Raw genomic sequence first — 57,671 nt, forward strand, 5'->3', positions numbered from 1 at the left:
CCCTGGTGCAATTGGCCGGCGGCGAGCTGGACCCGCTGCTGCCGCTGGACGGCCGCTCGCTGGTCCCGCACCTGCAGGGGCAGGGCGGGCACGACGAAGTGTTTGGCGAGTACATGGCCGAAGGCACCATCAGCCCGTTGATGATGATTCGCCGTGGTGCTTACAAATTCATCTACAGCGAAGATGACCCTTGTCTACTGTTCGATGTACACAACGACCCGCACGAGCGGGAGAACCTCAGCCAGTCAGCGGACCACCGAGCACTGTTCGAGGCGTTTTTGAGTGAGGCGCGGGCCAAATGGGACATCCCGGCGATCCACCAGCAGGTGCTCGCCAGCCAACGCCGTCGCCGCCTGGTGTTTGAGGCGCTGACCCAAGGCAAGCTGAAGAGCTGGGATCACCAGCCACTGGTAGACGCCAGTCAGCAATACATGCGCAACCATATCGACCTCGACGACCTGGAGCGCAAGGCACGTTATCCACAACCCTGCCAAAACCAATAACACTGAGGGAAGGCCATGCAAAAGTTAACTGTGGTGCTGGGGATGTTGGCGCTGAGCAGTGCCAACGTATACGCGGACACTGGCTGTGACACGGTGAAGATGGCCGATCCAGGCTGGAGCGACATTGCCGCCACCAATGCCATCACCGGTTTTCTGTTAAACGGCATGGGCTACAAGGCCAAGGTCGACACCCTGGCGGTGCCGATCACCTTCGGCGGGCTCAAGGACGGTCAGGTGGATGTGTTCCTGGGCAACTGGATGCCGGCGCAGCAGGGCTTCTACGACAAGTTCGTGGCCAATGGCGATGTGGTGCAACTGGCGAAAAACCTCGACGGCACCGAGTTCACCCTCGCTGTGCCGGACTACGTGTGGGACGCCGGGGTGCGTGACTTTGCCGACTTGAACACGTTTGCCGACAAGTTCGACAAGAAGATCTACGGCATCGGCTCCGGCGCGCCGGCGAATATCTCGCTGCAGGAAATCATCAAGAAGAACGACTTCGAGCTTGGCAAATGGAAGCTGGTCGAATCCAGCGAACAGGCGATGCTCGCCGAAGTGTCGCGGGCGGTTAAGAAGCAGAAATTCGTGACCTTCCTCGGCTGGACCCCGCACCCGATGAACGTGCAGCTGAAAATGCATTACCTCAAGGGCGGCGAGAAGTACTTTGGTGACACCGGCAGCGTGTATACCTTGACCCGCAAAGGGTATGCCCAGGCCTGCCCGAATGTCGGAAAACTGCTGACCAACCTGAGTTTTACCCAGGAAATGGAGAACAGCATCATGGCTGAGGTGGCCAACAACAAGGTCAGCAATGCCGATGCGGCAAAAGCGTGGATCAAGGCCAACCCGGCCGTGCTGGATAAGTGGCTGGACGGCGTGAAAACCGTGGATGGCCAGGACGCGTTGGCGGCAGTAAAAGCCAAGCTCTAAAGCCCGAATCGGCCCTGATGTGGGAGGGGGCTTGCCCCCGATCGGGTTCTTTCAGCTATAAATGTGCTGGCTGACGTTCCGCTATCGGGGGCAAGCCCCCTCCCACAGGTTTCGGTGTGTGCTGATACTCTGAGCCAAACCTTCTACCCGAGTTTTCGATGCCCCGGCCCAACCGCCACACACTCTTGCCCTTCCTCGCCTGGCTGCCACGCCAAACCCGCGCCAGCGTCGGGCGGGATGCGTTGGTCGGACTCAGCGGCGCCGTGCTCGCGCTGCCGCAGTCGATTGCCTACGCGCTGATCGCCGGTCTCCCACCCGAATACGGCCTGTACGCCGCTATCATCCCGGTGGTGATCGCTTGCCTGTGGGGCTCGTCCTGGCACCTGATCTGCGGGCCCACGGCGGCGATTTCCATCGTGCTCTATGCCAGCGTCAGCCCGCTGGCGGTACCGGGCTCACAGGACTACATCACGCTGATCCTGCTGCTGACCTTCCTCGCCGGCGTTTTCCAGTGGTTGCTCGGCATGCTGCGCTTTGGCGCACTGGTGAATTTCGTCTCGCATTCGGTGGTGCTGGGTTTCACCCTCGGCGCCGCGGTGGTGATTGCCCTGGGGCAGTTGCCCAACCTGGTGGGGCTGGAGTTGCCGAGCCAGGCCACGGCGATCAATAGCCTGCTGGCGCTGATCGAGCATGGCGGCGAGTGGGACCACGCGTCACTGGCCCTGGGCTTGGGCACGTTGCTGGTGGGTGCCGCGCTCAAGTACCTGGTGCCGCGCTGGCCGACGTTGCTGATCGCCCTGGCCTTGGGCAGCCTGGCGGCGTGGCTGTGGCCGGCGATGTTCGGGCATGTGGCGCTGGTCAGTTCGTTCATCGGCAAGTTGCCGCCGTTCAGCCCGCTGCCGATGGACCTGGATATGCTCCTGCGCCTGCTGCCCAGCGCCGTGGCGGTGGGCATGCTCGGGCTGGTGACCAGCCTGTCGATTGCGCGCTCGCTGTCGGCGCGTTCGCAACAGTTGCTCGATGCCAACCAGGAAGTTCGCGCGCAGGGTTTATCCAATATCGTCGGCGGATTTTTCTCCGGGTATGTGTCAGCCGGTTCCTTTACTCGCTCCGGACTCAGCTATGAAGCGGGCGCCTGTTCACCCTTGGCGGGGGTGTTTTCCGCATTATGGGTGGCGCTGTTCGCGCTGTTTGGCGCGGCATTGATCGCGCACATTCCGCTGCCGAGCATGGCTGCCAGCATCCTGCTGATCTGCTGGGGCCTGGTGGATCACCGCGGCATTCGTGCGTTGTTCCGCGTCAGCCGCGCCGAGTTTGTGGTGATGAGCCTGACCTGCATCGCCACCTTGCTGCTGGAGCTGCAAACGGCGATTTACGCAGGCGTTCTGGCGTCGCTGTTTTTCTACCTCAAGCGCACCTCGCAGCCACGGGTTCAGCAATGGCGCGACGGTGACGAGGATGTGTTGCGGGTCGGCGGGTCGATCTTTTTCGGCGCCAGCCATTACCTGCAAGTGCGCCTGCAAAGCCTGGCGGGCGAGCGGGTGGTGATCGAGGCGCAGCAGATCAACTTTATCGACTATTCGGGTGTGGAGATGCTGCACCAGGAGGCGCGGCGGCTTAGGGCGTTGGGCCGCAGCCTGACCTTGCGCCGGGCGCGACCGCAGGTCGTTGAAGAATTGAAGAAGCTGGAAGGGGCCGAAAAATGCCCCCTCCATTTCGAAGACTGAACGCGGTTAAAACTGTGGGAGCTGGCTTGCCTGCGATGCAGACGGCTCGGTCTGTCAGTTAGGCCGAGGTGATCCTCTCGCAGGCACGCCAGCTCCCACATTTTGGCCGTGCCCACCTGTTGAATTTGTGTCAGGCCAACTGCCGCCGCAGCTCAGCCAGTACCGGAGCCGAATCCGGGCGCACCCCGCGCCACAGGAAGAACGCCTCCGCCGCCTGCTCCACCAGCATGCCCAGGCCATCCATCGCTACAGCTGCACCGTGCTCGGAGGCCCAGCGGCAGAACGCGGTCGGTTCCTTGGCGTACATCATGTCGTAGCAGAAGGTCTTACCCGGCTCGACCAGGCTGCCTGCAATCGGCGGTATATCGCCTGACAGGCTGGCCGAGGTGGCATTGATGATCACGTCCACCGGCTCACGCAGCCAGTCGAAACCACTGGCGGATACCGGACCGAGGTGGTCAAACAGCTCGGCGAGCTTTTCAGCCTTTTCCACGGTGCGGTTGGCGATGATCAGCGAGGCGGGCTGCTCGGCCAGCAACGGCTCCAACGCGCCACGTACCGCGCCGCCGGCACCAAGCAACAGGATGCGTTTGCCCTTCAAGCTCAGCCCGGCATTCACAGTGAGGTCGCGCACCAGGCCGGCGCCGTCGGTGTTGTCGCCGAGCAAGGTGCCGTCGGCCAACTTACTCAGGGTGTTCACCGCCCCGGCGCGTTGGGCGCGCTCGGTCAAGGTGTTGGCCAGGCGATAGGCATCTTCCTTGAACGGCACGGTCACGTTGGCGCCACGGCCTTGCTGAAAAAACTCACGGGCGCAGCCGCTGAAATCCTCCAACGGCGCGAGCAAAGTGCTGTAGTCCAGTTGCTCGCCGGTCTGCTCGGCAAACAGGCGATGGATCAACGGCGATTTGCTGTGGCCGATGGGGTTGCCGAACACCACATAACGGTCCATCAGACGGCCGCCTTGGGCGCAGCAATACCGAGCCAGTCGCGGTCTTGCAGGAAGTAATCGGTGAGGCGCGCTTCTTCGCTGCCGGCTTCGGCTTTCCAGTCGTAGCTCCAGCGCACTTGCGGCGGCAGCGACATCAGGATCGATTCGGTACGCCCGCCCGATTGCAGGCCGAACAGGGTGCCGCGGTCATACACCAGGTTGAATTCGACGTAGCGACCGCGGCGGAATTCCTGGAACTGGCGCTGCTGCTCGGTGTAGGCCATGGCCTTGCGGCGCTGCACGATCGGCAGGTAGGCGTCGATGTAGGCGTCGCCGATGGCGCGGATGAAGGCGAAGCAAGTGTCGAAGTCCCACTCGTTCAAATCGTCGAAGAACAGGCCGCCGATACCGCGTGGTTCGTTGCGGTGTTTGATGTGGAAATAGGTGTCGCACCAGGCCTTGTAGCGCGGGTACACGTCCGGGCCGAAGCGTGCGCAGGCCTGCTCGGCCACGCGGTGCCAGTGGATACAGTCTTCTTCGTTGCCGTAGTAGGGCGTGAGGTCGAAGCCGCCACCGAACCACCACACCGGCTCTTCGCCTTCTTTTTCAGCGATGAAAAAGCGCACGTTGGCGTGGGACGTCGGTACATGCGGGTTGTGCGGGTGGATCACCAGCGACACGCCGAGGGCTTCAAAGCCACGCCCCGCCAACTCGGGGCGATGCGCGCTGGCAGACGGTGGGAGACCGCTGCCGAATACGTGGGAAAAGTTAACGCCGCCTTTTTCGATCACCGAACCGTTTTCGATCACACGGGTACGACCGCCGCCGCCGGCAGGCCGGGTCCAGGCATCTTCGATAAAGCGAGTGTCCGTCTCGAAGGTTTCCAGGGCGCTGCAAATGCGGTCTTGCAGGTCAAGCAGGTAGGCCTTTACAGCCTCGGTGCGGGTAGTCATGGCATCACCTTGAATCGGGCAAAGCTACGCGAGGCCATTGGGCGTCGGCGGCAAATGGGCGCACAGGATAACACTGCACCCCCTGTCGCCGCAGTTGACGAAGATCAAGCATAGGAGTCCGATAGGGGGCTACGCGAATTCGACCCAAGGAGAAGTGCAGATGGCCAAACGTATCCAGTTCAGCGCCCATGGCGGCCCCGAAGTGCTTGAGTATGTGGACTACACGCCAGCGGAGCCTGGCCCACAACAGGTTCGGGTGCGTAACGAGGCCATTGGCCTGAACTTCATCGACACCTATTTCCGCAGCGGCCTGTATGCGCCACCGGCCTTGCCGTCGGGCCTGGGCGCCGAAGGCGCTGGCGTGGTGGACGCGGTGGGCAGTGAAGTCACTCAATTCAAGGTTGGCGACCGCGTGGCTTACGGCAGCGGCCCGCTCGGCGCCTATAGCCAATTCCACGTGTTACCCGCCGCCAACCTGGTGCACCTGCCGGAGGGCATCAGCTTCGAACAAGCCGCCGGCGCCATGCTCAAGGGCCTGACCGTGCAGTACCTGCTACGCCAGACCTACGAGCTGAAGGGCAGCGAAACCATTTTGTTCCACGCCGCTGCCGGGGGCGTGGGCTCGCTGGCCTGCCAATGGGCCAAGGCCCTGGGCGTGAAGCTGATCGGCACGGTCAGCTCGCCGGAAAAAGCCGCCCTGGCCAAATCCCTCGGTGCCTGGGAAACCATCGACTACAGCAAGGAAAATGTCGCACAGCGCGTGCTGGAATTGACTGACGGCAAAAAAGTCCCGGTGGTGTACGACGGCGTCGGCAAGGACACCTGGCTGACTTCGCTCGACAGCGTGGCGCCACGTGGCCTGGTGGTCAGCTTTGGTAATGCGTCCGGCGCGGTAGATGGCGTGAACCTGGGCATTCTGTCGGCGAAGGGCTCGCTGTACGTGACCCGGCCAACCCTGGCGACTTACGCCAGCAACCCGAAAGACCTGCAGGCAATGGCTGACGACCTGTTCTCGATGATCAAGAGCGGCAAGGTGCGCATTGATATCAACCAGCGGTTTGCGCTGAAGGATGCGGCCCAGGCGCAAACGGAATTGTCGGGGCGGCGGACGACCGGGTCGACCATCCTTCTGCCCTGAGGCTTAAGGTAGCTAGCGGTTTGAAAGGCCTCTTCGCGAGCAAGCCCGCTCCCACACTTGACCGAGTTCCTGGCTGGAATCCGATCAAAATGTGGCAGCGGGCTTGCTCGCGAAGGCCACACCTCGGTATCAGGAAGGCCTTACTACCTCACCCGTCGCCAGGTTGCGAATCAGGCTCGGGTTCTTACGTCCGCCCAGAGCGCCACCCAGAACCAGGTCCACCTGGCCCCGGAAATACTGCTCGACGCGAATCCGCGAGCGGGCAGCCGGGCGACCTTGGGGGTTGGCCGAGGTGGAAATCAACGGCCCGACCAATGAACACAGGTCCCGCACCAGCGGGTGGTCAGTCACCCGTAGCGCGACCGTGTCATGCCTACCGGTGACCCATTCCGGCAGTAGGTCCTGGTGGGGAACCAGCCAGGTATTCGGCCCTGGCCAGGTGCTGGCCATGCGGTCAATCCAGTCCTGTGGGAAGTCTTCGAAGAGAAAATCGAACTGGCGAATATTGTCTGCCACCAGGATCAGTCCCTTATCCACCGAGCGATTCTTGATCGCCAGCAAACGGTCGACTGCCTCTTCATTCCACGGGTCGCAACCCAGGCCCCACACGGCTTCGGTAGGGTACGCAATCACCGCGCCTGCGCGAATTTCCCGTGCGGTTTCCAGCACACGCCACCTGTTGACCATTGCTCACTCTCCGGACTAAAGCTCTGCGCAGTTTACCGATGTTCGTTACAAAACCCAGCTACAAAAGCCGGCATCGCGCGAGCCAGCGCCCGCTTTCGCAGACCACCTGGCCTTCCAGTTCCAGCTCGGTCAGGGTCGCCAGCACTTGGGACAACGACCGGCCGCTGGCAATCGCCAGGGCTTCACTGGTGTGAGGCGCTGCGTGCAGCAGCGCCAGCAGCGGATGGGTAACCGGCATTGGTGCCGGGCGGGACAGCGCCTGCCAGCCGCGCAGCCCTTGCAGAATGTCCTCGATGGATTCCACCAGTGTCGCCCCTTCGCGGATCAGCTGGTGGCAGCCCTTGGCGCCGGGGTGGTGGATGGAGCCGGGGATCGCGTACACCTCACGGCCCTGTTCAGCCGCCAATTTTGCGGTGATCAGCGACCCGCTGGCCCTGCTGGCTTCTACCACCAATACGCCCAGGGACAGGCCGCTGATGATGCGGTTACGCCGTGGAAAGTTTGCGGCCTGGGGCGGGGCGTCCAGCGGAAACTCGGAAACCACGGCGCTGCCTTGTTCAATCATGGCCGCTGCGAGCCGGCGATGCCGCTGTGGATAAAGTTTTTCCAGGCCGGTGCCGAGCACGCCGATTGTCTGACCACCCACGTCCAATGCCGCTTGATGCGCAGCCCCGTCGATGCCCAGCGCCAGGCCACTGGTGATCACGAAACCTGCACCCGCCAAGCTGCGCGAAAACGCCGCCGCGGTGTCCATTCCCGGTCGCGACGCACGGCGGCTGCCGACCATCGCCAGTTGCGGTTTTTCCAGGATGGCGGGTTCGCCGGCAACGAATAAAAGCGCCGGCGCATCGTCAGTCTCGGCAAGCAGCGCGGGGTATTCAGGTTGGTCCCACATCAGCAAATGCTGGGCCGGGCGCTCCAACCATGCCAATGCAGCGCTGGCGCCATCACGCACTTCAGGGCTACGCCTGGCGTCAGCGCTGCTGGCGGGTAACCCGAGGGATCGCCAGGCACTGGCAGGCGCGCTGATAGCTTTTGACGCGCAACCAAAGGCGTCAATCAATACGCGAAAGCGCTTGGAACCCAGTTCCGGCAGCCTGTGCAAGCGTAGCCGAGCTTCGAGTTCAGACGGGGAGATTTCACTGCTGTTTATCGGAAACATCTGATCATCCTTGACCGCGACAAGCTGTGGATAAGTCTGTTGGTAACTTATTTAGCAGGCTATTTATTGTGTTTGTTCAGCAGTCTCGAAACGGTCCATTACCGCCAGTGGCCGTGAGGCACCGAGGACCAGTCCATAGCTGAGCTTTTCATAGGTACGAAACACCAGCAGGGTGCCGGCGCGCTTATCGGGAAGGCGGGTTGCAACGCCGGTCAGGGCGTCACGTACGGTGGCGCCGGTCTTGATCACGTTGAGCCGTTGGCCTTCGATTAAGCCGTCACGCCGGCCTTTATTGAGGATCACTGCGTCCAGCACGCCGATCTGCGTAACGCCTTTGGGAATGTCGATGATGTGCCCTGCGATAAAGGGCGCAGGCCTCTTAGTGGCCGACCCAACGGGTGCCTCGGCGCGCAGCAGTAGATCGCCTGGGCGGATCTCCTGGGTGACCCGCTGCACTGCCAGGGTGGTGAGATCGCCCGCCATGACGAAGCGTACGGTGCCAATGTCGTCGGCATTTATCCCCAGCAACTCGTGGGTTTGAGGGTCGGTGTAGGCCTTGCCCTGGCGAAAGATGCCGTAGTCTGGCTGGGTAGGATCCAGGCTGCCTCGGGCATACACACGGTCGCCATTGGCGGCCAATACCTGTCCGGCATCGGTCGCGACAATGTAGGGCGCGTTGTCCAGATCCTCCGGTGTATCAAGAATGCGGTTGTGCAGTAAGAAGTGCTGGATAGCCTGTTGTGAGGGTTGGTCCAGACGCTGGGCGGGCAGGTGAAGCACGGCCATGGCAGCCGGGGCCCACAAAAGCAAGACGAGTAGCGATTTCCTCATGGGGTGAATCTCCTTTATTATGTGCGTTCGCGTGAAATGCCATAGCCTTCGCGGCTTTCGAACCTTTCACACCGGCTGTCTGGGTCCATCCCAACGCCGATTTGCCTCTACCTCACATGTGCAGCAATTACGCTTATGGCTATTTTGAACATCCTCGAATTTCCCGACTCGCGCCTGCGCACGATCGCCAAACCGGTGGCCGTAGTGGACGACAAGGTTCGTCAGTTGGTCGATGACATGTTTGAAACAATGTATGAAGCCCCGGGCATCGGCCTCGCCGCTACCCAGGTCAATGTGCATCAGCGCGTCGTGGTCATGGACCTGTCGGAAGACCGCAGCGAGCCACGGGTGTTTATCAACCCCGAGTTCGAACCGCTGACCGACGAAATGGGCGAATACCAGGAGGGCTGCCTGTCGGTGCCGGAGTTCTACGAGAACGTCGAACGCCCGCTACGCGTGAAGATCAAAGCCCTGGACCGTGACGGCAAACCCTACGAGCTGATCGCCGATGGCCTGCTCGCGGTGTGCATCCAGCACGAATGCGACCATCTCAACGGCAAGCTGTTTGTCGATTACCTGTCCACGCTTAAACGCGATCGGATCAAGAAGAAGCTGGAAAAAAAGCATCGCCAGCAAGCTTGATGCCCACCTTCCAAAGGCTTGCTGCGGCAAGCCTTTTTCTTTTGTGACTGTTTTTAACCGAGACCTCCCATGACCGAGCCCCTGCGCATTGTTTTTGCCGGCACTCCTGAATTCGCTGCCGAACACCTCAAGGCGCTGCTCGCCAGCCCTTACGACATCGTCGCGGTGTACACCCAGCCGGATCGCCCGGCCGGTCGCGGGCAAAAACTGATGCCGAGCCCGGTCAAGCATCTGGCGCTTGAGCACGACATTCCGGTGCTGCAACCGCCGACCCTGCGTAACGCCGACGCCCAGGCGGAATTGGCCGCGCTGAAACCTGACCTGCTGGTGGTTGTGGCCTATGGCTTGATCCTGCCTCAGGTGGTGCTGGATATCCCGCGCCTGGGTTGCATCAATAGCCACGCGTCGCTGCTGCCACGCTGGCGCGGTGCGGCGCCGATCCAGCGCGCCGTGGAAGCCGGCGACAGCGAAAGCGGCGTGACCGTGATGCGTATGGAGGCAGGCCTGGACACCGGCCCGATGTTGCTGAAAGTCACCACGCCGATTACCGCCGAAGACACCGGTGGCAGCCTGCACGACCGCCTGGCCGAGCTGGGCCCGCCGGCTGTGATCCAGGCCATCGCCGGCCTCGCTGCCGGCACCCTGGACGGCCAAGTGCAGGACGACAGCCTGGCCACCTACGCCCACAAGCTGAACAAGGACGAAGCGCGCATCGACTGGAGCCGCCCGGCCGTGGAGCTGGAGCGCCTGGTGCGCGCCTTCAACCCGTGGCCGATCTGCCACAGCACGCTCAATGGCGAAGCCTTGAAAGTGTTGGCCGCCACCTTGGCCGAAGGCAAAGGCGCTCCGGGTGAAATCATCGGCGCCAGCAAGGACGGCCTGTTGGTCGCGTGCGGCGAACAGGCGCTGTGTCTGACGCGTCTGCAATTGCCCGGTGGCAAGGCGCTTAATTTCAGCGACTTGTTCAACAGCCGTCGTGAGAAATTTGCCTTGGGCACCGTCCTCGGGGTGGCCGCGCAATGAACCCACGTCTGGCCGCCGCCAAGGCTCTCGCTGCCGTACTCAACGGCAAGGCTTCGCTGAACAGTTCATTGCCGACTCAGCTGGACAAGGTCGAAGACCGCGACCGCGGTTTCACTCAGGACCTGGCCTTTGGCACCGCGCGTTGGCAGCCACGCTTGTCGGCGTTGGCAGCCAAGCTGCTGCAGAAGCCGTTCAAGGCGGCTGATGCCGATGTGGAAGCGCTGCTGCTGGTTGGCCTCTATCAGTTGCTCTACACCCGTGTACCTGCCCACGCCGCCATCGGTGAAACCGTCGGTTGCGCCGACAAGCTGAAAAAGCCCTGGGCCAAGGCCCTGCTCAACGCCGTGCTGCGCCGCGCCCAGCGCGAAAGCGAAGCGCTGCTGGCCGAGCTGGAACATGACCCGGTAGTGCGCACCGCCCACCCGCGCTGGCTGCAAAAATCCTTGAAGGCGTTCTGGCCTGAGCAATGGGAAGCCATCTGCGCGGCCAACAACGCGCACCCGCCGATGATCCTGCGGGTCAACCGTCGCCATCGCAGCCGTGACGCCTATCTGCAATTGCTGGCCGACGCCGGCATCAATGCTACGCCGTGCGTATACAGTGTCGACGGCATCGTGCTCGAAGCCGCCGCCGATGTGCGCAGCCTGCCAGGCTTTGCCGAAGGCTGGATCAGTGTGCAGGACGAAGCCGCGCAGCTGGCCGCCGACCTGCTCGACCTGGCCCCGGGCCAACGCGTGCTCGACGCCTGCTGTGCGCCGGGCGGTAAGACTTGCCACATCCTGGAAGTCGAAAAAGACCTCGCCGGTGTAGTCGCCGTCGACCTGGAAGCCAAGCGCCTGGTGCGCGTGCGCGAAAACCTCGCACGCCTGGGCCTGAGCGCCGAACTGATCGCCGCCGATGGCCGTGACACCGCCAGCTGGTGGGACGGCAAACCGTTCCAGCGCATCCTGCTCGACGCGCCATGTTCGGCCACCGGCGTGATCCGCCGCCACCCGGATATCAAGCTGACCCGCCAACCCGACGACATCGCCGCGCTGGCCGTGCTGCAAGGCGAGTTGCTCGACGCCTTGTGGCCGACCCTGGAAGTCGGCGGCATCCTGCTCTACGCCACCTGCTCGACGTTGCCGACTGAAAACACCGAGGTGATCGAAGCCTTCCTCGCCCGCACCAGCGGCGCGCGCGAGCTGGACCTGGCCACGGCAGCCGGCATCAAGCAGCCCCACGGTCGCCAGTTGCTCGCGCAAGAAGGCGGACACGATGGCTTCTACTACGCCAAACTGATCAAGATTGCCGCCGCACGCGGCTGAATGGGTTTAAGGGAGTGACCGGATGAAAATCATCATCCTTGGGGCAGGGCAGGTCGGTGGCTCGCTGGCCGAGCATTTGGCCAGCGAGGCCAACGACATCACCGTGGTCGACACCGACGCCGAGCGCCTGCGGAACCTCGGCGACCGTTTGGACATCCGCACCGTGCAAGGCCGCGCGTCGTTTCCTACGGTGCTGCGCCAGGCCGGTGCCGACGACGCCGACATGCTCGTCGCCGTGACCAACAGTGACGAGACCAACATGGTCGCCTGCCAGGTCGCCCACACCCTGTTCCACACCCCGACCAAAATCGCCCGCGTGCGTGAGGCGGCTTACCTGACCCGTGCAGGGCTTTTCGACAATGACGCGATTCCGGTGGACGTGCTGATCAGCCCCGAGCAGGTGGTCACGCATTACATCAAGCGCCTGATCGAGATTCCGGGTGCCCTGCAGGTGATCGACTTCGCCGGGGGCAAGGCCCAACTGGTGGCGGTGAAAGCCTATTACGGCGGGCCGTTGGTGGGCCAGCAACTGCGCCAGCTGCGCGAGCACATGCCGAATGTGGAAACCCGCGTCGCTGCGATTTTCCGCCGCGACCGGCCGATCCTGCCGCAGGGCGATACCGTGATCGAGGCCGACGACGAAGTATTTTTCATCGCCGCCAAGGCGAATATTCGCGCAGTGATGAGCGAAATGCGCCGGTTGGATGAGACCTACAAACGCATCGTTATCGCCGGCGGCGGGCAGATCGGCGAGCGTTTGGCCGAGGCCATCGAAAGCCGCTACCAGGTGAAGATCATCGAGATGAGCCCGGCTCGTTGCCGGCATTTGTCCGACACCCTCGACAGCACGGTCGTACTGCAAGGCAGTGCGTCAGACCGCGACCTGCTGATGGAGGAGAACATCGCCGACGCCGATATTTTCCTGGCCCTGACCAACGATGACGAGGCCAACATCATGTCCTCGCTGCTGGCCAAGCGGTTGGGGGCAAAGAAGGTGATGACCATCATCAACAACCCGGCATATGTCGACCTGATCCAGGGTGGCGATATCGACATTGCCATCAGCCCGCAGCTGGCGACCATTGGCACCTTGCTGGCCCACGTGCGGCGTGGCGATATCGTCAGCGTGCATTCGTTGCGGCGCGGCGCGGCGGAAGCCATCGAGGCGATTGCCCACGGTGATGCAAAGTCGAGCAAGGTCATCGGCAAGGCCATCCGCGATATCGGCCTGCCGCCGGGCACCACCATCGGCGCGATCATTCGTGATGAAGAGGTGATCATCGCCCACGACGACACGGTGATCGCCACGGGTGACCATGTGATCCTGTTCCTGGTGGATAAAAAACATATCCGCGATGTGGAGAAACTGTTCCACGTGGGGCTGAGCTTTTTCTGATTAACAGGAGTGCGCCTGCATGCTCGAATCCCTGGAAAAAATGCTCGCCAAGGGCGTGGATAATTCATTGCTGCGCTTTGGCTTGGGCAAGGGTTATCTGGATTTGAAAGACCACGCCAAGGCGGCGGAGCATTTGCACAAGTGCGTCGAGTTCGACCCGAAATATTCGGCGGCGTGGAAACTGTTGGGCAAGGCGCATCAGGCGCAGGGTGACAGTGCCGCAGCACGACAGGCATGGGAAAAGGGCATCGAAGCGGCCCAGGCCCATGGCGATAAACAGGCCGAGAAAGAGATGGCGGTGTTCCTGAAGAAACTCGACCGCCAGGGGTGAACTAATCCCTGTGGGAGCTGGCTTGCCTGCGATAGCATCGCCTCGGTGTGACTGAAAAACCGAGTTGCCTGCATCGCAGGCAAGCCAGCTCCCACATTAGATCTTCATCGGTCTTGGATCTGGGTGAGTCAATACCAACGCGCCTCACCCGGCGGGCGTTTCTTGAAGCGCTTCATGCTCCACATGTACTGGCTCGGGTAGGCGCCGACGTAGCGCTCCACCACCTTGCTCATCGCCGCGCAGGACGTGGCGGTGTCGGTGCTGTACATGTCTTCCGGCGCCGCTTCCAGTATCACTTTGTAACCCGAGCCATCCGGCAGCCGCAGGGCGTGCAAAAACACGCCGACAGCCTTGTGGCCTGCGAGCATGTTCGGCACGAATTTGCTGGTCAGCGCCTGGGTGGCGAAAAACGGCACGAAGATCCCGGCCGATTCCGCCGGCTCGGGGTCGGCAGGAATACCCACCTGGCCGCCTTTGCGCACTTCCTTGATCACGCTGAGGATGCCTTCTTTTGTAGAAGCAGCCACGCGGTTACCCAGTTGCACACGTTGTTTGCGCAGCAATTCGTCCACGGCCTTGAGCTTCGGCGGCCGATAGAAAATGATCGGTTTGCATTGGCTGCAATAGAAGTGGTTCAGCACTTCCCAGTTGCCCAAGTGGCTGGTGATACCGACCACGCCTTTGCCCGAGGCGAGGGCTTCGTGCAGCACTTCGAGGCCTTCGACTTCGCGCACCAGGTCGATGGAGCGCTGGGCCGGCCAGATCCAGGCGCAGGCGCTTTCGGTCAGGGACTTGCCGATGTCCATCAGGCTGCGGCCGACCAGCGCTTCGCGCTCAGCGGGGTCCATGTCCGGGAAGCATTTGGAGAGGTTGATCCGCACCGTGTCGCGGGAACGGTTGGGGGTTTTCCACATAATCCAGCCAATCGCCGTGCCGACCGCTTGAACCGCGCGCCAGGGTAATAGGGCAAACAACCGAAGAGCGCCTACCAGCAAGGCGCCTTTAAACTTTTCCACAGGTCACTCCTGATCGTGTGTGTGGTGCGCAAAGCCGGCATTCTAACCGGCGTTGGCCAGGTCCGCGTAACGGTCGCAGTCTTGAGTGTGGTCCATGACCATCCCCGAGGCCTGCATGAACGCGTAACAGATGGTCGGGCCGACAAAGGTAAAGCCGGCTTTTTTCAAGGCTTTGCTCATGGCTTCGGCCTCCGGCGTAATCGCCGGCACCTCGCTGCGGTCCTTGAAGTGATTGACTTTGGGCACGCCGCCGACAAACGACCAGAGCAACCCGACCGGGTCCTCCAGCGCCAGCCAGGCGACGGCGTTGCGGCGGGTGGCGTTGAGCTTCAAGCGGTTGCGCACAATGCCTGGGTCGAGCATCAGCGCTTCGATTTCAGCGTCGCTCAGTTGCGCCAGACGCTGCGCATCAAAACCGAACAAGACCTTTCGATAATGCTCGCGTTTGCGTAAAACGGTGATCCAGGACAGGCCCGCCTGGAACCCTTCGAGCAAAAGCAACTCGAACAGACCCTGCGCATCGCGCAGCGGCGTTCCCCACTCCTGATCGTGATAAGCCATGTACAGCGGATCTTCAGAACACCAAAAGCAGCGTGGCATAAGGCTCCAGGGGATGGTGGCGCGGCCGAATCGGGTATACTCCCGCTCTTTAAATCGCAGCCCAAGTAACAGGTGAATTTCGTGAGCCAGCCTACGCCAGCCGTGCGTACCTTCCAAGACTTGATCCTCGCCCTCCAGCAATACTGGGCCGAGCAAGGTTGTGTGGTACTTCAGCCCTACGATATGGAAGTAGGCGCCGGCACTTTCCACACCGCTACCTTCCTGCGGGCCATTGGCCCGGAAACCTGGAACGCCGCTTATGTGCAGCCCAGTCGTCGCCCGACTGACGGCCGCTACGGCGAAAACCCGAACCGTCTGCAGCACTACTACCAGTTCCAGGTGGTACTGAAGCCGAACCCGGACAACTTCCAGGAGCTGTACCTGGGCTCGCTGAAACATGTCGGCCTGGACCCGCTGGTCCACGACATCCGTTTCGTTGAAGACAACTGGGAATCGCCGACCCTGGGCGCCTGGGGCCTGGGCTGGGAAGTCTGGCTGAACGGCATGGAAGTGACGCAATTCACGTACTTCCAGCAAGCCGGCGGCATCGAGTGCTACCCGGTAACCGGCGAAATCACCTACGGCCTTGAGCGCCTGGCCATGTACCTGCAGGGCGTGGATTCGGTCTACGACCTGGTGTGGGCTGACGGCCCGTTCGGCAAGGTGACCTACGGCGACGTGTTCCACCAGAACGAAGTGGAGCAGTCCACTTACAACTTCGAACACGCCAACGTCGACAAACTGTTCGAGCTGTTCGACTTCTATGAAAGCGAAGCCAAGCGCCTGATCGAACTGGATCAGCCGCTGCCGTTGCCGAGCTATGAAATGGTGTTGAAGGCGTCCCATACCTTCAACCTGCTGGACGCCCGCCGTGCCATCTCGGTAACCGCGCGCCAGCAATACATCCTGCGTGTACGCACCCTGGCGCGTTCCGTCGCCCAAGCCTACCTGCTGGCTCGCGCCAAGCTGGGCTTCCCGATGGCTACCCCGGACCTGCGTGATGAAGTGTTGGCTAAGCTGGAGGCTGCACAATGAGTGCTCAAGATTTCCTGGTTGAACTGGGCACCGAAGAGCTGCCACCCAAGGCGCTCAATACCCTGGCCGACGCGTTCCTGGCCGGTATCGAAAAGGGCCTGCACAGCGCCGGCCTGAAGTTTGAAGCGAAGAAAGTCTACGCCGCGCCACGCCGCCTGGCCGTGTTGCTGACCGCGCTGGAAACCCAGCAGCCGGACCGCAGCATCAACCTCGACGGCCCGCCACGCCAGGCGGCTTTCGACGCTGAAGGCAACCCGACCCAGGCCGCACTGGGCTTCGCCAAGAAGTGTGGCGTCGAGCTGAGCGAGATCGACCAGAGCGGCCCGAAACTGCGCTTCAGCCAGGTCATCACCGGCAAGCCGACCGCCAGCCTGTTGCCGACCATCGTTGAAGATTCCCTGAACGACCTGCCGATCCCCAAGCGCATGCGCTGGGGTGCACGCAAGGAAGAGTTCGTACGCCCGACCCAATGGCTGGTGATGCTGCTCGGTGACCAGGTCATCGACTGCACAATCCTCGCCCAGAAGGCGGGTCGTGATTCCCGTGGTCACCGCTTCCACCATCCGCAAGCGGTGCGCATCACCTCGCCGGCCAACTACGCCGCCGACCTGCGTGCCGCCTACGTACTGGCCGATGCGAATGAGCGTCGTGAGCTGATCAGCAAGCGCACCGAAGAGCTGGCCCGCCTACAGGAAGGCACCGCCATCGTGCCGCCAAGCCTGCTCGACGAAGTGACCGCGCTGGTTGAATGGCCGGTGCCGCTGGTGTGCTCGTTCGAAGAACGTTTCCTCGACGTACCGCAAGAAGCCCTGATCACCACCATGCAGGACAACCAGAAGTATTTCTGCCTGCTGGACGTGGACGGCAAGCTGCTGCCGCGCTTTATCACCGTGGCCAACATCGAGAGCAAGGACCCGCAGCAGATCATCGCCGGTAACGAAAAAGTCGTTCGCCCGCGCCTGACTGACGCCGAGTTCTTCTTCAAGCAAGACAAGAAGCAGAAGCTTGAAGACTTCAACCTGCGCCTGCAAAACGTGGTGTTCCAGGAAAAACTCGGCAGTGTCTACGACAAAGCCGTGCGCGTTTCCAAGCTGGCGGCCTACATCGCGCCGCGCATTGGCGGCGATGCTGCCTGGGCCGCGCGTGCTGGCCTGCTGTCCAAGTGCGACCTGGCCACCGAAATGGTCGGCGAGTTCCCGGAGATGCAAGGTGTTGCCGGCTACTACTACGCCCTCAACGACGGCGAGCCGGACGATGTCGCCCTGGCGCTGAACGAGCAGTACATGCCGCGCGGTGCCGGCGCTGAACTGCCAACCACCCTGACCGGTGCGGCCGTCGCCATTGCCGACAAGCTGGACACGCTCGTCGGTATCTTCGGTATCGGCATGTTGCCTACCGGCAGCAAAGACCCGTATGCCCTGCGCCGTGCGGCCTTGGGTGTGCTGCGCATCCTGATCGACAAGAAGCTCGACCTCGACCTGACCCAGGCCGTGGTGTTTGCGGTCGGCCAGTTCGGTGGCAAGGTCAAGCAAGCCGGCCTGGCCGAGCAAGTGCTGGAGTTCGTGTTCGACCGCCTGCGTGCGCGTTACGAAGACGAAGGCGTGGACGTTTCCGTCTACCTGTCGGTCCGTGCCCTGCAACCGGGTTCGGCGCTGGACTTCGACCAGCGCGTACAAGCTGTACAAGCGTTCCGCAAACTGCCGGAAGCCGATGCACTGGCCGCCGTGAACAAGCGTGTGTCGAACCTGCTGAGCAAGGCCGAAGGCCTGGGCAATGCCGACGTCGACCCTGGCCTGTTTGCCGATGCCAAGGAGTTCTCGCTGAACTCGGCTATCGCCAAGGCAGAAAACGCAGTGAAGCCGCTGATCGCCGAACGCAACTACGCCGAAGCGCTGGCGCGCCTGGCCACCTTGCGTGAACCGGTGGATGCGTTCTTCGAAGCGGTGATGATCAATGCCGAAGACGCGGGCGTGCGCAAAAACCGCTACGCCATGCTGGCGCGCCTGCGCGGTTTGTTCGTCAATATCGCCGACATTTCGACGCTGAGCTGACCATGTTGAAACTGCTGATTCTCGATCGGGACGGGGTGATCAATTACGACTCCGACGCTTACATCAAGTCGGTGGCGGAATGGATTCCACTGCCCGGGTCGATCGAGGCCATCGCGCAGTTGAGCAAAGCCGGCTGGACGGTGGCCATCGCCACCAACCAGTCCGGCATCGCCCGCGGCTACTACGACATCGCCACCCTGGATGCCATGCACGCGCGCCTGCGCGCGTTGGTGGCCGAGCAGGGTGGTGAGGTCGGGCTGGTGGTGTATTGCCCGCATGGACCGGACGCGGGCTGCGACTGTCGCAAACCCAAGCCCGGCATGTTGAAAATCATTGCAGAACATTACAAGGTGCCCTTGGCTGGGATATGGTTCGTCGGGGACAGCCTCGGTGACCTGGAGGCGGCCAAGGCCGTCGATTCTCAGCCAGTTTTGGTTAAGACCGGGAAAGGCGAAAAGACCCAGGCGAAAAACCTGCCGGTAGGCACCTTGATTTTTGACGATCTGGCGGCGGTTGCCGCAGAACTTATCAACAACTAGCCGCCCTCGACTCTTCCTGACCAAGGATTGATCGGGAGTGCGCTTTTAACAGGCGGGCGTTGTCCCGCAACGGTAAATGCCGCCATGTCGATTTTGCAGGCCATCAGAACCTTTTTCTTTTACCTGCTGCTGGGCACCAGTTCCTTCCTCTGGTGCACCCTGAGCTTTTTTATTGCGCCGTTCCTGCCGTTCAAGGCGCGCTATCGCTTTATTAACGTCTATTGGTGCCGCTGTGCGTTGTGGCTGTCCAAGGTCTTCCTGGGCATTCGTTTCGAAATCAAAGGCGCCGAGAACGTGCCGGAACAGCCGTGCGTGATTCTGTCGAACCACCAGAGCACCTGGGAGACGTTCTTTCTCTCGGCATACTTCTCGCCCCTGAGCCAGGTGCTCAAGCGTGAATTGCTCTACGTGCCGTTCTTCGGCTGGGCCATGGCCATGTTGCGGCCTATCGCCATTGACCGCGACAATCCCAAGGCCGCGCTCAAGCACGTGGCCAAAAAAGGCGACGAGCTGCTCAAGGATGGCGTGTGGGTGCTGATCTTTCCAGAGGGAACGCGTGTGCCCTACGGCACCGTAGGCAAGTTCTCACGCGGCGGTACTGCACTGGCGGTTAACGCCAACCTGCCCGTGCTGCCGATTGCGCATAACGCTGGCAAGTTCTGGCCAAAAACCGGCTGGGCAAAACGCCCAGGTACCATCACCGTGGTGATTGGCGAACCGATGTATGCCGAAGGCGAAGGCCCGCGTGCCATCGCCGCGCTGAATGATCGTGCCGCAGCGTGGAATGAAGCCCAGCAACGCGCAATGGGTTCGCTGCCCCCAGAGCCGGTAGTGGTCGACACACCAGTGGTCTGAGCTTCTGTGGATAACCTGTGTACGGTTTGTTGGCGAACTGATGTTTTTCTCTTCTAAAGAGCTGATTTAATTACATATTTCTCAAACTGATAAAATTCGGAAAAACGTGCATAAGTTTTTTCGGAATTAAAAAACCGGTCCTTGAGACCGGTTTTTTATGCACAGTGTAATTGCGCGCTTTTTCAGTCCTCCAGCAACGGCAGTTGCACGCTGAATGTGGTGCCTTTGCCGACCACGCTTTCGCAACTTATACGCCCACCATGACGCTCGATGACCGCCTTGACCATGGTCAAGCCCAACCCAAGGCCCTCGCTGCCCTGGGCAGAGTCGAAGCGGCGATATTGGCTGAACAGCTCCGGCAAGTCCTCAGCCGCAATCCCCGGCCCCTGGTCGCTGATTCGGCATTCCAGCCAGCCTTGCGCACTGCTGTGGCTCAGCCTGACGGTAGTACCCGACGCCGAATATTTGATCGCGTTCTCCAACACGTTGAACAATGCGCGCGTGAGTAACGACTGATCGGCCGAAACCATGCTCTCGTCCTCCTCCACCAAGTCATGTACCAGGTGAATGCCCTTGAGCTGAGCGATCACCGCTACCTGGTCAAATGCATCCATCACCAGCATGGCGAAAAGCGCTGGCTGGAATTGATAGCCGTCGGCTTCTGCCTTCGCCAGTTGCACGAAGGACTCCGTGAGGCTCAAGGCGCGGCGGACCTGCTGCTCGATCTGTGCGAATACCGGTGACTCGCCGTCGTGCACATCCAGCAGCGCGAGGATCGCCGAGTGCGGTGCGCGCAGGTCGTGGGAGAGGAAACGCAGCATGGTCTCGCGGTGCTGCTGGGCTTCGCGTTCCTTGCTCAGGTCCGTCAGGCTCAACAGCCAGCCGAGTGCCACATCACCTTCGGCCGGTAGCAAGGGCGCGAGCTCCATGCGCAGGCTGCGCTGGTGTATGTCACGGAATTCCACCAGCTCCAACGCCGAAAGGGCAGGGCGCACGCCGTTATGCAGCGGCGGGTAACCAAGGTCGGCGAGCTGTTCTAGAAGGTTCTGGTTCACCAGGATATTGCCAAACACTTCGCGGGCGATGCGGTTGGCGAGCAGGATATTGCCCTTGGGATCGGTAATCAGCGTGGCTACCGGCAGACACTCGAGGCCATCCGCCATAAAGCGCCGGGTGTCACGTGTACGGCTGACGGCTTGCTCGAGGGCAAAGATCCGCGCCTGCAGCACGTCACCTTTGCTGGCGGGCGCTCGGCGCCGTTCGGGCAGCACTTTGGGTTCGTTGTCGAGGCGCGCCAACTCCCAGCCGAAGTAGGCAAGAATCACGCTCAGACGTCGCCAGTTCCAGATCAGGTAGCTGAGCAACAGGCCGATCAGGCAGGCGGCAGGGGACCACCAATGACCAAGGCGCAACAGCGCCCACGAACCGAGCACAGCCGAGGCCATACAGCCCAGGGTCATCCATAGCGCATAGCGTGGACGGTACAGCAGCAATCCCAGTAACAAAGCAACCAGGGAGGTTGCCAGGGTCGCCGCCAACCAGCCGGGAAGGTCGACAATGCTTCGCCCTTGCAGCAAGCCGTTGAGCACATTCGCCTGAATTTCTACGCCTGCGGTGGTGCCAACGCTTGAAGAGAGAGGCGTGACAAAACGATCACCCATTCCGGATGCGGTGGCGCCCACCAGGATCAAGCGGTTGCGCAGCGTCTCAGGGGGTACTTCACCGCGTAGTACGCTGGCGTAGGAAACGCTGGGAAAATGTGTATGAGCGGCGATGAATGGGATTCGAATGGCGTGCTCTCTACGCCAGTGCGGTTCGAGCGCATCTTGAGGTTCCCCCGGCATGGGGCCCGTCTCACCGCTCATCTCATAGGCCAACCAAGCCAACTGCGCAGCGGTGGCATTGGGCGGGCCTTCGCGCATATACAAGCTGCGTACAACACCGTCGCTGTCGGCTTCCACATTGATGTGGCCAACTCCCTTGGCGCACTTGAGCATCGCCAACACTTGCTGCCCTGGCTGGCTGTAACTGGCGTTGCCTTCACGTACCAGCGGCAATAACACATTGCCGGCATTGCACACCGCTTCAGCCAGGCGCTTGTCATCGAGCGGGTTGCCGGGCTCGCTAAAGATCACATCAAACAAAATACCCGCCGGTTGTGCTGCACTCAGACGATCGATCAGGTCAGCGTGCAGACTGCGTGGCCAAGGCCATTGGCCGAGTTTTTTCAGGCTCGGGTCGTCAATCGTCACCAGCAAAATTCGCGGATCTACCGGCAACGGTGTCAGGCGACGCAGGCTGTCATATAGCGGGTTGTTCAGGGCAAGGCCAGGGCTCAGCGACAGGTAGGCGGTAAACGGCAGTAACAGCAAACCAATCCACAGCCACTCGCGCACCAAACCAAGGAACAGACGCTGGGCATGGGTGGGTTGGCGTTTTTCGGGCTTGCCCCAGAGCATCATCGGTCAGCCACCGGAAACCTGCGCCTGCGTAGCGGGCGGGTAGTAGAAAATGTCATAGACCCCGGTTTCTCCTTCCAGGCCATGTGCATCGTACGCCGACACCCGCACGTGATAGAACGATGCCTTGAGCCCAGTGAAGCTCATTTTCGGTTCGCTGGAAAAGTTTTCCTGCTTGATGTCCATGAATGTTTTATCAGTGGCCACTTGGGCTCTGTACCTCTGCGCGCCCGCTACCGGACGCAGGTACAAATGCCAAATCGGAGAATCGCCTTTTTGCCCATCCTGGCCGATCAGCCTGGGGGCGGCCAGCAACTCGACCGGATTGAGTCCGCCTAGCTTCTTGAACAGCAGCCCTTGGCGGGCGCTGACTTTTACTTCGCTTGTAACAGGGTGCGCTTTCACTTCACGGCTGACCGCCACTTGGCCGTCCAGCACTTCCAGCATCGATTGCTCACCGTCATCGCGCACTCGAAAATGCGTGCCGCGCACGCCAAGAACTCCCACCGGGGTGATGATCCGGAACCGGTCATAATCGGTCGCCTGTTTGATCACGTAGGCTTCGGCCTGGCCTTGTTCAAGTATCACCTGGGGGATCGACTGTTTTTCATCCAGGTGTAAACGTACCTGGGAACTGGAAGGCAGCACCACCCGAGAACCGTCACCCAGCAACAAGCTGACAAACGCCGAGTCAGAGGTTTTTACACCCTCCTGCTCATCAATGGTCATGCCTTCCTGTAGCGGGCTCATCTCGCCCTTGGTGTCGAGCTTCCAGGCTTCCCCGTTGAGATGCTGGACAACCGCGGGCAGTGGTTGCGCACGGCATAGCGCGTGATCGTCGATATAGGGTGAGCGCGTCTGGGCCGAGGCACTCGTACCCACCATCAAGGTCAGTAGCGAGGGAAGGGCGCAGCGCAGGGACTGGGAGGAAAGGATCATGGTGCTCATCAAGTTCAATGTTCCAGAGTGAATCTGACATCAGCACGCAGGCGTTTACGGCAGCGCACGTGTCGGCTGATCCTTTTACTTACCGCCGGGAGCCGGTATCTTTCCCTTATGGATATCGAGGTCTTCTAATCGGCCAGGGCTTTTTGATATCAGCGTACCGAGAGTTCCAAGGGGTCGTTGCATCTGACCACAATTCTTCAGATTCAAGGGCCGGCAACTGCGCAGTATGTGCCGTTTCTCCATAGGCCGTCGGCTGCCGTATTTTTAGTAGAAAGGAACCACGCCATGCGTGTCGCAATACTGGATGATGAGCCTGCCGAATTGCGACGGGTGGAACAGACACTGCGACAGATCCCCAGCACCGCGGAACAGCCATGGTCGCTGCATTGCTTCGAACGCGGTGAAGACCTGCTGCGCCAACTGCGCCGGGAAACATTCGACCTGTTGATACTCGACTGGCAATTGCCCGACATCACCGGTATCGCATTGCTGCGCTGGACGCGCGAGCACATGGAATCCCCCCCCGCTGTGATCATGCTCACCAGCCGTGACGCCGAGAGCGATATCGTCACGGCACTGAACAGCGGCGCTGACGACTACGTCAGCAAACCCTTTCGCCCGAATGAACTCAAGGCGCGCGTCACGGCGGTGTTGCGACGCCATGGCTTGCAGAAGTCGGCAGCCCACGAAGTGCAAAGCTTCAACGACCTGACCTTCGATGATGCCGAACTGACTGTCACCCGTGCGGGCAAACCGATCAACCTCACGGAACGCGAGTACCGCCTGGCCAGTTGTTTGTTTGCCAACCTGGCGCGACCGCTGTCCCGCGAATACCTCTACGAACGTTTTTGGACCCATGAGGAAATGGTCTCGTCACGTCCACTGGATACGCATATTTACCGGTTGCGTAACAAGCTGGGGCTGACGGCCGATCGTGGCTGGCAGCTGTTGACGATCTATGGGTATGGGTATCGGCTGGAGAGTGTTGCGGCCTCAGCGCAGGGATAAAACTTTGATGTTCCACGTGGAGCATTCGCAAAAGCTACCCAATAAAAAAGGCCAACGCTAAGCGTTGGCCTTTTTGTTTAGCAGGCTTACCTGATTAGAAGTCCAGGTTAGACACCGCCAAGGCGTTGCTTTCGATGAAGTCACGGCGAGGCTCGACCGCATCACCCATCAGGGTGTTGAAGATCTGGTCTGCGCCAATGGCGTCTTCGATGGTCACTCGCAGCATACGACGCTGAGCCGGATCCATGGTGGTTTCCCACAGCTGATCCGGGTTCATTTCGCCCAGACCTTTGTATCGTTGGATGGTGTGACGCTTGGTGCTTTCGGCCATCAGCCAGTCGAGGGCTTCCTTGAATTCCTTGACCTGTTTCTTGCGTTCGCCACGCTGGATATAAGCGCCGTCGTCCAGCAGGGTGCTGAGTTGCGCGCCCAGGGTAACCACGGTTTTGTAGTCATTGCTGCCGAAGAAGTCGCGGTTGAAGGTGACGTAGTTCGACAGGCCGTGGGAGATCAACTCGACCTCTGGCAGCCACACGTTACGTTCGCGGTCTTCACGCAGGCTGGCTTTGTAGACCAGGCCGGATTTCTCGGACGTGCGCAGGCGAGCTTCATATTGGGCCAGCCAGTTCTGCATGTGCGCGTGATCGCCCAACTGCTCCAGGCTCACGGACGGCAGGTAGATGAAGTGCTCGGTCAGCTCCTGTGGATACAGGCGCGACAGACGCTTGAGCGTTTTCATTACCATGCGGAAGTCGTTAACCAGACGCTCCAGCGCTTCACCGGAAATACCCGGAGCTTCGTCGTTCAAGTGCAGGCTGGCGTCTTCCAGGGCCGACTGCGTCATGTACTCTTCCATGGCGTCGTCGTCTTTGATGTATTGCTCTTGTTTGCCCTTTTTGACTTTGTACAACGGCGGCTGGGCGATGTAGATGTAGCCACGCTCGATCAGCTCCGGCAACTGACGGAAGAAGAAGGTCAGCAACAGGGTACGGATGTGCGAACCGTCGACGTCAGCATCGGTCATGATGATGATGTTGTGGTAACGCAACTTGTCGATGTTGTACTCGTCACGGCCAATGCCGCAGCCCAACGCCGTGATCAAGGTGCCGACTTCCTGCGAGGAAATCATCTTGTCGAAGCGCGCCTTCTCGACGTTGAGGATCTTGCCCTTCAACGGCAGGATGGCTTGGGTGCGACGGTTGCGACCCTGCTTGGCGGAACCGCCAGCAGAGTCACCTTCCACCAGGTACAGTTCGGAGAGGGCAGGGTCCTTCTCCTGGCAGTCAGCCAGTTTGCCGGGCAGGCCGGCAATATCCAGCGCGCCCTTACGACGGGTCATCTCACGGGCTTTACGCGCCGCCTCACGCGCACGTGCCGCGTCGATCATCTTGCCGACAACCAGCTTGGCTTCGTTCGGGTTTTCCAACAGGAAGTCGGAGAAGTACTTACCCATTTCCTGTTCAACTGCAGTCTTCACTTCAGAAGACACCAGCTTGTCTTTGGTCTGGGAGCTGAACTTTGGATCCGGCACTTTCACCGAAATAATCGCAGTCAGGCCTTCGCGCGCATCGTCACCGGTGGTGGCAACTTTGTGCTTTTTGGCGAGGCCTTCTGCTTCGATGTAGTTGTTCAAGTTACGCGTCAGCGCGGAGCGGAAACCCACCAAGTGAGTGCCGCCATCACGCTGCGGAATATTGTTGGTGAAGCACAACAGGTTCTCGTTGAAGCTGTCGTTCCACTGCAGGGCGATTTCTACGCCGATGCCATCTTCACGCTGAATATTGAAGTGGAACACCTGGTTGACCGCAGTCTTGTTGGTGTTCAGGTATTCAACGAACGCACGCAAACCACCTTCGTACTTGAACAGCTCTTCCTTGCCGCTGCGCTCGTCCTTGAGGACGATACCCACACCGGAGTTGAGGAAGGACAGCTCTCGAATCCGCTTGGCCAGGATGTCCCAGCTGAAGTGGATATTCTTGAAGGTTTCGTCAGACGGTTTGAAGTGAATCTGCGTACCGGTGGTTTCACTGTCGCCAACGATTTTCATCGGCTCTTGTGGAACGCCATGGACGTAGGTCTGTTCCCAGATCTTGCCGGCACGGCGAACGGTCAGGATCAGCTCTTCCGATAGGGCGTTAACGACCGACACACCCACACCGTGCAAACCGCCGGAGACTTTATAGGAGTTGTCGTCAAACTTACCGCCGGCGTGGAGCACGGTCATGATGACCTCTGCCGCCGAAACGCCTTCTTCTTTATGCACGTCTACCGGAATGCCGCGACCGTTGTCGCGTACGGTGATCGATTCATCCGGATGGATGATGATGCTGATGTCGTCGCAGTGACCGGCCAGGGCTTCGTCGATGGAGTTGTCGACCACCTCGAACACCATGTGGTGCAGACCGCTACCGTCATCAGTGTCGCCAATGTACATACCGGGACGTTTGCGTACGGCATCCAAACCTTTCAGCACTTTAATGCTGGTCGAGTCGTACGTGTTTTCTTCGCTCATGCCTTCACTCCCGATGGTCGTGGGTCTGGGTGATACGGCCTTGTTCCACGTGGAACAAAGCAACTGGCGTTTCCGTCTGCCAGCCTTCCCTCAATAATTCGTGGTCTACACAGGTGATAAACACCTGGCAGCGTAATTCTTCCAACAAGCGGCATAACGCGCGGCGGTGCTGCTCGTCGAGTTCAGACGGCAAGTCATCCACCAGATAAATACACTGACCGCGTCGGGCTTGGCTGACTAAATGCCCCTGGGCAATACGCAGTGCACACACCACCAGCTTCTGCTGACCCCGGGACAAGATGTCCGCGGCATTGTGAGCGCCCAATCTGAGACGCAAATCAGCCCGCTGGGGTCCGGCCTGGGTATGGCCAATTTGCTGATCCCGTTGCAAGGACGTGGCGAGTACGGCACTCAACTCACGGTCTTTGTCCCAACCACGGTAGTAACTCAGCGTCAGGCCCTCGAGATCCAACAACTCACTCAAGGTCTGCTCAAAGACTGGTTTCAAGGCTTTGATATAGGCGCGGCGGTATTCATCTATTTCGTCGCTGGCCAGGCACAGTTCCCGGTCCCAGGCCGCTTGCGAAGCGGCGTCAAGTGTACCATGCCGCAGCCATGAGTTCCGCTGCCGCAGGGCCTTCTGCAGGCGCTGCCAAGTGGCCATGAAACGTGGTTCCACGTGGAACACGCCCCAATCAAGGAATTGCCTGCGGATTTTCGGCGCACCTTCCAACAGCCGAAAGCTGTCAGGGTTGATCAACTGCAGCGGCAGGATTTCCGCCAATTGCGCGGCACTGCGAGCATTCTGCCCATCGATGCGAATTTGAAACTCGCCACCGCGATCACGTGAAATTCCCAGGCTACTGTGCCCACCTTCAGCCAGTTCGACTTGGCCAAATACAGTGCACGCCAGTTGTTCATACTGGATAACCGGCAACAGGCGAGCACTACGAAAGGAACGCGCGAGCCCCAACAGATGAATGGCTTCCAGCACACTGGTTTTGCCACTGCCATTGGGGCCGTAGAGAATATTGATGCGGGGAGAGGGGGAGAAGGTCACCGGGTGCAGATTGCGCACCGCGGTGACCGAGACACGACTGAGGGACATCTAGCTTCTGCTGAGCATGATTACAGGCGCATCGGCATAACAACGTAAGCCGAGTCGTCGTTGTCAGATTCCTGTACCAGGGCGCTGCTATTGGAGTCAGACAGAATCAGGCGAACCTGTTCAGTCGTCATCACACCCAGCACGTCCAACAGGTAGCTCACGTTGAAGCCGATTTCCAGCGAACCGCCGTTATAGTCGACGCCCACTTCTTCTTCCGCTTCTTCCTGCTCCGGGTTATTAGCCTGGATTTTCAGCTGACCATTGGCCAGTTGCAGACGAATACCACGGTATTTCTCGTTGGACAGAATCGCAGTACGGCTGAAGGCTTCACGCAGGGCCTGACGATCGCCGATTACCAGTTTGTCGCCGCCCTTTGGCAGTACACGCTCGTAATCCGGGAATTTGCCGTCAACCAACTTGGAGGTGAAGGTAAATTCGCCAGTGGTAGCACGGATGTGGTGCTGACCCAATACGATGCTGACATTGCCATCCGGCTCGGTCAGCAGGCGCGCCAGCTCAAGGATGCCTTTGCGCGGCACGATCACCTGGTGACGATCAGGTTGGCCGATGTCGGCCTTCATCGAGCACATGGCCAGACGGTGACCGTCGGTGGCTACGGCGCGAATGATGCCTTCTGATACTTCCAACAACATACCGTTGAGGTAGTAACGCACGTCCTGTTGAGCCATGGCGAAGCTGGTGCGCTCGATCAAACGACGCAGTTTGCTTTGCTCCAGGCTGCAGGTGAGCGAGCCTGGGCCTTCTTCAACAGTCGGGAAGTCATTGGCTGGCAACGTGGAGAGGGTGAAACGGCTGCGACCGGCCTTGACCACCAACTTCTGCTCATCAACTTTGATGTCGATCAGCGCGTCGTTCGGCAGGCTCTTGCAGATGTCCATCAGCTTGCGCGCCGGCACAGTGATCTCACCCGGCTCGGCGGGCTCTTCCAGCTGTACACGACCGACCAGCTCGACTTCCAGGTCGGTACCGGTCAAGGACAATTGCTGGCCTTCGACCACCAGCAATACGTTGGAGAGCACCGGCAAGGTCTGTCGGCGCTCGACGACGCCTGCGACCAGTTGCAGGGGTTTCAACAGGGCTTCGCGTTGAATGGTGAAATGCATGGTCTAGTCCCTTGCCTTAATAAGCTGCGCTGGTGTCATCAAGTAGTCAGTGTACGCAGCAGGTTCTTGTAGTCCTCGCGAATATCCGCGTCGGATTCCTTAAGTTCATTGATCTTGCGGCACGCGTGCAGGACCGTGGTGTGGTCGCGACCGCCAAACACATCACCGATTTCCGGCAGGCTGTGGTTGGTCAACTCCTTGGAGAGGGCCATCGCCACCTGACGCGGACGCGCTACCGAGCGCGAACGGCGCTTGGACAACAGGTCGGAAATCTTGATCTTGTAGTACTCGGCCACGGTGCGCTGGATGTTATCCACACTCACCAGTTTGTCTTGCAGGGCCAGCAAGTCTTTCAGGGATTCACGAATCAGCTCGATGGTGATGTCGCGGCCCATGAAGTGCGAATGCGCGATGACCCGCTTGAGCGCGCCTTCCAGCTCACGCACGTTGGAACGAATGCGTTGGGCAATGAAGAAAGCAGCGTCGTGGGGCAGGTCGACTTTCGCCTGGTCGGCCTTTTTCATCAGGATCGCGACGCGGGTTTCCAGTTCCGGCGGCTCTACCGCAACGGTCAGGCCCCATCCGAAGCGCGATTTCAGGCGTTCTTCCAGGCCTTCGATTTCCTTCGGATAACGGTCACTGGTCAAGATGACCTGTTGGCCGCCTTCGAGCAGGGCGTTGAAGGTGTGGAAAAACTCTTCCTGGGAACGCTCCTTGCGAGCGAAGAATTGAATGTCATCGATCAGCAAGGCATCAACCGAACGGTAAAAGCGCTTGAACTCGTTAATGGCATTGAGCTGCAAGGCCTTGACCATGTCAGCCACGAAGCGCTCCGAGTGCAAGTACACAACCTTGGCATTCGGGTTCTTCTTCAACAAGTGGTTACCCACAGCGTGCATCAAGTGGGTTTTACCCAAACCCACGCCACCATAAAGGAAGAGCGGGTTGTAGCCATGCTTGGGGTTATCGGCCACTTGCCAGGCGGCCGCGCGGGCCAGCTGGTTGGATTTACCTTCGACGAAGTTCTCGAAGGTGAACGTACGGTTCAGGTAACTGGTGTGCTTGAGCGCGCCTTCGACCTGCACGGTGCGCTGTTCGGCGCGCACCGGTGCTTGTTGGGAACTGGCGCCGGCCATCGGGTCGAAGCTGTCGCGGGACGGCTCTTCATTAATAGGCGCGTTTTTCTGCGACGAGGATTTCGAAGGCGCCTGGGCAACCGGTGCCGGCGAGTTATTAACAGGCGCCGCTGCGGCTTGGGCTTGCGACGCACTTGCCGCCAACGGGGCATTCGGCGCCGCACGCGGTGCAGAGCTGCGTTTGCTGCCTATTAATAAGGAAAGCACGGGCGCGAGGCCGTTGCCGTGTTCATCGAGCAATTCGAGAACGCGGCTCAGGTACTTCTCGTTGACCCAGTCGAGGACAAAACGATTGGGCGCATAGACACGCAACTCGTCGCCTTCGGCTTCGACCTGTAGCGGACGGATCCAGGTGTTGAATTGCTGGGCAGGCAGCTCTTCGCGCAAAAGCTCCACGCACTGCTGCCAAAGTTCCACTGACACGGATATCCCCTAAGTTGAAAGCCGGTGAGGCAAAAACAGCCGCCATTGTAGCGGCCAGCCGCCCACTTATCCACATGTAGGTTGCGCACAGGCCACCCAAAATCAACGCTTTAACCGCAAAAAAGGCGACCAATGGTCTGTGCATAAGCTCTGTGGATAAGCGCGCCTAAGCTCGTTGTACAAGTGGGGTCAAAAGTCTGTGGGTAACTGGCCTGTGGATAACAAGCCATTCCACCCACAGCTTATCCGACAGTGCAGCACAGGCAGAGCACCGTTTTCCCCTGTAGTTGTCATTCTCTGTACATCAGGTGGAATAAGGCCTAAAGGCAGTTATCCACAGAAGATGGCCGGCCTAGCTTTTATAAGCTTTACAGAAAAGCTTTAAATAACTTCCTTCTTTATTTTTATATCTATGGCATTGCCCGTGAAAGCCTGACGGACAGAAAAGCGCGAATTGCCCGCAAAGATCTAATTAAAGGAAAAGCTGGTTGGAAATTGACCTAGAGGCTTGCTTTCTCTAGAATCGCCGGTCTCTTAAAACGGGGGCCATTCCGGCCCGTTGTGGACGAACCAGGTAACAACGCCATGAAACGTACTTTCCAACCAAGCACCATCAAACGCGCCCGTACTCACGGCTTCCGTGCTCGCATGGCTACCAAGAACGGCCGTGCTGTCCTGTCGCGTCGTCGCGCCAAAGGTCGTGCGCGTCTGGCAGTTTGATAATCCGGTACTGGTGGTGAGTCAGGACTTCAGTCGGGAAAAGCGTCTGCTAACCCCCCGGCACTTCAAGGCAGTCTTTGACTCCCCCACCGGCAAGGTTCCGGGGAAAAATCTCCTGCTCCTTGCGCGTAACAACGATCTGGATCACCCCCGTCTCGGGTTGGTGATCGGCAAGAAGAGCGTAAAGCTCTCCGTTGAGCGCAATCGCCTCAAGCGTCTGATGCGCGAATCGTTTCGCCTCCACCAGGACACTCTGGTTGGTTGGGATATTGTTATCGTCGCGCGCAAAGGCTTGGGGGATGTAGAAAACCCCGAATTGATTCAGCATTTCGGCAAGCTCTGGAAACGTCTGGCGCGTACTCACAAACCAGCACCAGCAGTCAGCACCGAAACTGTAGGGGTAGACAGCACCGATGCGTAAACTGGCCCTCGTTCCGATCCAGTTTTATCGCTATGCCATTAGTCCTCTGATGGCCAGCCACTGTCGTTTCTACCCCAGTTGTTCCTGCTACGCGTTAGAGGCCATAGAAAATCATGGTCTTCTGCGCGGTGGCTGGCTGACCTTTCGTCGTTTAGGTCGCTGTCATCCGTGGAATCCCGGTGGTTATGACCCGGTTCCACCTATCCCTACCTCCCGTTCTTCTTCGATGGCCGAGTAATCATGGATATTAAACGCACGATCCTGATCGTCGCCCTGGCAATCGTGTCCTACGTCATGGTTCTTAAGTGGAACCAGGACTACGGCCAGGCTGCCCTGCCGACTCAGAATGTTGCTACCAATCAGGCTGCGCCGGCTATTCCGGACACCCCGCTGGGTAACAATGCGTCCGCGAGTGCCGATGTTCCCAGCGCGAATGGCGAGACAAGCGCCCCTCTAGAAACGCCAGTGGTCACCAATAAAGACCTCATCCACGTGAAAACGGATGTGCTCGACCTGGCTATCGACCCACAAGGTGGTGATATCGCGCAGTTGAAACTGCCGCTGTATCCACGTCGCCAAGACCATCCGGATGTTCCGTTCCAACTGTTCGATAACGGTGGTGAACGTACATATCTGGCGCAAAGCGGCCTGACCGGCACCAATGGTCCGGATGCGCGTGCTACCGGTCGTGCGGTTTATTCGACCGAACAGAAGAGTTATCAACTGGCTGACGGCCAAAACCAGTTGAACGTCGACCTGAAATTCAGCCTCGACGGCGTCAACTACATCAAGCGTTTCAGCTTCACGCGCGGTTTGTACGACTTGAAGGTCACTTACCTGATCGACAACACCAGCGAAAAACCTTGGAGCGGCAACCTGTTTGCCCAGCTCAAGCGTGATGGCAGCTCGGATCCGTCTTCCAGCACCGCCACCGGCACCGCGACTTACCTGGGCGCAGCCCTGTGGACAAGTAACGAGCCGTACAAAAAAGTGTCGATGAAAGATATCGACAAGGGCGCACTGAAAGAAACGGTTCAAGGGGGTTGGGTAGCCTGGCTGCAACACTACTTTGTAACCGCGTGGATCCCGAACAAGGGTGAAGCCAACCTGGTTCAAACCCGCAAGGACAGCCAGGGTAACTACATCATTGGCTTTACTGGCCCGGCGTTGAGCGTTGCTCCAGGTGCCAAGGCTGAAACCAGCGCTATCCTGTACGCCGGTCCGAAAAGCCAGGCCGTGCTGAAAGAGTTGTCCCCAGGTCTGGAACTGACTGTGGACTACGGCATTCTGTGGTTCATTGCCCAGCCGATTTTCTGGCTGCTGCAACATATCCACAGCATTGTGGGTAACTGGGGCTTCTCGATCATCTTCCTGACCATGCTGATCAAAGGGATCTTCTTCCCTCTGTCGGCCGCCAGTTACAAGTCGATGGCGCGCATGCGTGCCGTGGCGCCGAAACTGGCTGCTCTGAAAGAGCAACATGGTGACGACCGGCAGAAAATGTCGCAGGCCATGATGGAGTTGTACAAGAAAGAGAAGATCAACCCGCTGGGTGGTTGCTTGCCGATTCTGGTACAGATGCCGGTATTCCTGTCGCTGTACTGGGTACTCCTGGAAAGCGTGGAAATGCGCCAGGCACCGTTCATGCTGTGGATAACTGACCTGTCGATCAAAGACCCGTTCTTTATCCTGCCGATCATCATGGGCGCGACCATGTTTATCCAGCAGCGCTTGAACCCGACTCCGCCAGATCCGATGCAGGCCAAGGTAATGAAAATGATGCCAATCATCTTCACCTTCTTCTTCCTGTGGTTCCCAGCAGGTCTGGTGCTGTACTGGGTGGTCAACAACGTGTTGTCGATCTCGCAACAGTGGTACATCACTCGTAAAATCGAAGCGGCTACCAAAAAAGCCGAGGCGTAATTTACTCTGTGGATAACCACTCAAGACGCCCCCTAGTGGGGCGTTTTGCTTTCTGTCACTTTTGTTCTGGAACCTGCTGATGAGCGCTCCTCGTGAAACCATCGCTGCTGTCGCTACCGCTCAAGGTCGCGGCGGTGTCGGTATCGTTCGTATTTCCGGGCCGCTTGCCGGCAAGGCCGCTCAGGCGATCAGTGGCCGCGAATTGAAGCCGCGTTACGCGCACTACGGCGCGTTCCTGGATGCTGACAACAGCGTGCTGGACGAAGGTTTGGCGATTTATTTCCCGGGCCCGAACTCGTTCACTGGTGAAGATGTGCTGGAATTGCAAGGCCACGGCGGCCCTGTGGTGCTGGATATGTTGCTGCAGCGCTGCCTGCAACTGGGCTGCCGTCTCGCGCGGCCGGGTGAGTTCAGCGAACGCGCGTTCCTTAACGACAAGCTTGACCTGGCCCAGGCCGAAGCCATTGCCGACCTGATCGAAGCCAGTTCTGCACAGGCGGCGCGCAACGCGCTGCGTTCACTGCAAGGCGCATTCTCCCTGCGTGTGCATAACTTGACCGAGCAATTGATCAGTTTGCGTATCTACGTGGAGGCGGCGATCGATTTTCCTGAGGAGGAGATCGACTTTCTTGCCGATGGCCACGTGTTGGCGATGCTCGATAAAGTTCGCGATGAGTTATCCACAGTGCTGCGAGAAGCCGGGCAGGGCGCACTGCTGCGTGATGGCATGACGGTCGTGATCGCAGGGCGGCCGAACGCGGGTAAATCCAGCCTGCTGAATGCCTTGGCAGGTCGCGAAGCGGCGATCGTCACCGAGATCGCCGGCACTACGCGGGACATCCTGCGCGAACATATCCACATCGATGGCATGCCGCTGCACGTGGTCGACACCGCGGGCTTGCGCGACACCGACGACCAGGTCGAAAAGATTGGCGTGGAACGTGCGCTCAAGGCAATCGGCGAAGCAGACCGCGTGCTGCTGGTGGTGGATGCCACTGCACCGGAGGCTGTGGATCCTTTCGCGCTGTGGCCGGAATTCCTCGAGCAGCGGCCGGACCCGGCCAAAGTCACCTTGATCCGCAACAAGGCCGACCTGACAGGAGAAGCCATTGCCCTGCAAACCAGTGAGGATGGCCACGTCACCCTCAGCCTGAGTGCGAAATCGGCCGGGGATGGCCTGGAATTGCTGCGTGAGCATCTCAAGGCCTGCATGGGCTATGAGCAGACCTCGGAAAGCAGCTTCAGTGCGCGCCGCAGGCACCTGGAGGCGCTGCGCCACGCCAGCGCGGCGTTGGAGCACGGGCGAGCGCAGTTGACCCTGGCGGGGGCTGGGGAGCTGCTGGCCGAGGATCTACGCCAGGCGCAGCAGCTGTTGGGGGAAATTACCGGTGCATTCAGCTCGGATGATTTGCTGGGGCGGATTTTTTCCAGCTTCTGTATCGGCAAATAGCCGAGTTATCCACAGCGTTTTACCAGTTGTAGGACACCGTACCCAGCAAGGTACGGCTGTCTCCCCAGTAGCATCGCCCTGCGTCGTTGCAGCCGGATACATATTCCTTGTCGAACAGGTTCTTGGCGTTCACATCCACCGACCAGTGTTTGTCGATCTGATAGCCAACGGCCGCATCCACCAGCGTGACACTGCCGGCGTCCAGCTTGCCGTACAGCGTCGGCGCGGTGTAAGAAAAGGTACTGTCGAAATACCGCACACCGCCGCCCAGGGATAATCCCTTGAGTTGGCCATCGAGGAAGCGATATTTGCCCCACACCGAGGCCTGGTTGCGCGGCACGCCGGTCATCTGGTGCCCCTCGACCAGCGACGTGGCGGAGTCCTTGGTGATGCGTGCATCGGTGTAGGTATAAGCGGCCGTGACATTCAGGTTTGGGGTGAGATTGCTGTTGACCTCCACCTCCACCCCCTTGGCGCGACTCTCACCGACCTGGCGATAAGAATTTGTGGTGCTATCGAGGTAAGTGTCGTCCTGTTTGCGCAGGTCGTAGACCGATAAGGTCATCGCCGTATCCCAGCCAATCGGTTCGTACTTCACGCCCACTTCGTATTGGCTGCTGGTGATCGGCTTCAACGGCGCGCCGGCATTGGAAATCTGCTGTACTGGCACGAATGCAGTGGAATAGCTGACATACGGCGTAACGCCGTTGTCGAACTGGTACATCACCCCGCCCTGATACGTGAACTTGCGATCCTCGGAGCCGATATCGCTGGCCGGTTTCACTTTGTCACGGTAGTCGCTGTCGACCCAGTCCTGACGGCCGCCGAGCAAGAATAGCCAGTGGTCATACTTGCTCTGGATCTGTGCATAAACACCTTTCATCTGCTGTTCGAGCAGGGTGTTCTGTACCGCAATCGGAGTGGTGGGTTCGCGCAGATAGACCGGGTTATACACATTGATGGTGCCCGCGAAACCGGCATCCCAGTCCTGGTTGAAAGAAGTGCGGTCGTAGCTGGCGCCGAACAGCACGGTATTTTCCAGCCCGCCGAGCTGGAGTTTGCCCTCAAGCTGGTTATCCAGGGAGTAGACCATCGACTTGTTGTAGCGGTCGTAGGCCGTCATGTTCAGTTGGGTGCCGAAACCCGCGTTATTCAGCGAGCTGGGCCAGGTTTCATGGCGGTTGATGCGCGACTGCATGTAGCGAGAATTCTGACGGAACTGCCAGTCGTCATTGAAGCTGTGGCTGAATTCGTAGCCGGTGCTCCAGGCTTCCCGTTCGAAGGTGTTCCAATCCGGGTCGCCGAGCATGGTGTGTTTGGACAGGTTGCCATTCGGATTCGAGAGCAGAGTGCCGGCAGCGGGTAGGCCAAGTTCCAGGTTGGTGTGGTCTTTCTGGTAGTTGGCCAGCAGGGTCAGGGTGTTGTAGTCATCGAAATTCAGCGTCAGTGACGGCGCGATGTAGAGACGATCGTCCGGGACATGATCGGTCTGGGTGTCGGACTTGCGGCCCAACATCACCACGCGGCCGAGAATGTTGTCGCTGTCATTCAATGGTCCCGAGATATCCACACCCACTTGTCGGCGGTTATTCGAGCCGTAACCCAGTTGCACTTCACCTTGTGGGGTGGCGGTTGGGTGTTTGCTGACCAGGTTGACCAGACCGCCCGGTGCGTTTTCACCGTAGAGCAGCGAAGAAGGCCCACGGAAAATCTCGACCCGCTCCAGGCCGTAAGGCTCGCTGGTGGTGTCGTACCGATTGCCTTGCACGCGTAAGCCGTCGCGCAGCAGGCCGTAGCCGTAATCCGTAGCGTTGAAACCGCGAATGAAGAACAGGTCCCCGGCCAAGCCATCCCCGGCGGCAAACGGTGGCGCGAAAATACCCGGTACATAACCCAACACCTCAGTGAGCGTCTGGGATTTCTGGTCCTTGATGCGCTGGCCGGTGACGACCGAAACCGAACGTGGGGTCTCGGACAGGGGGGTGCTGGTCTTGGTGCCGATGCGACTGTTTTGCGCCTTGTAGCCGACGTCGCCGGCAATATCCTGATTAAACCCCGTCTGTTGATAACTACTTACGGTGGTGGGCGCGAGCGTTAACTCGCCGGTGGGCGCTGCTTGCAACACATAGCTGCCCGGTGCCTGGACGACGGCCTGCAAACCCGAATTCTGCAGCAGCAACGCGAAGCCTTGATCCACCGAATAGTCACCTTCCAGTCCTGAGGTGTTCAAACGCGCGGTTTGCTCTGGCGAGAAGGACAGAATCACATTGGCCTTGGCCGAAAACTGATTCAAGGCGCGGTCCAGCGGCCCGGCCGCAATGGCGTAATGCTGGACCGCGCTGGCGGCGATGGCACCGGTCGATAGCAGCACACTGCTGGCGGCCGCCGAGGTGAGCAGCAGTCCGTAAGTGATCCCGTGGCAGGAGAGTTGCTGGCGAAGCCTGGTTGGAAGGCGCATAGGTGGTTAAGCCCTGTAGGTAACGTCGTAATTACCTGTAGGGCCGCGCCAGGTAAAAAAAAGATAACCCCCGTGTGGATTATTTTTTGCGATCAGCCAATGCGCTTCACCGAGACCCAGTAACGCGTGAAGTAGTTAACCTGGATCGGCAGGGTTGCCTGCAGGTTGGCCAGCACCGCATCGGTTGAGTCCAGGCGGAACGTCCCGGACACACGCAGACGTGACGAGGCCGCATCGCACTGCAACACTCCGGGACGATAACGCGCGAGATCATCGATCACATCGCCGAGCCGTGCATCCAGCACGATCAGTTGGCTATCGACCCACGCGGCCTGAATCCTACTGTAAGCGTGGTTCGGCCCTACGCTCAGCCGGTCAAAATCAGCGCTTTCGCCCGCACTCAGCAGTCGACCGTGATCAGGTTGATCAGCGGGCGACAGGCTTACCCGGTCTTCCAACACGCCAACACGCGTGGAGTCCGACAGCTGGCGCACGGTAAACCGCGTACCCAATGCCTGGATTCGGCCCTGACGGGTGTCGACGTAAAACGGCGTTTGCCCACCCGATTTGCCGGTGTGGATAAGTACTTCACCCTCGCGCAGACGGATCAAGCGTTGATGCCCGTCGTACACCACGTCAATCGCAGTGTTGGTATTCAGATCAATCCGCGTGCCGTCGGCCAGCTCGATGCGCCGGTGTTTACCCACGGGTGTGCGGTAGTCGGCCCACACATTGCCCAGCGGCGTGTGTTGTTGAACATTCCACCCCAGATAACCCGTGCTGCCGAGTACCAGCATCCACTTGAGTACCTGGCGGCGCTGTTGTGTGCTCGACAAGGCGCGTCGGGTTAGATCCTGGGGCAGGGCACCCAGGCTGCGCTGCAACAGCTCCATCTGGTTCCACGCCGCCTGATGGGATGGGTCGCCATTTAGCCATTGCTGCCAGGCATGGCGCTCGGCGGGTGTTGGCGGCTGGGATTGAAACTGGACATACCAGCTGGCGGCTGCCTCGAAGGTCTTGCGGTCCGGCGCCGCCATTACAGGCTGGCCATGATCAGCGAGCATTCAGTCAGCGCGCGAACCATGTGCTTCTTAACAGTGGTCAGCGAAACCTGTAGATGCTCGGCGATCTGTTGATAAGTCAGCCCATCGATCTGCGACAGCATGAAGATTCGACGCGCGCGTTCACCCAGGCTGGCCAGGGCCTTATCCACAGCCACCAGGGTTTCGATGATGATTGCCTTGTCTTCTTCGCTGATGGCGGTGGCTTCAGGTCGCTCGGCCAAGGTCTGCTTGTAGGCCTGCTCGATCGCGTGGCGCCGGTACCGGTCAATCACCAGGCCCCTGGCGATGGTTGCCAAATAGTCACGCGGTTCGAGAATCTGCGCCGCATTGCGCGCCCCCAGAATACGTACGAACGTATCGTGCGCCACGTCGGCTGCATCGCAGGCGTTGTGCAATTTGCCTTTGAGCCAGCCGTGCAACCACGAATGGTGCTGCTCATAGATGTGCTGGACTGCAGCCGTGTGCGAATGAGGGGACATAGGGCGCGACAAGGTAGGTTAATGATAATCGCTATTATTAACTGCCCCACCGATTTCTCACAATAGTTCTCTTTTTTAAGCCTCCTTCACCGGATCCCAGAATTCCGAGGGCTTTGCCTTGGGCGAAATTCACGATTTCTGTGGATTAAGCCCTGTGAATAACCGGCCTTGTGCCCAGTTGATAACAGGGCTTGAAACCTGAGCAAAAACCCTGCTGTGGATAACCACCTGTTTAATCCACAGGCTCAAGGCACTTATCCAAGGGCCTCATTGGCACATGACCACAGACTTTTGAATCGCTGTACATGACGTATATAAAGGCCTGTAGAGATCTATCCACAGAAAGTAGGCTCAGTAGAAATAAACATAAAAACAAAGATCTTATAAATTTCTCTCTTTTAATTTCTATTGTCTGTGATTCATCCACAGCTGGTTAAATTTTGTGCAAAGGGTTCTTTAGGAAGGGCTAAGTCCCTATACTTGCCGCCAAAGCTCTAAAACTCTTTCAACAAACAATTCCTGATTACCTACATAAGCAGGCACGAGGTGCGTGGTGGATTTCCCTTCCCGTTTTGAAGTGATCGTCATCGGCGGCGGTCATGCCGGTACCGAGGCAGCACTGGCGTCAGCACGCATGGGCGTAAAAACCCTGTTGCTTACGCATAACGTGGAAACCCTCGGCGCCATGAGTTGCAACCCCGCGATCGGGGGTATCGGCAAAAGCCACCTGGTCAAGGAAATCGACGCCCTGGGCGGCGTCATGGCCATGGCCACCGACAAAGGTGGTATTCAATTTCGCGTGCTCAACAGCCGCAAAGGCCCGGCCGTGCGTGCTACTCGGGCTCAAGCCGACCGCATCTTGTACAAGGCCGCAGTCCGCGAAACCCTGGAAAACCAGCCAAACCTGTGGATATTTCAACAAGCCGCCGATGACCTGATCGTCGAACAGGACCAGGTACGTGGCGTTGTCACCCAAATGGGCCTGCGTTTCTTCGCAGAATCCGTGGTGCTGACCACCGGTACGTTCCTCGGCGGACTTATCCACATCGGCATGCAGAATTATTCGGGCGGACGCGCCGGTGATCCGCCGTCGATTGCCCTTGCTCAGCGCCTGCGCGAATTGCCGCTGCGCGTCGGCCGCCTGAAAACCGGGACCCCGCCGCGTATCGACGGGCGTTCTGTGGATTTTTCGGTGATGACCGAGCAAGCCGGCGATACGCCGATTCCGGTGATGTCGTTCATGGGTTCCAAAGAGCAGCATCCGAAACAGGTCAGTTGCTGGATTACCCACACAAATGCCCGAACTCACGAAATCATCGCGGCCAACCTCGACCGGTCGCCGATGTATTCCGGAGTGATCGAAGGTATTGGCCCGCGTTATTGCCCATCGATTGAAGACAAGATCCACCGCTTTGCCGACAAGGAAAGCCACCAGGTCTTCATCGAGCCCGAAGGCTTGACCACCCACGAGCTGTACCCGAACGGTATTTCCACTTCGTTGCCGTTCGACGTGCAGATCCAGATCGTGCAATCGATTCGCGGCATGGAAAACGCACATATCGTGCGTCCTGGCTACGCCATCGAGTATGACTACTTCGACCCGCGTGACCTGAAATACAGCCTCGAAACCAAAGTGATCGGCGGGCTGTTTTTCGCCGGGCAAATCAACGGCACCACCGGTTACGAAGAAGCCGGCGCCCAGGGTTTGTTGGCCGGGACCAACGCCGCATTGCGTGCCCAGGGCAAAGACAGCTGGTGCCCGCGTCGCGACGAAGCGTATATCGGCGTGTTGGTTGACGACCTGATTACCCTGGGTACCCAGGAACCGTATCGGATGTTTACGTCCCGCGCCGAATACCGCTTGATCCTGCGCGAAGACAACGCCGACCTGCGCCTGACCGAAAAAGGCCGTGAGCTGGGCCTGGTCGATGACGCGCGCTGGGAAGCCTTCTGCAAAAAACGTGAAAGCATCACGCTCGAAGAACAACGCCTGAAAAGTACCTGGGTTCGCCCCGGCACTGAGCAGGGCGACGCGATTGCCGAAAAATTCGGCACGCCGCTGACCCACGAGTACAACCTGCTGAACCTGCTGTCCCGTCCGGAAATCGACTACGCTGGTCTGGTCGAAGTGACAGGCCAGGGCGCAGAAGATCCACAAGTCGCCGAACAGGTCGAGATCAAGACCAAGTACGCCGGTTACATTGACCGCCAGCAGGATGAAATCGCCCGCCTGCGCGCCAGTGAAAACACCAAGTTGCCTGTGGATATCGACTACACCGGTATTTCCGGGTTGTCGAAAGAAATTCAAAGCAAGCTGGGGATAACTCGCCCGGAAACTCTGGGCCAGGCGTCACGCATCCCCGGTGTCACCCCGGCAGCCATTTCGCTGTTGATGATTCATTTGAAAAAACGCGGCGCGGGCCGTCAGTTGGAGCAAAGCGCTTGAGTTCGTTGGTCACCTCGCAACACGCCGAAGAGTTATCCACAGGGGCACGCCAGTTGGGCGTGGACTTGACCCAAGTCCAGCACGAATTGCTGTTGGGCTATCTGGCCCTGTTGATCAAATGGAACAAGGCTTACAACCTGACAGCGGTGCGTGACCCGGATGAAATGGTCTCGCGGCATTTGCTCGACAGCCTGAGTGTGATGCCGTTTATCGAAAACGGCCGTTGGCTCGATGTCGGCAGTGGCGGCGGCATGCCCGGTATTCCCTTGGCGATCCTGTTTCCAGAGTCGCAAGTGACCTGCCTGGACAGCAACGGCAAGAAAACCCGCTTCCTGACCCAGGTCAAACTCGAACTCAAACTGGATAACCTCAACGTTATCCACAGTCGCGTCGAAGCCCTCACGCCTGAACAGCCTTTTAACGGAATTGTTTCCCGGGCGTTCAGCAGCATGGAGAACTTCAGCAACTGGACCCGCCACCTCGGCGACCACGACACCCGCTGGCTGGCAATGAAGGGCGTTCATCCAAGCGACGAGCTGTTAGCATTGCCGGCAGACTTCCACCTCGATAGCGAACACGCCTTGGCCGTACCCGGTTGCCAAGGCCAACGCCATCTGCTGATACTGCGCCGCACGGCATGATTGGGAACACAAGCAAGAATGGCTAAGGTATTCGCGATAGCGAACCAGAAAGGTGGCGTGGGTAAAACCACCACCTGCATCAACCTCGCAGCATCCTTGGTCGCGACCAAGCGCCGGGTGCTGTTGATCGATCTCGATCCACAGGGCAACGCCACCATGGGTAGCGGTGTGGATAAACACGGCCTGGAAAACTCGGTCTACGACTTGCTGATCGGCGAGTGCGACCTGGCCCAGGCTATGCACTATTCCGAGCATGGCGGTTATCAACTGCTGCCGGCGAACCGCGACTTGACTGCGGCGGAGGTGGTGCTGCTGGAAATGCAGATGAAAGAAAGCCGTCTGCGCAGCGCCCTGGCGCCGATCCGCGAGAATTACGACTACATTCTGATCGACTGCCCGCCGTCGCTGTCGATGCTCACGCTTAACGCATTGGTCGCTGCCGATGGGGTGATTATCCCCATGCAGTGCGAGTATTTTGCGTTGGAAGGCTTGAGCGACCTTGTGGATAACATCAAGCGCATCGCCGAGTTGCTCAATCCGAACCTGCAAATCGAAGGCTTGTTGCGGACCATGTATGACCCGCGCCTGAGCCTGATGAACGATGTGTCGGCGCAGCTCAAGGAACACTTCGGCGACCAGTTGTACGACACGGTCATCCCGCGCAACATCCGTTTGGCCGAAGCGCCAAGCTACGGGATGCCCGCGCTGGCGTACGACAAATCATCGCGTGGTGCCATTGCCTACCTGGCGCTGGCCGGTGAGATGGTTCGCCGTCAACGCCGCAACCCACGCACCGCTGCAGCCCAGCCAACTTAAGGAATCCCCATGGCCGTCAAGAAACGAGGTCTCGGACGTGGACTGGATGCACTGCTGAGTGGTCCGACCGTCACATCGCTTGAAGAACAAGCGGTGCAGGCCGACGAGCGCGAGTTGCAGCACCTGCCGCTGGACCTGATCCAGCGCGGCAAATACCAGCCGCGCCGGGACATGGATCCTCAGGCGCTGGAGGAACTGGCCAATTCGATCAAGGCCCAGGGCGTGATGCAGCCGATTGTGGTGCGCCCGATTGGCAGCGGTCGTTTTGAAATCATCGCCGGCGAACGCCGCTGGCGCGCCAGCCAGCAGGCCGGCAAAGAGACTATCCCGGCGATGGTGCGCGATGTGCCGGATGAAACCGCCATCGCTATGGCGTTGATCGAGAACATCCAGCGTGAAGACCTCAACCCGATCGAAGAAGCGATCGCCTTGCAGCGTCTGCAGCACGAATTCCAGCTGACCCAGCAACAAGTCGCCGATGCGGTGGGCAAGTCCCGGGTCACCGTGTCCAACTTGCTGCGTCTGATTGCGTTACCGGAAGTGATCAAGACCATGTTGTCCCACGGCGACCTGGAGATGGGCCACGCCCGTGCTTTGCTCGGATTGCCGGAAAATCAACAGGTTGAAGGGGCGCGACACGTTGTCGCACGAGGGCTCACCGTTCGTCAGACCGAGGCGCTGGTTCGCCAGTGGTTGAGCGGTAAACCTGCACCGGTCGAAACGACCAAAACTGATCCGGATATCGCGCGTCTCGAGCAGCGCCTGGCCGAGCGCCTGGGCTCTGCGGTGCAAATTCGCCACGGCAAGAAAGGCAAAGGGCAATTAGTCATCGGATATAACTCCCTTGATGAGCTTCAGGGCGTCCTTGCCCACATCCGCTGAAACATTTGCTTATGTAGCGTGTGATCGGAAATCACTACCCGACAGTTGAATAGGGGCAGAACCGCCCCTATACTCTGCGCGCATTTTGTCGGCACAAATTATGCCAAGTTATTGATTTCCGGCAGCCGACCATTGAGGAGCAAGAGTGATGGAAACCCGCACGCCAAACACGTTGCCGTTCCATCGCTTGGCCGTTTTTCCGGTTTTATTGGCTCAATTTGTCATTTTGCTGATCGCCGCATTGGCGCTCTGGTATTGGCATGGAGTCGTAGCCGGGTATTCAGGACTTTGCGGAGGCCTGATAGCCTTGCTGCCCAATATGTATTTTGCTCACAGGGCCTTTCGGTTTTCCGGCGCCCGAGCAGCCCAGGCTATCGTCCGGTCCTTTTATGCCGGCGAAGCAGGGAAACTGATTTTGACGGCAGTGCTGTTTGCACTGACCTTTGCAGGTGTGAAGCCATTGGCGCCGCTGGCTGTATTCGGCGTCTTCGTGTTGACCCAACTGGTCAGCTGGTTCGCTCCCCTGCTGATGAAAACAAGACTTTCGAAACCTTAGGGCGTTTGAGGCAACCATGGCAGAAACAACCGCTTCGGGCTATATCCAGCACCACTTGCAGAACCTGACCTTCGGTCAGCTTCCCAACGGCGGCTGGGGCTTCGCCCACACCGCAGCAGAAGCCAAAGAAATGGGCTTCTGGGCTTTCCACGTCGATACACTTGGCTGGTCGGTTCTGATGGGGCTGATCTTCGTCGTACTGTTCCGTATGGCGGCCAGTAAGGTGACCTCCGGGCAGCCTGGTGGCTTGCAGAACTTCGTCGAAGTGCTGATCGAGTTCGTCGACAGCAGCGTCAGAGACACCTTTCACGGCCGTAACGCGTTGATTGCACCGCTGGCACTGACCATTTTCGTCTGGGTGTTCCTGATGAACTCCATCGACCTGGTTCCAGTCGATTGGCTGCCGGTCGCTGCGGCGAAGATCTCGGGCAATGAGCACCTGTTCTTCCGTGCCGTACCGACTACTGACCCGAACGCGACAATGGCCATGTCCCTTTCCGTGTTTGCCCTGATCATTTTCTACAGCATCAAGATCAAGGGGCTGGGTGGCTTTATCGGAGAACTGACGCTGCACCCGTTCTCCAGCAGCAATATTTTTCTTCAGGCACTGCTGATTCCGGTCAACTTCCTGCTTGAGTTCGTCACTTTGATCGCTAAACCCTTTTCGCTCGCGTTGCGTCTGTTCGGCAACATGTACGCCGGTGAACTGGTGTTTATCCTGATCGCCGTAATGTTTGGCAGTGGTCTGTTGTGGCTGAGTGGTATTGGCGCCGTATTGCAAGTGGCATGGGCCCTGATCCACATCTTCATCATCACCCTGCAGGCATTTATCTTCATGATGCTGACTATCGTCTACCTGTCGATGGCGCACGAAGAGAATCATTAAGGCCGGTTTCGACCAGTCTGATGTCCTTCCCTGTTAAACGGGAAGGTGGGCCCTACCGGGCCTATGAAACGATTTGTTTTACCGCTTTAAAATCTAAAAAACCTAAACCATACGACGTAAAAGTCGGGAGGAAAGATGGAAACTGTAGTTGGTCTAACCGCTATCGCTGTTGCACTGTTGATCGGCCTGGGCGCCCTGGGTACTGCCATTGGTTTCGGCCTGCTGGGCGGCAAATTCCTGGAAGGCGCAGCGCGTCAGCCAGAAATGGTCCCAATGCTGCAAGTTAAGATGTTCATCGTCGCCGGCCTGCTCGACGCCGTGACCATGATCGGTGTTGGTATCGCTCTGTTCTTCACCTTTGCGAACCCTTTCGTTGGTCAACTCGCTGGCTGATCACTCGAATTTTCGAGTGATTGGGGTGATGGACAACGAACGAGCGAGGTGTTGGCGTGAACATTAATGCAACCCTGATTGGCCAGTCCGTTGCGTTCTTCATTTTTGTATGGTTTTGCATGAAGTACGTGTGGCCTCCGGTCATCGCGGCTTTGCAAGAACGTCAGAAGAAGATCGCGGATGGTTTGGACGCTGCCAGCCGTGCAGCTCGCGACCTGGAGTTGGCCCACGAGAAAGTGGGTCTTCAACTGCGCGATGCTAAAGCACAGGCAGCTGAAATCATTGAGCAAGCCAAGAAACGCGGTAACCAGATCGTCGAAGAGGCTGTTGAAAAAGCCCGCGTCGAAGCTGACCGTGTGAAGGCTTCGGCTCATGCCGAGATCGAACAGGAACTGAACGGCGTCAAAGACGCGCTGCGTGCCCAACTGGGTGCTCTGGCGGTCGGCGGTGCGGAGAAGATCCTCGGTGCCACAATCGATCAAAACGCGCACGCGGAGCTGGTTGACAAACTGGCTGCTGAAATTTAAGCGAGGGCGATCATGGCAGAACTGACCACGTTGGCCCGACCTTATGCTAAGGCAGCCTTCGAGCACGCCCAGGCCCACCAGCAGCTGGCCTCTTGGTCAGCCATGCTCGGCCTGGCTGCAGCAGTGTCGCAAGACGACACCATGCAGCGCGTGCTCAAGGCCCCGCGCCTGACGAGCGCAGACAAGGCCGCCACTTTTATTGAAGTGTGCGGCGACAAGTTTGATGTGAAAGTGCAGAACTTCATCCACGTCGTTGCCGAAAACGACCGTCTCCCGCTTCTGCCGGAGATCGCCGCTCTGTTCGACCTGTACAAGGCCGAAGCAGAGAAATCGGTAGACGTTGAAGTCACCAGTGCTTTTGCATTGAACCAAGAACAGCAAGACAAACTCGCCAAGGTTCTCAGTGCACGACTCAATCGGGAAGTGCGCCTGCAAGCTTCGGAGGACGCATCCCTTATTGGTGGTGTTGTTATCCGTGCCGGCGACCTGGTTATCGATGGCTCGATTCGCGGCAAAATCGCGAAACTTGCCGAAGCATTGAAATCTTGAGTTTGAAGGGGCAGCAGAGCAATGCAGCAACTCAATCCTTCCGAAATAAGTGAAATTATCAAGGGCCGCATCGACAAGCTCGATGTGACCTCCCAAGCCCGTAACGAAGGCACTGTCGTCAGCGTATCTGACGGCATCGTGCGGATTCACGGTCTGGCCGACGTAATGTATGGCGAGATGATCGAGTTTCCGGGCGGCGTCTACGGTATGGCCCTCAACCTGGAGCAAGACTCCGTAGGTGCCGTTGTATTGGGCGCGTACACCAGTCTGGCTGAAGGCATGAGCGCCAAGTGCACAGGCCGCATCCTGGAAGTTCCGGTGGGTAAGGAACTGCTGGGTCGCGTAGTCGACGCACTGGGTAACCCTGTTGACGGCAAAGGTCCACTGGGCAACACCGAGACCGACGCGGTCGAGAAAGTTGCTCCAGGCGTGATCTGGCGTAAGTCGGTAGACCAGCCTGTACAGACTGGCTACAAGGCTGTCGATGCCATGATCCCTGTCGGCCGTGGCCAGCGTGAGCTGATCATCGGTGACCGTCAGATCGGTAAAACCGCTCTGGCGATCGACGCGATCATCAACCAGAAAGACAGCGGCATTTTCTGCGTCTACGTAGCGATCGGTCAGAAGCAATCGACCATCGCCAACGTGGTTCGCAAGCTGGAAGAAAACGGCGCCCTGGCCAACACGATCATCGTGGCCGCCAGTGCTTCGGAATCTCCTGCCCTGCAATTCCTGGCACCGTACTCCGGTTGCACCATGGGCGAATTCTTCCGCGACCGCGGTGAAGACGCACTGATCGTTTATGACGATCTGTCCAAGCAAGCAGTGGCTTACCGCCAGATTTCCCTGCTGCTGCGCCGTCCACCAGGCCGTGAAGCTTACCCAGGCGACGTGTTCTATCTCCACTCCCGTCTGCTGGAGCGCGCATCCCGCGTTTCGGAAGAGTACGTAGAGAAGTTCACCAATGGCGCAGTGACCGGCAAAACCGGTTCCCTGACCGCACTGCCGATCATCGAAACCCAGGCTGGCGACGTTTCCGCGTTCGTTCCGACCAACGTGATTTCCATCACCGACGGTCAGATCTTCCTGGAATCGGCCATGTTCAACTCCGGGATCCGTCCTGCTGTGAACGCCGGTGTTTCGGTATCCCGTGTGGGTGGTGCCGCTCAGACCAAGATCATCAAGAAGCTCTCCGGTGGTATCCGTACCGCTCTGGCTCAGTACCGTGAACTGGCGGCATTTGCCCAGTTCGCTTCTGACCTGGACGAAGCGACCCGTAAGCAACTTGAGCATGGTCAGCGCGTTACCGAGCTGATGAAGCAGAAGCAATACGCCCCAATGTCGATCGCTGACATGGCGTTGTCGCTGTATGCCGCTGAGCGTGGGTTCCTGACTGACGTCGAAATCACCAAGGTCGGCAGCTTTGAACAAGCGCTGATTGCTTACTTCAACCGCGATCATGCCGACTTGTTGGCCAAGATCAACGTGAAGGGTGACTTCAATGACGAGATCGACGCTGGCATGAAAGCCGGTATCGAGAAGTTCAAGGCCACCCAAACCTGGTAAGCCGCAGCGGGAGCCGCAAGGCTCCCGCTTGCTAACCTGATAGGTGTTACATGGCAGGCGCAAAAGAGATTCGCAGTAAGATTGCGAGCATCAAAAGCACGCAAAAGATTACCAGCGCCATGGAAAAAGTGGCGGTCAGCAAAATGCGCAAGGCACAAATGCGCATGGCTGCTAGCCGTCCTTATGCGGAGCGTATCCGCCAGGTAATTGGGCATCTGGCCAACGCCAACCCGGAATACCGCCACCCGTTCATGATCGACCGCGACGTTAAGCGTGTGGGTTATGTGGTAGTGAGCAGTGACCGTGGTTTGTGCGGTGGTTTGAATACCAACCTGTTCAAGGCCCTGGTCAAGGACATGGCGGTAAACCGCGAAAAAGGCGTCGAGATCGATCTGTGTGTTGTTGGTAGCAAGGGTGCGGCCTTTTTCCGCAACTTCGGCGGTAACGTCGTTGCAGCTATCAGCCACCTGGGTGAAGAGCCGTCGATCAATGATTTGATCGGCAGTGTGAAGGTGATGCTGGATGCATACCTGGAAGGCCGGATTGACCGCCTCTCCGTGGTATCCAACAAGTTCATCAACACCATGACCCAGCAGCCAACCGTGGAGCAATTGATTCCACTGGTGGCGACTCCGGATCAGGAGCTCAAGCACCACTGGGACTACCTCTACGAACCAGACGCCAAAGAGCTGCTTGACGGCTTGATGGTGCGCTACGTGGAGTCGCAGGTGTACCAGGCGGTGGTCGAGAACAACGCAGCTGAACAAGCCGCGCGGATGATCGCGATGAAAAACGCTACCGATAACGCCGGTGATCTGATCAGCGATTTGCAGCTGATCTACAACAAGGCGCGTCAGGCTGCGATCACCCAAGAGATCTCGGAAATCGTCGGCGGCGCTGCCGCGGTTTAACGGTTCAAATATTCAGAGGATCCAGCTATGAGTAGCGGACGTATCGTTCAAATCATCGGCGCCGTTATCGACGTGGAATTTCCACGCGACAGCGTACCGAGCATCTACAACGCGCTGAAAGTACAAGGCGCGGAAACTACTCTGGAAGTTCAGCAACAGCTGGGCGACGGCGTAGTTCGTACCATTGCGATGGGTTCCACCGAAGGCTTGAAGCGCGGTCTGGACGTTGTCGACACTGGCGCAGCCATCTCCGTACCGGTCGGTAAAGCGACCCTGGGCCGGATCATGGACGTACTGGGCAACCCGATTGACGAAGCTGGCCCGATCGACACCGAAGAGCGTTGGGGCATTCACCGTCCAGCACCTTCGTTCGCCGAGCAAGCTGGCGGCAACGATCTGCTGGAAACCGGCATCAAGGTTATCGACCTGGTCTGCCCGTTCGCCAAAGGCGGTAAAGTCGGTCTGTTCGGTGGTGCCGGTGTAGGCAAAACCGTAAACATGATGGAACTGATCCGTAACATCGCCATCGAGCACAGCGGTTATTCCGTGTTCGCCGGTGTGGGTGAGCGTACTCGTGAGGGTAACGACTTCTACCACGAGATGAAGGACTCCAACGTTCTGGACAAAGTGGCACTGGTTTACGGTCAGATGAACGAGCCGCCGGGTAACCGTCTGCGCGTAGCACTGACCGGCCTGACCATGGCCGAGAAGTTCCGTGACGAAGGTAACGACGTTCTGTTGTTCGTCGACAACATCTACCGTTACACCCTGGCCGGTACTGAAGTATCCGCACTGCTGGGCCGTATGCCTTCTGCAGTAGGTTACCAACCGACCCTGGCTGAAGAGATGGGCGTTCTGCAAGAACGTATCACTTCGACCAAGGAAGGTTCGATCACCTCGATCCAAGCGGTATACGTACCTGCGGATGACTTGACCGACCCGTCGCCAGCGACCACCTTCGCCCACTTGGACGCCACCGTCGTTCTGTCCCGTGACATCGCCTCCCTGGGTATCTACCCAGCGGTCGATCCACTCGACTCGACTTCGCGCCAGCTGGACCCGAACGTGATCGGCCAGGAGCACTACGACACCGCTCGCGGCGTTCAGTACGTGCTGCAGCGTTACAAAGAGCTGAAGGACATCATTGCGATCCTGGGTATGGACGAGCTGTCGGAAGCCGACAAACAGTTGGTAAACCGTGCTCGTAAGATCCAGCGCTTCTTGTCGCAGCCGTTCTTCGTGGCTGAAGTCTTCACCGGTGCCTCGGGTAAATACGTTTCCCTGAAAGACACCATTGCTGGCTTCAAAGGCATCCTCAACGGTGACTACGACCACCTGCCAGAACAAGCGTTCTACATGGTCGGCGGCATCGAAGAAGCGATCGAGAAAGCCAAGAAACTGTAATCCCGGCGCCCGGCAACGGGCGCTCATCAGGTTGAGGCAATCAGATGGCTATGACAGTCCATTGCGATATCGTCAGCGCGGAAGGGGAAATCTTCTCCGGTCTGGTAGAAATGGTGATTGCACACGGCGCACTCGGTGACTTGGGTATTGCCATGGGCCACGCGCCATTGATCACCAGCTTGAAGCCAGGTCCGATCACTCTGACCAAGCAAGGCGGGGAACGTGAGGTGTTTTACATCTCCGGTGGTTTCCTCGAGGTTCAGCCGAACATGGTCAAGGTACTTGCCGACACCGTGCAACGTGCTGGCGACCTGGATGAAGCTTCTGCTCAGGAAGCCGTAAAGGCTGCCGAGAAGGCCCTGAACGAAAAGGGTGCGGACTTCGACTACAGCGCTGCTGCTGTACGTCTGGCCGAGGCTGCAGCTCAGCTGCGCACGCTCCAGCAGATCCGCAAGAAGTAAGCGGCCATACCGTCATGCTTCATGCGCGATTGATTAAAAAGGGTAGCCTCGGCTACCCTTTTTCTTTTTCAGCAAAACACTTCTCAGGTCTGAAGCCGGACCGCCCAGGATTGGTAGCCATTCATGTCTCTTGAAATCGTCATTCTCGCCGCAGGCCAGGGCACTCGCATGCGTTCGGCCCTGCCCAAGGTGCTGCACCCGGTCGCGGGCAATTCCATGCTTGGCCATGTTATCCACAGCGCCCGACAACTGGCCCCACAGCGTATTCACGTGGTCATCGGCCACGGTGCCGATGTGGTGCGTGAGCGTTTGGCTGCCGATGACCTGAATTTCGTTCTGCAAGACAAGCAACTGGGTACCGGGCATGCCACGGCCCAGGCCGTGCCGTTCATCACGGCCGACACGGTGCTGATCCTCTACGGCGATGTACCGCTGATTGAAGTGGAAACCCTGCAACGCCTGCTCAAGCACGTGGTGCCTGGCCAGATGGGCCTGCTCACCGTCGAGCTTGACGACCCCACCGGGTATGGCCGCATCGTGCGTAACGCCGACGGCAAGGTTGCGGCCATCGTCGAGCACAAGGACGCCAGCGAAGCCCAGCGCGCTATCACCGAAGGCAATACCGGCATTCTCGCGGTGCCTGCCAACAAGCTCGCCGACTGGATGAGCCGCTTGTCCAATAACAACGCGCAGGGCGAGTACTACCTCACCGATGTGATCGAGATGGCCGTAAGTGATGGCCTGCTGGTCGCGACCGAACAGCCCCACGACCCGATGGAAGTGCAGGGCGCCAACGACCGCAAGCAGCTTGCAGAGCTTGAGCGTCACTACCAACTGCGCGAAGGCCGCCGCCTGATGGCCCAGGGTGTGACCCTGCGCGACCCGGCACGTTTTGACGTGCGCGGTGAAGTCAGCATAGGCCGCGACGTGCTGATCGACATCAACGTGATCCTCGAAGGCCGCGTAATCATCGAAGACGACGTGGTGATTGGTCCGAACTGTGTGATCAAGGACAGCACTTTGCGCAAAGGTGTGGTGGTGAAAGCCAACAGCCATGTCGAAGGTGCCGTGATGGGCGAGGGCAGTGACGCCGGCCCGTTTGCACGCTTGCGTCCGGGTACCGTGATGGGCGCGAGGGCGCACGTTGGCAATTTCGTCGAGCTGAAAAACGCCAAAATGGGTGACGATGCCAAGGCCGGCCACCTGGCCTACCTGGGTGATGCGGTGATTGGTGCTCGCAGCAACATTGGTGCCGGTGCAATCACTTGCAACTACGACGGCGCCAACAAATATCAGACGACGATTGGTGAAGACGTCTTTATCGGCTCCAATAACTCGCTGATTGCCCCGGTCTCTATTGGTGACGGGTCAAACACCGCTGCGGGTTCAACTATCAACCAGGATGTGGATAAGTCTCAGCTGGCGGTTGCCCGCGCCCGTCAACGCAACATCGATGGTTGGAAACGTCCGGTAAAAATCAAGAAGACCTGATTTACCTGCCATCAAGAACCTGCTGGCGTCGGCCAGCAGGTTTTTTTTCGCCTGCGATTCTGCAGTTTCACAGCCGAGTTCGGTCGGTCACATTCTTGCCAGCAGTGGAAAAAGACAAAAAGATGACTAGTAGACCAAGCTTATTTATGTGCCCGAAATGGGTACTTAAAAAGCGCCAGAATTTGTAACATTTATTTTCTGAATGACTCAAGATTTCCCGCTAATCAGGAAAATTTCTGCTGTTTGCCGCGCTTCGAGCACAGCAGAAAAAGCTGTAACCCTTATAACGCTTGAGCTACAGGTCAGTAAAAAAAATAAATAATTATTTTTTTGACAGGTCTCGTTTTTTAAACTACCCCGATTTTACGCCGTTTCTTATTTGTTGCTAGTTACGATTTTGCTGACATATAGTTCTGCCGCCAGCACTAAATCAATAATATCCTCTCCACCCTGTAACACTGTGGAAGAGGGAAGACTCACAGGGAGGTGTGTCATGAATGGCAATGGACAATCAGTCATGGGGCACACTGGCCCGGAAATTCTCAAACAGTCCCTCATTAAGATAAATCAATTAAAAGATGAACTCGCTGCTTTGAAAGCGCAGGCTTCAGAGCCAATAGCTATTATTGGCATGAGTTGTCGGTTTCCTGGCGGCTCATCGAGCCTCGAGCAGTTATGGAGCAACCTCTGTGAAGGCAAAAGTGCCATAGCCTCGATGGCCGATAAGCGGTGGGACAGTCTTTTATGGAACAGTTCCGCTCCTGGTGAAAGTGGAAAGAATTATCAAAAAACGGCAGGGCTTATTGATCATATCTATGCGTTTGACGCCAATTTCTTTGGCATGTCGGAACTTGAAGTTCGCCGCACCGATCCACAACAACGTTTACTCTTGCAACTTAGTTGGGAAGCAATCGAAGACACCGGTTTAGACTACCGCGCACTCGCCGGTTCAAAAACCGGGGTGTATGTAGGCTTATCCAGTGATGACTATGCTGATTTTTATACGCGCTCGGGGGATGCAGAGAGAATTTCGCCACTGTCGGCACTGGGTTGCGGAAAGAGCATAGCCCCAGGGCGAATTGCCTATTTCTTTGGCTTTCGAGGTCCTGCGTTGCAGCTCGACACGAGTTGCTCGTCGGCATTGGTGGCAGCAGACCTTGCCTGCTCTGCGTTGCGAAACCACGAGATAAACATGGCCGTCGTAGGCGGCGCCAATCTGATTCTTACCCCCGGCGCTTCGGTTGCCTTTTCGACCATGCAGGCGCTGTCGCCCAGCGGGGAATGTCGGCCGTTTGATAACGGCGCTGACGGTTATGTCCGGGGCGAAGGTGCTGGCGTTGTTGTGCTCAAACGCTTGTCGGACGCTATCAAAGAAGGGCTACCTATTCATGCGGTTATCGCCGCGAGTGCGATCAATCATGACGGTAAGTCCAACGGCATGACCGCCCCCAATGGTGTGGCTCAACAAGAGGTTATCGCCGACGCTTTGCGCAGGGCGCAACTTGCTCCGGAAGCTGTTCGTTATGTTGAGTGTCACGGCACCGCCACGCCGTTGGGGGATCCCATTGAGCTATCGGCGCTATCAAAGTTTTACGGTCGCACGCACAGGACATTGCTGGGCGCAGTTAAAAGTAACATCGGTCATCTAGAGGCCGCGGCAGGAATAGCCGGTTTGATCAAGGCTGCCCTGGTGGTCAAGCATGGGAAAATTCCTGCCTCATTGAACTGTGAGGTACCTAACAAAAAATTTGCCTGGTCGCAGACCCACCTGGCAGTTGCGACCACTACCCAGGACTGGCCAGATAGCGCCCCGGTACGCCACGCAGCGGTCAGCAGCTTTGGAATGAGCGGTACCAATGCCCATGTGGTCGTGTCCAGTCATGACCAGCCGGCAACGACCGCGTCTGGGGCAGTGCCGCAATGCTTGACGCTCAGCTCGAAGGATTCGGCTTCATTGTTGATCCAGCTCAAGCAGCTTGAAAAACATCTCGACGGCCTCGACGAAGATCGGCTGGCGGCTGTTTGCGCGCGGTCCAATCGCTGCCGTACTCATCTTCCCGTCAGGTTCAGCGCACCAGCCAGTGATAAGAGACTGCTGCTCGAAAAAATACGCGGGATCCTTGCGCAGCCTGTGACGCCAACCGCTTCGGCGCTGAAAAATATCTGCTTCGTGTTCAGTGGGCAGGGCGCTCAATACAAGCAAATGGCAAAAAATCTGTACACCACTACGGCGGTATTCCAGCAGGCATTGGATCGGGTCTGTGAGTTTTATCGCCAGACGTTTCAGTTTGATTTGCTGCAGGTTCTTTTCAATTCTGAATCAGACTTTCAAGTGGAAGAAGTGCAGCCGGCGCTGTTCAGCCTGCAATACGCGCTGACAACCTTGTGGAAGGCCTGGGGGATTACGCCGACGGTGGTCATAGGCCATAGCGTTGGCGAGTACGCGGCCGCCTGTGCATCGGGCGTTATGAGCATGGAGTGTGCTGCACGCTTGGTGTGGTTTCGAGGCAGGCTTATTCAGGCGCATACCCGTCCTGGGGGGATGTATGTGGTCTTCACTTCACCAGGCTGCGCAGAGAATCTTCTCGATGGAGTTCCTCACTCGATCGCCGCTGAAAATACTCCGGATTCCTGTGTTATTTCGGTCGACGATGCCCATGCTGTTGCGCTGGAAAAAACGCTGGGCCTGCACTCGGTTAACTATAAACGGCTGCACGTGGCCCGCGGATTCCATTCCTATTTAATGGACCCGGTCCTTGAGCTTTTCGCGCCGCATTTAAATAACGCTGAACTGACAGCACCGGTGACGGAATTCGTTTCAACGGTCACCGGTGCTGCAGAAACGGTGTTGTTGACCCATTCAGGCTATTGGTTACGTAACGTGCGTGACACCGTTAAATTTTCCAGCGCTGTCGGTCAGGTGATGCGGACCGGCCGCACTTTATTTATTGAGATTGGTCCGGGCGCTCAATTAACGTCGATCATTAACGCCGTGGATCATCAGGGTGGGCATATAGCCTGTGCCAGCCTCGATCGCGGTATACCGGACTTACAGCAGCTGTCCAAAGTGCTGAGTCATTTATATCAACAAGGTCAGGCCCTGAACTGGCCGGTCATTGTTCCAACGGTCACGAGCGAACTTAATGTATTACCGCATTACCCATTCGCACACATGGACTATTTTCCAGAAAAAGCCTTGAAACGCCAGTTGTCGGTGGGGGCGTTCGAGAACGTGCTGGAAGCAGTAAGCGTCACCTAAGTCTATGTCGAGGCACTTAGTCTCTTATCACGGATGAATACCTATGGGTTCCTATAATCAAGGGCGTATCGACGTCGCTGGATTCGTATGCCTGGTCAACGCCTTCAAGGCACATGTGCTTGCGCATCCTGATAAAGCCGCCTTTGTATTTATTACTCGCGCGCAGGAAGAAACGCTCTCGTTTGCAGCGTTGGATAAGTGTGCAAGTAACATCGCCAGCGCCTTGCTCGACAACAACCTCGCGGGGCAGAACGTGCTGTTGGTGTTCACCCCAGGCCTTGAATTCATCAAGGCATTTTTAGGTTGCCTTTACGCCGGGGTCATCCCGGTACCGGTCAATACACCGACGCAGACCTCATCTGTGGATCGATTTGAAAAAATTGTGCAAGACGCCGCGATCGTCAGGGTGCTGACGACTGCCGGCCTGTACGTACGATTCAATCTTCAAGACTGGGACACCCCGGCGTTGCTGGTGGATCAAGTGGGGGATGTCGAGCGCGATTTTCAGGCGGGTGGTTCACGCCCTGGCGATGTGGCCTTCATCCAATATACCTCCGGCTCCACGGGCGATCCGAAAGGTGCAGTGATCACTCATGGCAATTTGATCAGTAACCTGGAGATGATCAAGAGTGGCTTTGGTAATGATGAACACATTGTCGGGGTCAACTGGTTGCCGCTGTTCCACGATATGGGGCTGGTGGGCAATGTCCTGCAGCCCCTTTGGTTGGGCATCACCTGTATCCATATGTCGCCGATGGAGTTTGTGCAGAAGCCGGTACGGTGGCTGCGAGCGATCAGTGATTACAAAGGTACCACCTCCGGTGGGCCGACCTTTGGCTACGCCCATTGCCTGGCCCGAATCAAGGAGGAGGACTGCGCAGGTCTGGACTTGAGCTCCTGGCGGCTGGCGTATTGTGGCGCCGAGCCGGTGAATGTCCAGGTACTGGATGCCTTCGCGCAACGATTTGCACCTTATGGCTTCAACGCCGACAGTTTCTACCCCTGTTATGGAATGGCCGAAACCACCCTGATCGTCACCGGCCCGACGGCAGGCAATGGCATGCGCAGGCTCAGTGTCGATCGGCAGGCACTGGCAGACGGGCACGTACAACCGGGCGTAGACGGTGCACCCGCGGACGTATACGTCAGTAATGGCAAAGCCATCAATGGTCAACGCGTGGTCATCGTCCACCAAGAAGGTGGCGGCACCCTGGCCGAGAACCAGGTCGGAGAGGTCTGGGTCGCTGGAAACTCAATCGCGGCGGGCTACCTGAATAACGCACAGGCCACGGCGGAACGTTTTTCCTGTCAACCCGAGGGTGACAGTGCTGACTTCTACCGCACCGGTGACTTGGGTTTCCTGCGCGATGACGAGCTTTACATAACAGGGCGCTTGAAGGACGTGATTATTCTGCGGGGGCGCAACTACTATCCTCAGGATATTGAACACGTTGCCTACGCTGCTGCCGAGGGGTTAAGGGAAGGTTGTGGTGTGGCCTTTTCAAATAATGCTCATCCTGAAGAACAATTGATCATTGTTTACGAAGTTGAAAAGAGCCACATCAACCAATTGGATAAAGCCTCGGTTACAACACGCATTCAACAAGCGGTGATTAACCATTTTGGTATTTCAGCGCATCAGATCATTTTGATAAAACCCAAGGTCATACCGAAAACATCCAGCGGTAAGTTGCGCCGTTCGGCGCTTGTGCAATTGTTCAGGCAAGGTGCGCTTGAAGCACTGTGAGGTTGTGGCCGGTGCCACCCAGGGGAGTCTCCATGGAAGTTGCTGCTGCTGTTCAGGAAGTCGATCAGGCGTCGTTGAAGGGCGTGACATTGTCCAGCCCTCAACTTAAAAAGTTTCAGCTGATACATGCATTGGTGTTATTGCTATTACCTGCTGTGGGCACGGCCGCGGCAATCGTGTTGTATTTCATCCACGGCGTGTCACCCGTCACTATCACGGTGTTCCTGATTTTTTATCTGCTGACGATGT

General features: G+C 58.4%; 51 protein-coding genes and 1 pseudogene (1 of these 52 running past the window's edge). 36 read left to right on the forward strand and 16 right to left on the reverse strand.

Annotation, left to right across the window (positions count from 1 at the left end):
* From WBR57_RS06860 to WBR57_RS06870, 3 genes and pseudogenes are all read left to right on the forward strand, one after another.
* Positions 1-503 (forward strand): annotated as a pseudogene (locus tag WBR57_RS06860) (choline-sulfatase); the annotation flags it as partial.
* Between the two features lie 15 nt (positions 504-518).
* On the forward strand, positions 519-1,433 hold the full coding sequence (choX, locus tag WBR57_RS06865) for a choline ABC transporter substrate-binding protein (RefSeq protein WP_424083188.1): 915 nt from the start codon (positions 519-521) through the stop codon (positions 1,431-1,433).
* Between the two features lie 158 nt (positions 1,434-1,591).
* Positions 1,592-3,160: a SulP family inorganic anion transporter gene (locus WBR57_RS06870; protein ID WP_424083189.1), complete on the forward strand. Its 1,569-nt coding sequence runs from the start codon at positions 1,592-1,594 to the stop codon at positions 3,158-3,160.
* A 130-nt stretch (positions 3,161-3,290) separates the two neighbouring features.
* On the opposite strand, the gene aroE is transcribed toward WBR57_RS06870, so the two are convergent.
* Positions 3,291-4,109, reverse strand: coding sequence for a shikimate dehydrogenase (gene aroE / locus WBR57_RS06875; protein ID WP_424083190.1), 819 nt, complete (start codon positions 4,107-4,109; stop codon positions 3,291-3,293).
* On the reverse strand, positions 4,109-5,041 hold the full coding sequence (gene hemF, locus WBR57_RS06880; protein WP_424083191.1) for an oxygen-dependent coproporphyrinogen oxidase: 933 nt from the start codon (positions 5,039-5,041) through the stop codon (positions 4,109-4,111). The genes aroE and hemF overlap by 1 nt, the downstream gene beginning before the upstream one ends.
* 160 nt (positions 5,042-5,201) lie before the next feature.
* Here hemF and WBR57_RS06885 point away from each other — a divergent pair, with 160 nt between their 5' ends.
* On the forward strand, positions 5,202-6,179 hold the full coding sequence (locus tag WBR57_RS06885) for an NADPH:quinone reductase (protein WP_424083192.1): 978 nt from the start codon (positions 5,202-5,204) through the stop codon (positions 6,177-6,179).
* A gap of 129 nt (positions 6,180-6,308) precedes the next feature.
* Here WBR57_RS06885 and WBR57_RS06890 read toward each other — a convergent pair whose 3' ends face one another.
* The 3 genes from WBR57_RS06890 to WBR57_RS06900 all read right to left on the reverse strand — a co-directional run bounded on the left by WBR57_RS06890 (position 6,309) and on the right by WBR57_RS06900 (position 8,859).
* Complete coding sequence (locus WBR57_RS06890) at positions 6,309-6,866, reverse strand: L-threonylcarbamoyladenylate synthase (protein ID WP_424083193.1); 558 nt, start codon at positions 6,864-6,866, stop codon at positions 6,309-6,311.
* Positions 6,867-6,924: 58 nt separating this feature from the next.
* Positions 6,925-8,028, reverse strand: coding sequence for a DNA-processing protein DprA (dprA, locus tag WBR57_RS06895; RefSeq protein WP_424083194.1), 1,104 nt, complete (start codon positions 8,026-8,028; stop codon positions 6,925-6,927).
* 63 nt (positions 8,029-8,091) lie between these two features.
* The gene (locus WBR57_RS06900; protein ID WP_424083195.1) at positions 8,092-8,859 is read right to left on the reverse strand and encodes a peptidoglycan-binding protein; all 768 of its coding nucleotides are present in this window, start codon (positions 8,857-8,859) and stop codon (positions 8,092-8,094) included.
* Positions 8,860-8,994: 135 nt separating this feature from the next.
* Here WBR57_RS06900 and def point away from each other — a divergent pair, with 135 nt between their 5' ends.
* The 5 genes from def (at position 8,995) to WBR57_RS06925 (ending at position 13,558) form a co-directional block, all read left to right on the forward strand.
* Complete coding sequence (gene def, locus WBR57_RS06905) at positions 8,995-9,501, forward strand: peptide deformylase (RefSeq protein WP_034101640.1); 507 nt, start codon at positions 8,995-8,997, stop codon at positions 9,499-9,501.
* A gap of 69 nt (positions 9,502-9,570) precedes the next feature.
* On the forward strand, positions 9,571-10,524 hold the full coding sequence (fmt, locus tag WBR57_RS06910; RefSeq protein ID WP_424083196.1) for a methionyl-tRNA formyltransferase: 954 nt from the start codon (positions 9,571-9,573) through the stop codon (positions 10,522-10,524).
* On the forward strand, positions 10,521-11,831 hold the full coding sequence (gene rsmB, locus WBR57_RS06915) for a 16S rRNA (cytosine(967)-C(5))-methyltransferase RsmB (protein ID WP_424083197.1): 1,311 nt from the start codon (positions 10,521-10,523) through the stop codon (positions 11,829-11,831). The genes fmt and rsmB overlap by 4 nt, the downstream gene beginning before the upstream one ends.
* Positions 11,832-11,853: 22 nt before the next feature.
* On the forward strand, positions 11,854-13,227 hold the full coding sequence (gene trkA, locus WBR57_RS06920; RefSeq protein ID WP_424083198.1) for a Trk system potassium transporter TrkA: 1,374 nt from the start codon (positions 11,854-11,856) through the stop codon (positions 13,225-13,227).
* Positions 13,228-13,246: 19 nt separating this feature from the next.
* Positions 13,247-13,558: a tetratricopeptide repeat protein gene (locus WBR57_RS06925; RefSeq protein WP_424083199.1), complete on the forward strand. Its 312-nt coding sequence runs from the start codon at positions 13,247-13,249 to the stop codon at positions 13,556-13,558.
* Between the two features lie 128 nt (positions 13,559-13,686).
* Here WBR57_RS06925 and WBR57_RS06930 read toward each other — a convergent pair whose 3' ends face one another.
* Both WBR57_RS06930 and WBR57_RS06935 read right to left on the reverse strand, forming a co-directional pair.
* Positions 13,687-14,574, reverse strand: coding sequence for a lysophospholipid acyltransferase (locus WBR57_RS06930; RefSeq protein ID WP_025854378.1), 888 nt, complete (start codon positions 14,572-14,574; stop codon positions 13,687-13,689).
* A gap of 42 nt (positions 14,575-14,616) precedes the next feature.
* On the reverse strand, positions 14,617-15,174 hold the full coding sequence (locus WBR57_RS06935; protein ID WP_424083200.1) for a DNA-3-methyladenine glycosylase I: 558 nt from the start codon (positions 15,172-15,174) through the stop codon (positions 14,617-14,619).
* Positions 15,175-15,255: 81 nt separating this feature from the next.
* Between WBR57_RS06935 and glyQ the strand changes: the two genes are divergently transcribed.
* The 4 genes from glyQ (at position 15,256) to WBR57_RS06955 (ending at position 19,654) form a co-directional block, all read left to right on the forward strand.
* Complete coding sequence (glyQ, locus tag WBR57_RS06940; RefSeq protein ID WP_003187265.1) at positions 15,256-16,209, forward strand: glycine--tRNA ligase subunit alpha; 954 nt, start codon at positions 15,256-15,258, stop codon at positions 16,207-16,209.
* Positions 16,206-18,260 carry a glycine--tRNA ligase subunit beta gene (glyS, locus tag WBR57_RS06945; protein WP_122541226.1) on the forward strand — a complete coding sequence of 685 codons (2,055 nt, stop codon included), beginning with the start codon at positions 16,206-16,208 and terminating at the stop codon, positions 18,258-18,260. Before glyQ ends, glyS begins: the two co-directional genes overlap by 4 nt.
* A 2-nt stretch (positions 18,261-18,262) precedes the next feature.
* The gene (gmhB, locus tag WBR57_RS06950) at positions 18,263-18,799 is read left to right on the forward strand and encodes a D-glycero-beta-D-manno-heptose 1,7-bisphosphate 7-phosphatase (RefSeq protein ID WP_424083201.1); all 537 of its coding nucleotides are present in this window, start codon (positions 18,263-18,265) and stop codon (positions 18,797-18,799) included.
* Positions 18,800-18,883: 84 nt separating this feature from the next.
* Entirely contained in the window at positions 18,884-19,654 is a 771-nt protein-coding gene (locus WBR57_RS06955) for a lysophospholipid acyltransferase family protein (RefSeq protein WP_424083202.1), read from the forward strand.
* 182 nt (positions 19,655-19,836) lie between these two features.
* Here WBR57_RS06955 and WBR57_RS06960 read toward each other — a convergent pair whose 3' ends face one another.
* Together WBR57_RS06960 and WBR57_RS06965 are read right to left on the reverse strand one after the other, a co-directional pair.
* The gene (locus tag WBR57_RS06960) at positions 19,837-22,116 is read right to left on the reverse strand and encodes a CHASE2 domain-containing protein (RefSeq protein WP_424083203.1); all 2,280 of its coding nucleotides are present in this window, start codon (positions 22,114-22,116) and stop codon (positions 19,837-19,839) included.
* A gap of 3 nt (positions 22,117-22,119) precedes the next feature.
* A complete protein-coding gene (locus WBR57_RS06965; RefSeq protein ID WP_424083234.1) occupies positions 22,120-23,052 on the reverse strand; it encodes a FecR family protein in 933 nt (310 codons plus the stop codon).
* A 294-nt stretch (positions 23,053-23,346) separates the two neighbouring features.
* Here WBR57_RS06965 and WBR57_RS06970 point away from each other — a divergent pair, with 294 nt between their 5' ends.
* Positions 23,347-24,069: a response regulator transcription factor gene (locus WBR57_RS06970; RefSeq protein WP_424083204.1), complete on the forward strand. Its 723-nt coding sequence runs from the start codon at positions 23,347-23,349 to the stop codon at positions 24,067-24,069.
* Positions 24,070-24,163: 94 nt separating this feature from the next.
* Here WBR57_RS06970 and gyrB read toward each other — a convergent pair whose 3' ends face one another.
* Genes gyrB through dnaA form a run of 4 tightly spaced genes read right to left on the reverse strand, consistent with a single transcriptional unit; the run spans position 24,164 to position 30,372 of the window.
* Positions 24,164-26,581 (reverse strand): DNA topoisomerase (ATP-hydrolyzing) subunit B, encoded by a 2,418-nt coding sequence (gene gyrB / locus WBR57_RS06975; RefSeq protein WP_424083205.1) that lies wholly within the window; start codon positions 26,579-26,581, stop codon positions 24,164-24,166.
* 4 nt (positions 26,582-26,585) lie between these two features.
* Entirely contained in the window at positions 26,586-27,689 is a 1,104-nt protein-coding gene (gene recF / locus WBR57_RS06980) for a DNA replication/repair protein RecF (protein ID WP_424083206.1), read from the reverse strand.
* Positions 27,690-27,709: 20 nt separating this feature from the next.
* On the reverse strand, positions 27,710-28,813 hold the full coding sequence (gene dnaN, locus WBR57_RS06985; protein WP_053258802.1) for a DNA polymerase III subunit beta: 1,104 nt from the start codon (positions 28,811-28,813) through the stop codon (positions 27,710-27,712).
* 38 nt (positions 28,814-28,851) lie between these two features.
* A complete protein-coding gene (gene dnaA, locus WBR57_RS06990) occupies positions 28,852-30,372 on the reverse strand; it encodes a chromosomal replication initiator protein DnaA (protein WP_122541219.1) in 1,521 nt (506 codons plus the stop codon).
* Between the two features lie 585 nt (positions 30,373-30,957).
* On the opposite strand from dnaA, the gene rpmH reads away from it, so the two are divergent.
* The 5 genes from rpmH (at position 30,958) to mnmE (ending at position 34,886) form a co-directional block, all read left to right on the forward strand.
* On the forward strand, positions 30,958-31,092 hold the full coding sequence (gene rpmH, locus WBR57_RS06995; protein WP_003213577.1) for a 50S ribosomal protein L34: 135 nt from the start codon (positions 30,958-30,960) through the stop codon (positions 31,090-31,092).
* A gap of 13 nt (positions 31,093-31,105) precedes the next feature.
* Positions 31,106-31,513, forward strand: a complete 408-nt coding sequence (rnpA, locus tag WBR57_RS07000) for a ribonuclease P protein component (RefSeq protein ID WP_372238030.1) — start codon at positions 31,106-31,108, stop codon at positions 31,511-31,513.
* Positions 31,506-31,751, forward strand: coding sequence for a membrane protein insertion efficiency factor YidD (gene yidD / locus WBR57_RS07005; RefSeq protein ID WP_010207715.1), 246 nt, complete (start codon positions 31,506-31,508; stop codon positions 31,749-31,751). The genes rnpA and yidD overlap by 8 nt, the downstream gene beginning before the upstream one ends.
* Positions 31,752-31,753: 2 nt before the next feature.
* Positions 31,754-33,436: a membrane protein insertase YidC gene (yidC, locus tag WBR57_RS07010; protein WP_424083207.1), complete on the forward strand. Its 1,683-nt coding sequence runs from the start codon at positions 31,754-31,756 to the stop codon at positions 33,434-33,436.
* 79 nt (positions 33,437-33,515) lie between these two features.
* Positions 33,516-34,886, forward strand: a complete 1,371-nt coding sequence (gene mnmE / locus WBR57_RS07015) for a tRNA uridine-5-carboxymethylaminomethyl(34) synthesis GTPase MnmE (protein WP_424083208.1) — start codon at positions 33,516-33,518, stop codon at positions 34,884-34,886.
* A gap of 19 nt (positions 34,887-34,905) precedes the next feature.
* Here the strand turns inward: mnmE and WBR57_RS07020 are convergent, their stop codons facing one another.
* The 3 genes from WBR57_RS07020 to WBR57_RS07030 form a co-directional block, all read right to left on the reverse strand.
* Entirely contained in the window at positions 34,906-37,344 is a 2,439-nt protein-coding gene (locus WBR57_RS07020; protein WP_424083209.1) for a TonB-dependent siderophore receptor, read from the reverse strand.
* Between the two features lie 92 nt (positions 37,345-37,436).
* A complete protein-coding gene (locus tag WBR57_RS07025; RefSeq protein ID WP_424083235.1) occupies positions 37,437-38,381 on the reverse strand; it encodes a FecR domain-containing protein in 945 nt (314 codons plus the stop codon).
* Complete coding sequence (locus tag WBR57_RS07030; protein ID WP_424083210.1) at positions 38,381-38,887, reverse strand: sigma-70 family RNA polymerase sigma factor; 507 nt, start codon at positions 38,885-38,887, stop codon at positions 38,381-38,383. The genes WBR57_RS07025 and WBR57_RS07030 overlap by 1 nt, the downstream gene beginning before the upstream one ends.
* Before the next feature lie 553 nt (positions 38,888-39,440).
* Here WBR57_RS07030 and mnmG point away from each other — a divergent pair.
* The 17 genes from mnmG to WBR57_RS07115 all read left to right on the forward strand — a co-directional run.
* A complete protein-coding gene (gene mnmG / locus WBR57_RS07035) occupies positions 39,441-41,333 on the forward strand; it encodes a tRNA uridine-5-carboxymethylaminomethyl(34) synthesis enzyme MnmG (RefSeq protein ID WP_424083211.1) in 1,893 nt (630 codons plus the stop codon).
* On the forward strand, positions 41,330-41,974 hold the full coding sequence (gene rsmG, locus WBR57_RS07040) for a 16S rRNA (guanine(527)-N(7))-methyltransferase RsmG (protein ID WP_424083212.1): 645 nt from the start codon (positions 41,330-41,332) through the stop codon (positions 41,972-41,974). The genes mnmG and rsmG overlap by 4 nt, the downstream gene beginning before the upstream one ends.
* A gap of 18 nt (positions 41,975-41,992) precedes the next feature.
* Positions 41,993-42,790: a ParA family protein gene (locus tag WBR57_RS07045; protein WP_177025163.1), complete on the forward strand. Its 798-nt coding sequence runs from the start codon at positions 41,993-41,995 to the stop codon at positions 42,788-42,790.
* A gap of 9 nt (positions 42,791-42,799) precedes the next feature.
* On the forward strand, positions 42,800-43,672 hold the full coding sequence (locus WBR57_RS07050) for a ParB/RepB/Spo0J family partition protein (protein ID WP_424083213.1): 873 nt from the start codon (positions 42,800-42,802) through the stop codon (positions 43,670-43,672).
* Between the two features lie 148 nt (positions 43,673-43,820).
* Positions 43,821-44,228, forward strand: coding sequence for a F0F1 ATP synthase subunit I (locus WBR57_RS07055; protein ID WP_010565865.1), 408 nt, complete (start codon positions 43,821-43,823; stop codon positions 44,226-44,228).
* A gap of 16 nt (positions 44,229-44,244) precedes the next feature.
* Positions 44,245-45,114 (forward strand): F0F1 ATP synthase subunit A, encoded by an 870-nt coding sequence (atpB, locus tag WBR57_RS07060; RefSeq protein ID WP_424083214.1) that lies wholly within the window; start codon positions 44,245-44,247, stop codon positions 45,112-45,114.
* A 135-nt stretch (positions 45,115-45,249) separates the two neighbouring features.
* Positions 45,250-45,507, forward strand: a complete 258-nt coding sequence (gene atpE, locus WBR57_RS07065; RefSeq protein WP_002555987.1) for a F0F1 ATP synthase subunit C — start codon at positions 45,250-45,252, stop codon at positions 45,505-45,507.
* Between the two features lie 56 nt (positions 45,508-45,563).
* Complete coding sequence (locus WBR57_RS07070; protein ID WP_424083215.1) at positions 45,564-46,034, forward strand: F0F1 ATP synthase subunit B; 471 nt, start codon at positions 45,564-45,566, stop codon at positions 46,032-46,034.
* Positions 46,035-46,046: 12 nt separating this feature from the next.
* Entirely contained in the window at positions 46,047-46,583 is a 537-nt protein-coding gene (locus tag WBR57_RS07075) for a F0F1 ATP synthase subunit delta (RefSeq protein ID WP_015886646.1), read from the forward strand.
* A gap of 21 nt (positions 46,584-46,604) precedes the next feature.
* Positions 46,605-48,149 carry a F0F1 ATP synthase subunit alpha gene (atpA, locus tag WBR57_RS07080; protein WP_017135120.1) on the forward strand — a complete coding sequence of 515 codons (1,545 nt, stop codon included), beginning with the start codon at positions 46,605-46,607 and terminating at the stop codon, positions 48,147-48,149.
* Positions 48,150-48,199: 50 nt separating this feature from the next.
* Positions 48,200-49,060, forward strand: a complete 861-nt coding sequence (gene atpG, locus WBR57_RS07085) for a F0F1 ATP synthase subunit gamma (protein WP_159961255.1) — start codon at positions 48,200-48,202, stop codon at positions 49,058-49,060.
* Positions 49,061-49,087: 27 nt separating this feature from the next.
* A complete protein-coding gene (gene atpD / locus WBR57_RS07090; RefSeq protein ID WP_017135118.1) occupies positions 49,088-50,464 on the forward strand; it encodes a F0F1 ATP synthase subunit beta in 1,377 nt (458 codons plus the stop codon).
* Between the two features lie 44 nt (positions 50,465-50,508).
* Positions 50,509-50,925, forward strand: a complete 417-nt coding sequence (locus WBR57_RS07095) for a F0F1 ATP synthase subunit epsilon (protein WP_424083216.1) — start codon at positions 50,509-50,511, stop codon at positions 50,923-50,925.
* A 123-nt stretch (positions 50,926-51,048) separates the two neighbouring features.
* Positions 51,049-52,416, forward strand: a complete 1,368-nt coding sequence (gene glmU / locus WBR57_RS07100) for a bifunctional UDP-N-acetylglucosamine diphosphorylase/glucosamine-1-phosphate N-acetyltransferase GlmU (RefSeq protein ID WP_424083217.1) — start codon at positions 51,049-51,051, stop codon at positions 52,414-52,416.
* A gap of 493 nt (positions 52,417-52,909) precedes the next feature.
* A complete protein-coding gene (locus WBR57_RS07105) occupies positions 52,910-55,675 on the forward strand; it encodes a type I polyketide synthase (protein ID WP_424083218.1) in 2,766 nt (921 codons plus the stop codon).
* Positions 55,676-55,718: 43 nt separating this feature from the next.
* Positions 55,719-57,422 carry a fatty acyl-AMP ligase gene (locus tag WBR57_RS07110; RefSeq protein WP_424083219.1) on the forward strand — a complete coding sequence of 568 codons (1,704 nt, stop codon included), beginning with the start codon at positions 55,719-55,721 and terminating at the stop codon, positions 57,420-57,422.
* A gap of 32 nt (positions 57,423-57,454) precedes the next feature.
* A protein-coding gene (locus tag WBR57_RS07115) for an acyl-CoA desaturase (RefSeq protein ID WP_424083220.1) crosses the window boundary here: on the forward strand, positions 57,455-57,671 show its start. Its footprint extends 740 nt past the window's final position; 217 of the gene's 957 nt are visible here — the first part of the coding sequence; its start codon is at positions 57,455-57,457; its stop codon lies off the right edge, out of view.

Origin of the sequence: Pseudomonas sp., assembly GCF_049590575.1 — a bacterium.
Taxonomy (GTDB): domain Bacteria; phylum Pseudomonadota; class Gammaproteobacteria; order Pseudomonadales; family Pseudomonadaceae; genus Aquipseudomonas.

Coding starts and splice junctions, on each gene's coding strand:
- choX (WP_424083188.1), top strand. CDS start 519: ATGCAAAAGTTAACTGTGGTGCTGGGGATGTTGGCGCTGAGCAGTGCC.
- WBR57_RS06870 (WP_424083189.1), top strand. CDS start 1,592: ATGCCCCGGCCCAACCGCCACACACTCTTGCCCTTCCTCGCCTGGCTG.
- aroE (WP_424083190.1), bottom strand. CDS start 4,109: ATGGACCGTTATGTGGTGTTCGGCAACCCCATCGGCCACAGCAAATCG.
- hemF (WP_424083191.1), bottom strand. CDS start 5,041: ATGACTACCCGCACCGAGGCTGTAAAGGCCTACCTGCTTGACCTGCAA.
- WBR57_RS06885 (WP_424083192.1), top strand. CDS start 5,202: ATGGCCAAACGTATCCAGTTCAGCGCCCATGGCGGCCCCGAAGTGCTT.
- WBR57_RS06890 (WP_424083193.1), bottom strand. CDS start 6,866: ATGGTCAACAGGTGGCGTGTGCTGGAAACCGCACGGGAAATTCGCGCA.
- dprA (WP_424083194.1), bottom strand. CDS start 8,028: ATGTTTCCGATAAACAGCAGTGAAATCTCCCCGTCTGAACTCGAAGCT.
- WBR57_RS06900 (WP_424083195.1), bottom strand. CDS start 8,859: ATGAGGAAATCGCTACTCGTCTTGCTTTTGTGGGCCCCGGCTGCCATG.
- def (WP_034101640.1), top strand. CDS start 8,995: ATGGCTATTTTGAACATCCTCGAATTTCCCGACTCGCGCCTGCGCACG.
- fmt (WP_424083196.1), top strand. CDS start 9,571: ATGACCGAGCCCCTGCGCATTGTTTTTGCCGGCACTCCTGAATTCGCT.
- rsmB (WP_424083197.1), top strand. CDS start 10,521: ATGAACCCACGTCTGGCCGCCGCCAAGGCTCTCGCTGCCGTACTCAAC.
- trkA (WP_424083198.1), top strand. CDS start 11,854: ATGAAAATCATCATCCTTGGGGCAGGGCAGGTCGGTGGCTCGCTGGCC.
- WBR57_RS06925 (WP_424083199.1), top strand. CDS start 13,247: ATGCTCGAATCCCTGGAAAAAATGCTCGCCAAGGGCGTGGATAATTCA.
- WBR57_RS06935 (WP_424083200.1), bottom strand. CDS start 15,174: ATGCCACGCTGCTTTTGGTGTTCTGAAGATCCGCTGTACATGGCTTAT.
- glyS (WP_122541226.1), top strand. CDS start 16,206: ATGAGTGCTCAAGATTTCCTGGTTGAACTGGGCACCGAAGAGCTGCCA.
- gmhB (WP_424083201.1), top strand. CDS start 18,263: ATGTTGAAACTGCTGATTCTCGATCGGGACGGGGTGATCAATTACGAC.
- WBR57_RS06955 (WP_424083202.1), top strand. CDS start 18,884: ATGTCGATTTTGCAGGCCATCAGAACCTTTTTCTTTTACCTGCTGCTG.
- WBR57_RS06960 (WP_424083203.1), bottom strand. CDS start 22,116: ATGATGCTCTGGGGCAAGCCCGAAAAACGCCAACCCACCCATGCCCAG.
- WBR57_RS06965 (WP_424083234.1), bottom strand. CDS start 23,052: ATGATCCTTTCCTCCCAGTCCCTGCGCTGCGCCCTTCCCTCGCTACTG.
- WBR57_RS06970 (WP_424083204.1), top strand. CDS start 23,347: ATGCGTGTCGCAATACTGGATGATGAGCCTGCCGAATTGCGACGGGTG.
- gyrB (WP_424083205.1), bottom strand. CDS start 26,581: ATGAGCGAAGAAAACACGTACGACTCGACCAGCATTAAAGTGCTGAAA.
- recF (WP_424083206.1), bottom strand. CDS start 27,689: ATGTCCCTCAGTCGTGTCTCGGTCACCGCGGTGCGCAATCTGCACCCG.
- dnaN (WP_053258802.1), bottom strand. CDS start 28,813: ATGCATTTCACCATTCAACGCGAAGCCCTGTTGAAACCCCTGCAACTG.
- rpmH (WP_003213577.1), top strand. CDS start 30,958: ATGAAACGTACTTTCCAACCAAGCACCATCAAACGCGCCCGTACTCAC.
- yidD (WP_010207715.1), top strand. CDS start 31,506: ATGCGTAAACTGGCCCTCGTTCCGATCCAGTTTTATCGCTATGCCATT.
- yidC (WP_424083207.1), top strand. CDS start 31,754: ATGGATATTAAACGCACGATCCTGATCGTCGCCCTGGCAATCGTGTCC.
- mnmE (WP_424083208.1), top strand. CDS start 33,516: ATGAGCGCTCCTCGTGAAACCATCGCTGCTGTCGCTACCGCTCAAGGT.
- WBR57_RS07020 (WP_424083209.1), bottom strand. CDS start 37,344: ATGCGCCTTCCAACCAGGCTTCGCCAGCAACTCTCCTGCCACGGGATC.
- WBR57_RS07025 (WP_424083235.1), bottom strand. CDS start 38,381: ATGGCGGCGCCGGACCGCAAGACCTTCGAGGCAGCCGCCAGCTGGTAT.
- WBR57_RS07030 (WP_424083210.1), bottom strand. CDS start 38,887: ATGTCCCCTCATTCGCACACGGCTGCAGTCCAGCACATCTATGAGCAG.
- WBR57_RS07045 (WP_177025163.1), top strand. CDS start 41,993: ATGGCTAAGGTATTCGCGATAGCGAACCAGAAAGGTGGCGTGGGTAAA.
- WBR57_RS07050 (WP_424083213.1), top strand. CDS start 42,800: ATGGCCGTCAAGAAACGAGGTCTCGGACGTGGACTGGATGCACTGCTG.
- WBR57_RS07055 (WP_010565865.1), top strand. CDS start 43,821: ATGGAAACCCGCACGCCAAACACGTTGCCGTTCCATCGCTTGGCCGTT.
- atpB (WP_424083214.1), top strand. CDS start 44,245: ATGGCAGAAACAACCGCTTCGGGCTATATCCAGCACCACTTGCAGAAC.
- atpE (WP_002555987.1), top strand. CDS start 45,250: ATGGAAACTGTAGTTGGTCTAACCGCTATCGCTGTTGCACTGTTGATC.
- WBR57_RS07075 (WP_015886646.1), top strand. CDS start 46,047: ATGGCAGAACTGACCACGTTGGCCCGACCTTATGCTAAGGCAGCCTTC.
- atpA (WP_017135120.1), top strand. CDS start 46,605: ATGCAGCAACTCAATCCTTCCGAAATAAGTGAAATTATCAAGGGCCGC.
- atpG (WP_159961255.1), top strand. CDS start 48,200: ATGGCAGGCGCAAAAGAGATTCGCAGTAAGATTGCGAGCATCAAAAGC.
- atpD (WP_017135118.1), top strand. CDS start 49,088: ATGAGTAGCGGACGTATCGTTCAAATCATCGGCGCCGTTATCGACGTG.
- WBR57_RS07095 (WP_424083216.1), top strand. CDS start 50,509: ATGGCTATGACAGTCCATTGCGATATCGTCAGCGCGGAAGGGGAAATC.
- glmU (WP_424083217.1), top strand. CDS start 51,049: ATGTCTCTTGAAATCGTCATTCTCGCCGCAGGCCAGGGCACTCGCATG.
- WBR57_RS07105 (WP_424083218.1), top strand. CDS start 52,910: ATGAATGGCAATGGACAATCAGTCATGGGGCACACTGGCCCGGAAATT.
- WBR57_RS07110 (WP_424083219.1), top strand. CDS start 55,719: ATGGGTTCCTATAATCAAGGGCGTATCGACGTCGCTGGATTCGTATGC.